This is a genomic window from Arthrobacter sp. 01L42 (assembly GCF_056400005.1).
Map to the genome: position 1 here is coordinate 1 of NZ_JBFTSL010000013.1, position 57,671 is coordinate 57,671.

At 67.5% G+C, this 57,671-nt stretch carries 45 protein-coding genes and 2 tRNA genes (1 of these 47 running past the window's edge); 18 read left to right on the forward strand and 29 right to left on the reverse strand.

Annotated elements, in window-relative coordinates; genetic code table 11:
* Window positions 1-422: 422 nt before the first annotated feature.
* Genes AC1DN2_RS12600 through AC1DN2_RS12610 form a run of 3 tightly spaced genes read right to left on the reverse strand, consistent with a single transcriptional unit; the run spans window position 423 to window position 8,024 of the window.
* Entirely contained in the window at window positions 423-4,148 is a 3,726-nt protein-coding gene (locus AC1DN2_RS12600) for a 1,4-alpha-glucan branching enzyme (protein WP_476850582.1), read from the reverse strand.
* Window position 4,149: 1 nt separating this feature from the next.
* A complete protein-coding gene (gene treS / locus AC1DN2_RS12605; RefSeq protein ID WP_018774200.1) occupies window positions 4,150-5,946 on the reverse strand; it encodes a maltose alpha-D-glucosyltransferase in 1,797 nt (598 codons plus the stop codon).
* 5 nt (window positions 5,947-5,951) lie between these two features.
* Complete coding sequence (locus AC1DN2_RS12610; protein ID WP_476850583.1) at window positions 5,952-8,024, reverse strand: alpha-1,4-glucan--maltose-1-phosphate maltosyltransferase; 2,073 nt, start codon at window positions 8,022-8,024, stop codon at window positions 5,952-5,954.
* 151 nt (window positions 8,025-8,175) lie between these two features.
* Between AC1DN2_RS12610 and glgP the strand changes: the two genes are divergently transcribed.
* Window positions 8,176-10,794 carry an alpha-glucan family phosphorylase gene (glgP, locus tag AC1DN2_RS12615; protein ID WP_476850584.1) on the forward strand — a complete coding sequence of 873 codons (2,619 nt, stop codon included), beginning with the start codon at window positions 8,176-8,178 and terminating at the stop codon, window positions 10,792-10,794.
* A 45-nt stretch (window positions 10,795-10,839) separates the two neighbouring features.
* Here glgP and AC1DN2_RS12620 read toward each other — a convergent pair whose 3' ends face one another.
* On the reverse strand, window positions 10,840-11,196 hold the full coding sequence (locus AC1DN2_RS12620; protein ID WP_079552073.1) for a barstar family protein: 357 nt from the start codon (window positions 11,194-11,196) through the stop codon (window positions 10,840-10,842).
* 22 nt (window positions 11,197-11,218) lie between these two features.
* The gene (gene glgX, locus AC1DN2_RS12625; RefSeq protein WP_476850585.1) at window positions 11,219-13,333 is read right to left on the reverse strand and encodes a glycogen debranching protein GlgX; all 2,115 of its coding nucleotides are present in this window, start codon (window positions 13,331-13,333) and stop codon (window positions 11,219-11,221) included.
* Between the two features lie 115 nt (window positions 13,334-13,448).
* On the opposite strand from glgX, the gene AC1DN2_RS12630 reads away from it, so the two are divergent.
* Window positions 13,449-14,252, forward strand: a complete 804-nt coding sequence (locus AC1DN2_RS12630; RefSeq protein WP_476850586.1) for a carbon-nitrogen hydrolase family protein — start codon at window positions 13,449-13,451, stop codon at window positions 14,250-14,252.
* Between the two features lie 576 nt (window positions 14,253-14,828).
* Here the strand turns inward: AC1DN2_RS12630 and rlmB are convergent.
* The 6 genes from rlmB to AC1DN2_RS12660 all read right to left on the reverse strand — a co-directional run bounded on the left by rlmB (window position 14,829) and on the right by AC1DN2_RS12660 (window position 20,016).
* Window positions 14,829-15,830, reverse strand: coding sequence for a 23S rRNA (guanosine(2251)-2'-O)-methyltransferase RlmB (rlmB, locus tag AC1DN2_RS12635; protein ID WP_476850587.1), 1,002 nt, complete (start codon window positions 15,828-15,830; stop codon window positions 14,829-14,831).
* A 134-nt stretch (window positions 15,831-15,964) separates the two neighbouring features.
* The gene (gene cysS / locus AC1DN2_RS12640) at window positions 15,965-17,413 is read right to left on the reverse strand and encodes a cysteine--tRNA ligase (protein ID WP_476850588.1); all 1,449 of its coding nucleotides are present in this window, start codon (window positions 17,411-17,413) and stop codon (window positions 15,965-15,967) included.
* A gap of 87 nt (window positions 17,414-17,500) precedes the next feature.
* Entirely contained in the window at window positions 17,501-17,860 is a 360-nt protein-coding gene (locus tag AC1DN2_RS12645) for a hypothetical protein (RefSeq protein ID WP_223914369.1), read from the reverse strand.
* Window positions 17,861-18,004: 144 nt separating this feature from the next.
* Entirely contained in the window at window positions 18,005-18,523 is a 519-nt protein-coding gene (gene ispF, locus AC1DN2_RS12650; protein ID WP_476850589.1) for a 2-C-methyl-D-erythritol 2,4-cyclodiphosphate synthase, read from the reverse strand.
* Entirely contained in the window at window positions 18,520-19,365 is an 846-nt protein-coding gene (gene ispD, locus AC1DN2_RS12655) for a 2-C-methyl-D-erythritol 4-phosphate cytidylyltransferase (RefSeq protein ID WP_476850590.1), read from the reverse strand. The genes ispF and ispD overlap by 4 nt, the downstream gene beginning before the upstream one ends.
* A gap of 168 nt (window positions 19,366-19,533) precedes the next feature.
* Window positions 19,534-20,016 carry a CarD family transcriptional regulator gene (locus AC1DN2_RS12660; RefSeq protein ID WP_026266570.1) on the reverse strand — a complete coding sequence of 161 codons (483 nt, stop codon included), beginning with the start codon at window positions 20,014-20,016 and terminating at the stop codon, window positions 19,534-19,536.
* A gap of 326 nt (window positions 20,017-20,342) precedes the next feature.
* Between AC1DN2_RS12660 and AC1DN2_RS12665 the strand changes: the two genes are divergently transcribed.
* Window positions 20,343-20,912: a hypothetical protein gene (locus tag AC1DN2_RS12665; RefSeq protein ID WP_223915304.1), complete on the forward strand. Its 570-nt coding sequence runs from the start codon at window positions 20,343-20,345 to the stop codon at window positions 20,910-20,912.
* A 141-nt stretch (window positions 20,913-21,053) separates the two neighbouring features.
* Here AC1DN2_RS12665 and AC1DN2_RS12670 read toward each other — a convergent pair whose 3' ends face one another.
* Window positions 21,054-21,734, reverse strand: coding sequence for a response regulator transcription factor (locus AC1DN2_RS12670; protein ID WP_018774213.1), 681 nt, complete (start codon window positions 21,732-21,734; stop codon window positions 21,054-21,056).
* Window positions 21,731-22,963 carry a sensor histidine kinase gene (locus AC1DN2_RS12675; RefSeq protein ID WP_223915308.1) on the reverse strand — a complete coding sequence of 411 codons (1,233 nt, stop codon included), beginning with the start codon at window positions 22,961-22,963 and terminating at the stop codon, window positions 21,731-21,733. Before AC1DN2_RS12675 ends, AC1DN2_RS12670 begins: the two co-directional genes overlap by 4 nt.
* A gap of 207 nt (window positions 22,964-23,170) precedes the next feature.
* On the opposite strand from AC1DN2_RS12675, the gene phoU reads away from it, so the two are divergent.
* Window positions 23,171-23,833, forward strand: coding sequence for a phosphate signaling complex protein PhoU (gene phoU, locus AC1DN2_RS12680; protein WP_079552056.1), 663 nt, complete (start codon window positions 23,171-23,173; stop codon window positions 23,831-23,833).
* A gap of 166 nt (window positions 23,834-23,999) precedes the next feature.
* Here phoU and AC1DN2_RS12685 read toward each other — a convergent pair whose 3' ends face one another.
* On the reverse strand, window positions 24,000-24,746 hold the full coding sequence (locus AC1DN2_RS12685) for a phosphoglyceromutase (RefSeq protein ID WP_230009468.1): 747 nt from the start codon (window positions 24,744-24,746) through the stop codon (window positions 24,000-24,002).
* A 178-nt stretch (window positions 24,747-24,924) separates the two neighbouring features.
* Between AC1DN2_RS12685 and AC1DN2_RS12690 the strand changes: the two genes are divergently transcribed.
* Entirely contained in the window at window positions 24,925-25,773 is an 849-nt protein-coding gene (locus tag AC1DN2_RS12690; RefSeq protein ID WP_476850591.1) for a class I SAM-dependent methyltransferase, read from the forward strand.
* A gap of 13 nt (window positions 25,774-25,786) precedes the next feature.
* Here AC1DN2_RS12690 and AC1DN2_RS12695 read toward each other — a convergent pair whose 3' ends face one another.
* Both AC1DN2_RS12695 and AC1DN2_RS12700 read right to left on the reverse strand, forming a co-directional pair.
* Window positions 25,787-26,146 carry a DUF2516 family protein gene (locus AC1DN2_RS12695; protein WP_028276353.1) on the reverse strand — a complete coding sequence of 120 codons (360 nt, stop codon included), beginning with the start codon at window positions 26,144-26,146 and terminating at the stop codon, window positions 25,787-25,789.
* Window positions 26,147-26,155: 9 nt separating this feature from the next.
* On the reverse strand, window positions 26,156-27,352 hold the full coding sequence (locus tag AC1DN2_RS12700; RefSeq protein WP_476850592.1) for a trans-sulfuration enzyme family protein: 1,197 nt from the start codon (window positions 27,350-27,352) through the stop codon (window positions 26,156-26,158).
* Between the two features lie 134 nt (window positions 27,353-27,486).
* Between AC1DN2_RS12700 and tmk the strand changes: the two genes are divergently transcribed.
* The 4 genes from tmk (at window position 27,487) to AC1DN2_RS12720 (ending at window position 31,113) form a co-directional block, all read left to right on the forward strand.
* Entirely contained in the window at window positions 27,487-28,143 is a 657-nt protein-coding gene (gene tmk / locus AC1DN2_RS12705; protein ID WP_476850659.1) for a dTMP kinase, read from the forward strand.
* Window positions 28,140-29,282, forward strand: a complete 1,143-nt coding sequence (locus tag AC1DN2_RS12710; protein ID WP_476850593.1) for a DNA polymerase III subunit delta' — start codon at window positions 28,140-28,142, stop codon at window positions 29,280-29,282. Before tmk ends, AC1DN2_RS12710 begins: the two co-directional genes overlap by 4 nt.
* 60 nt (window positions 29,283-29,342) lie before the next feature.
* The gene (locus AC1DN2_RS12715; protein WP_476850594.1) at window positions 29,343-30,926 is read left to right on the forward strand and encodes an alpha/beta hydrolase; all 1,584 of its coding nucleotides are present in this window, start codon (window positions 29,343-29,345) and stop codon (window positions 30,924-30,926) included.
* Between the two features lie 114 nt (window positions 30,927-31,040).
* Window positions 31,041-31,113, forward strand: a tRNA-Thr gene (locus AC1DN2_RS12720).
* 187 nt (window positions 31,114-31,300) lie between these two features.
* Here AC1DN2_RS12720 and AC1DN2_RS12725 read toward each other — a convergent pair.
* The 3 genes from AC1DN2_RS12725 to AC1DN2_RS12735 form a co-directional block, all read right to left on the reverse strand.
* Entirely contained in the window at window positions 31,301-31,864 is a 564-nt protein-coding gene (locus tag AC1DN2_RS12725) for a DUF805 domain-containing protein (RefSeq protein ID WP_476850595.1), read from the reverse strand.
* 452 nt (window positions 31,865-32,316) lie between these two features.
* A complete protein-coding gene (locus tag AC1DN2_RS12730; protein ID WP_476850596.1) occupies window positions 32,317-33,063 on the reverse strand; it encodes an HNH endonuclease family protein in 747 nt (248 codons plus the stop codon).
* A gap of 148 nt (window positions 33,064-33,211) precedes the next feature.
* Window positions 33,212-33,736 (reverse strand): cellulose binding domain-containing protein, encoded by a 525-nt coding sequence (locus AC1DN2_RS12735; RefSeq protein ID WP_476850660.1) that lies wholly within the window; start codon window positions 33,734-33,736, stop codon window positions 33,212-33,214.
* Between AC1DN2_RS12735 and AC1DN2_RS12740 the strand changes: the two genes are divergently transcribed.
* A complete protein-coding gene (locus tag AC1DN2_RS12740) occupies window positions 33,697-35,010 on the forward strand; it encodes an MFS transporter (protein ID WP_476850597.1) in 1,314 nt (437 codons plus the stop codon). The genes AC1DN2_RS12735 and AC1DN2_RS12740 overlap by 40 nt on opposite strands.
* Here the strand turns inward: AC1DN2_RS12740 and AC1DN2_RS12745 are convergent.
* The gene (locus AC1DN2_RS12745) at window positions 35,007-35,480 is read right to left on the reverse strand and encodes a hypothetical protein (RefSeq protein ID WP_476850598.1); all 474 of its coding nucleotides are present in this window, start codon (window positions 35,478-35,480) and stop codon (window positions 35,007-35,009) included. The two genes, AC1DN2_RS12740 and AC1DN2_RS12745, sit on opposite strands and share 4 nt — an antisense overlap.
* An 86-nt stretch (window positions 35,481-35,566) precedes the next feature.
* Between AC1DN2_RS12745 and AC1DN2_RS12750 the strand changes: the two genes are divergently transcribed.
* A complete protein-coding gene (locus AC1DN2_RS12750; protein WP_476850599.1) occupies window positions 35,567-36,604 on the forward strand; it encodes a hypothetical protein in 1,038 nt (345 codons plus the stop codon).
* Window positions 36,605-36,640: 36 nt separating this feature from the next.
* Window positions 36,641-36,898: a hypothetical protein gene (locus tag AC1DN2_RS12755; protein ID WP_476850600.1), complete on the forward strand. Its 258-nt coding sequence runs from the start codon at window positions 36,641-36,643 to the stop codon at window positions 36,896-36,898.
* Between the two features lie 213 nt (window positions 36,899-37,111).
* Here the strand turns inward: AC1DN2_RS12755 and AC1DN2_RS12760 are convergent, their stop codons facing one another.
* From AC1DN2_RS12760 to AC1DN2_RS12790, 7 genes are all read right to left on the reverse strand, one after another.
* Window positions 37,112-37,957 (reverse strand): aldo/keto reductase, encoded by an 846-nt coding sequence (locus tag AC1DN2_RS12760; protein WP_028276361.1) that lies wholly within the window; start codon window positions 37,955-37,957, stop codon window positions 37,112-37,114.
* A gap of 163 nt (window positions 37,958-38,120) precedes the next feature.
* A complete protein-coding gene (locus AC1DN2_RS12765; protein WP_476850661.1) occupies window positions 38,121-38,588 on the reverse strand; it encodes a hypothetical protein in 468 nt (155 codons plus the stop codon).
* 7 nt (window positions 38,589-38,595) lie between these two features.
* Window positions 38,596-39,273 (reverse strand): bacterial proteasome activator family protein, encoded by a 678-nt coding sequence (locus AC1DN2_RS12770; protein WP_476850601.1) that lies wholly within the window; start codon window positions 39,271-39,273, stop codon window positions 38,596-38,598.
* 132 nt (window positions 39,274-39,405) lie between these two features.
* Complete coding sequence (locus AC1DN2_RS12775) at window positions 39,406-39,597, reverse strand: YbdD/YjiX family protein (RefSeq protein WP_476850602.1); 192 nt, start codon at window positions 39,595-39,597, stop codon at window positions 39,406-39,408.
* 13 nt (window positions 39,598-39,610) lie between these two features.
* On the reverse strand, window positions 39,611-41,950 hold the full coding sequence (locus tag AC1DN2_RS12780; RefSeq protein WP_476850603.1) for a carbon starvation CstA family protein: 2,340 nt from the start codon (window positions 41,948-41,950) through the stop codon (window positions 39,611-39,613).
* Between the two features lie 134 nt (window positions 41,951-42,084).
* The gene (locus AC1DN2_RS12785; protein ID WP_223914389.1) at window positions 42,085-42,621 is read right to left on the reverse strand and encodes a PadR family transcriptional regulator; all 537 of its coding nucleotides are present in this window, start codon (window positions 42,619-42,621) and stop codon (window positions 42,085-42,087) included.
* 178 nt (window positions 42,622-42,799) lie between these two features.
* Entirely contained in the window at window positions 42,800-43,783 is a 984-nt protein-coding gene (locus tag AC1DN2_RS12790) for an NAD(P)H-quinone oxidoreductase (RefSeq protein WP_476850604.1), read from the reverse strand.
* Window positions 43,784-43,946: 163 nt separating this feature from the next.
* Here AC1DN2_RS12790 and AC1DN2_RS12795 point away from each other — a divergent pair.
* Together AC1DN2_RS12795 and AC1DN2_RS12800 are read left to right on the forward strand one after the other, a co-directional pair.
* Window positions 43,947-44,034, forward strand: a tRNA-Ser gene (locus AC1DN2_RS12795).
* 759 nt (window positions 44,035-44,793) lie between these two features.
* On the forward strand, window positions 44,794-45,075 hold the full coding sequence (locus AC1DN2_RS12800; protein ID WP_476850605.1) for a hypothetical protein: 282 nt from the start codon (window positions 44,794-44,796) through the stop codon (window positions 45,073-45,075).
* Between the two features lie 54 nt (window positions 45,076-45,129).
* Here AC1DN2_RS12800 and AC1DN2_RS12805 read toward each other — a convergent pair whose 3' ends face one another.
* Entirely contained in the window at window positions 45,130-46,017 is an 888-nt protein-coding gene (locus AC1DN2_RS12805; protein WP_476850606.1) for a helix-turn-helix transcriptional regulator, read from the reverse strand.
* 231 nt (window positions 46,018-46,248) lie between these two features.
* On the opposite strand from AC1DN2_RS12805, the gene AC1DN2_RS12810 reads away from it, so the two are divergent.
* The 3 genes from AC1DN2_RS12810 (at window position 46,249) to AC1DN2_RS12820 (ending at window position 53,382) form a co-directional block, all read left to right on the forward strand.
* Window positions 46,249-47,508: an MFS transporter gene (locus tag AC1DN2_RS12810; protein ID WP_476850607.1), complete on the forward strand. Its 1,260-nt coding sequence runs from the start codon at window positions 46,249-46,251 to the stop codon at window positions 47,506-47,508.
* Window positions 47,509-47,632: 124 nt separating this feature from the next.
* Window positions 47,633-48,436, forward strand: a complete 804-nt coding sequence (locus tag AC1DN2_RS12815; protein ID WP_230009777.1) for a VOC family protein — start codon at window positions 47,633-47,635, stop codon at window positions 48,434-48,436.
* Window positions 48,437-48,810: 374 nt separating this feature from the next.
* Window positions 48,811-53,382 (forward strand): ExeM/NucH family extracellular endonuclease, encoded by a 4,572-nt coding sequence (locus AC1DN2_RS12820; RefSeq protein WP_476850608.1) that lies wholly within the window; start codon window positions 48,811-48,813, stop codon window positions 53,380-53,382.
* Between the two features lie 268 nt (window positions 53,383-53,650).
* Here AC1DN2_RS12820 and AC1DN2_RS12825 read toward each other — a convergent pair whose 3' ends face one another.
* Window positions 53,651-55,873 (reverse strand): FAD/NAD(P)-binding protein, encoded by a 2,223-nt coding sequence (locus tag AC1DN2_RS12825; protein ID WP_476850609.1) that lies wholly within the window; start codon window positions 55,871-55,873, stop codon window positions 53,651-53,653.
* 83 nt (window positions 55,874-55,956) lie between these two features.
* On the opposite strand from AC1DN2_RS12825, the gene AC1DN2_RS12830 reads away from it, so the two are divergent.
* On the forward strand, window positions 55,957-57,671 hold the 5' portion of the coding sequence (locus tag AC1DN2_RS12830) for a prolyl oligopeptidase family serine peptidase (protein ID WP_476850610.1). Its footprint extends 565 nt past the window's final position; the window shows 1,715 of its 2,280 coding nt (coding positions 1-1,715); its start codon is at window positions 55,957-55,959; the stop codon falls past the right edge of the window.

Below are 57,671 nucleotides of genomic sequence, written 5' to 3' on the forward strand. Positions count from 1 at the left end.
TGAAACCAGCCAAATAACACCAGACCACACCACGGGGTGGCGGGCCCGGCAAATTCAACCAATTCAATACAATAAATTGGTATCAACAAACTTGGCACACTATTGAGTTCTCAAACAACAGACACACCCGGCACCACCACAACCAACAAWCAGTCAAGGATCGCTCCGGAGCAACTTTTCAAACTTACCCGGCCGCTTCACCCTAGTCAAATCGGCGATCCAGACTCATTCTTGCCATAGGCTTCTGGGTCTTGGTGGCCGTTCAACTCTGGGGAGCAGCGCGGAAATAAACTCTACCACCACTTGGGCCGGCTGACAAAGCGGCACCGAAGACGGTGCAGAAAAGCCCGGAATCACGGGGATTCCGGGCCTCTCGCAAACACTTCCCTACGCGCGCCAGGTCTGCTGTCCGGGCGCTGCGCCTAGCCCAGCGGCTTGAAGTACGCCGCCCCTAGCGGAGGCAGGGTGACGGTGAGCATGGCCGGCTGTCCGTCCAGGCCGTCCTTCGTCGCGGTCAGGGTTCCGGTGTTCTCCACCCCGGAACCGCCATAGCTGGCGGCGTCGGTGTTGAGCACTTCCTGCCACTCGCCGGCGGCCGGGACGCCGAGGAGGTAGTCCGTGTGCGGGCCGCCGGAGAAGTTCACGGCGCAGACCAGCGGGTTGCCGTCGGCGTCACGGCGGATGAACGTCAGCACATTGCGGTCCGAGTCTCCCCCATTGATCCACTGGAACCCTTCGGGCTGGTTGTCCCGCTCGTACAGTGCCGGCGTGGAACGGTAGAGCTCGTTGAGGTCCTTGGTCAGGAGCTGCATGCCGTTGTGTGCCGGGATGTCCGCGAGCCACCAGTCCAGGCCGTACTGCTCCGACCACTCCGCTTCCTGGCCGAATTCGGTGCCCATGAAGATCAGCTGCTTGCCCGGGTGGGCCCACTGATATCCCAGGAATGCGCGCAGGTTTGCCAACTGCTGCCACCGGTCACCGGGCATTTTGCGCAGCATGGAGCCCTTGCCGTGCACAACTTCATCGTGGCTGATGGGCAGCAGGAAGTTTTCCGTGAAGGCGTAGACCATCGAGAACGTGATGGTGCCGTGGTGCCACCGGCGGTTGTACGGGTCCTCGGCCATGTATTTGAGCGAGTCGTGCATCCAGCCCATGTTCCATTTGAGGCCGAAGCCCAGGCCGCCGCCGCTCGTGGGCGCCGTGACGCCCGGGAATGCGGTGGATTCTTCGGCAATCATGACCGCGCCGGGGTGGGTTTTGTAGACCGTGGCGTTGACCTCCTGGAGGAATGAGATCGCTTCCAGGTTTTCGCGGCCGCCAAAACGGTTTGGCTGCCACTGACCCTCTTCGCGGGAGTAGTCGAGGTAGAGCATGGAGGCGACGGCGTCCACGCGGAGCCCGTCGATGTGGAACTCATCGAGCCAGTACAGGGCGTTGGCCACCAGGAAGTTACGCACCTCCCTGCGGCCGAAGTCGAAGATCAGCGTTCCCCAGTCCGGGTGTTCGCCCAGGTTCGGATCGGCGTGCTCGTACAGTGCTTCGCCATCGAACCGGGCCAGGGCCCACTCGTCCTTGGGAAAGTGCGCCGGGACCCAGTCGAGGAGGACGCCGATGCCGGCTTGGTGGAGTTCGTCAACGAGGTGGCGGAATTCGTCCGGGTGCCCGAAGCGCGAGGTCGGCGCGAAGTACGAGGTGACCTGGTAGCCCCACGAGCCGCCGAAGGGGTGCTCGGCCACAGGCATGAACTCCACGTGGGTGAAGCCGAGCCATTTGACGTATTCCACGAGCTCCTTGGCCAGTTCGCGGTAGCCCAGCCCCACCTTCCAAGAACCGAGGTGGACCTCGTAGACGCTCATGGCCGAGTTGTGCGGATCGCGGGCGGCGCGGGCCTGCATCCACTCGGCATCCTTGAAGACGTAAGAGGGCTCCACCACCCGGGATGCCGTCAGCGGCGGGACTTCGGTGCCGAAGGCCAGCGGGTCCGCTTTTTCCACCCAGTATCCGTGCCGGGTCCTGAGTTCAAATTTGTAGCACGCCCCTGCTACAACCCCGGGAATGAAGACTTCCCACACACCGGTGGAACCGAGGGAGCGCATGGAGTGTTCGCGGCCGTCCCAGCCGTTGAAGTCGCCCTTGACGCGCACTGCCTGGGCGTTCGGGGCCCAGACGGCGAAGGACACGCCGTCGACGTCGCCAAGCGAGGACTTGTAGTGCTGCACGTGCGCGCCGAGGACATCCCACAGACGCTCGTGCCGGCCCTCCCCGATCAGGTGCAGGTCTACTTCGCCGACGGTTGGCAGGTAGCGGTAGGGGTCGTCCATGACCTGGGGCTCGTGGTCCTTGTAGGTCACCTCGAGCCGGTAATCCGGCACATGGCCGCGCTCGAGCGGCTCCATCACGGCCACCCATACGCCGCTCGATTCGTGCGTCATGGGCGTCGAACCTGCCGACGTCACGACCGAGACCGCTTCCGCCAGGTGCTTGACCGTCCGGATGGTGACATGGCCGTGGTCATCGAGATGGGCGCCGAGGACCGAGTGGGGCGCGTGGTGTTCGCCGCTGGAGACCCTTGCAAGGGTCTCGCCATCCACGGGCAGTGGTGTGCCGGGCCGATCGATACGTGCTGATCCTGTCATTTTTATACCTTCCGCTGCGGCTTCGGCGGCGACGCCGGAACCTGTACTGCCGAGGAGACGACGCGATGCGTTCACCGGGATGGAGAGCCAGTCCGGCCTGTTCCTTAGTTCGTAGATGACTTCGTAGAGGGCTTTGTCGAGCCACAGCGCCACAAAGAGCGGCGAGTCGCGGTCGATGCTGCCGGGAATGACGTCGGCGTAGCCGGCCAGGAAGGCCTCAGCGCAGTCATCCACCCAGGTCCCGGGCACCACGGCTCCGGGGTTTTCGCGGACCGCGGCTCCGGCGGCGTAGTCGAAGGACCGCAGCATGCCGACGACGTCGCGAAGGGCGACGTCCGGGAAGTTGCGCTCGGAGATGGGGCGCAGGGGCTCGCCCTCGAAGTCGAGGATGGCCCAGCGCGGGGGGCCCCCCGGCTCGCCCGGGACCATGCTGCCGGGCACCTGCAGGATCTGCCCGAGGTGGAGGTCGCCATGGATACGCTGGAGCGGGCCTGCGCTGGTGCCCTCGAGCCGGCCGAGGAGACCGTTCAGCGCTTCTTCGTAAGGCCCGACGGCCTGGCCGGCCTGGGCCCAGGACTGACGGACGCGCTCGGCTACTCCCGGCGCGATGTCCTGCCCCGGCGCGGATTCGGCGGCTGTGCCCAGGGCCTCGGCGAGCCGGCGGTGCACGGTGGCCGTGGCCGCGCCCAGCGCGTGGGCTTCTGCAGCGAACCCGATCCCCCGGCTGGCCGCGTCCACGGCGAGCCGCCACGCATCGAGTCCGCCGGCGAGGAATTCGTGCGCCACAGCGAGTTCGCCGGAGGCGGGACGGACAGTGGCGGGACGGCGGGCATCTGATGGCTCCGGCCCTGCTGCGGCCGCCGGCACCTCCCACTCGCCGGCCACCCAGCCAAGGGTTGCCGGGACCTCCGCGGTGTGTCCCGCAGTCAGCGCCGCACCGATTTCAACCTCGGGATTCTGGCCTTCGGACAGCACCCGGAAGAACTTCACGATGGCGACTGTGCCGCCGTCCTCGTCGTCGACGATCACCGAGCTGTTCGATTGCTCGCCCGAGAGGACCTTGACCTTGCCTGTTGCGAACGGCAGGCGGTAGCCGGACTCCACCAGGTGGCCGGTGGCGTTGCCCGACGGCGTCGTTGCGCCGTGCCGCATGAGCTCCAGCCAGGCGGCGACGAAGGAGGCGTCGTGGACGCCGTCGTACACCCACTGGTGGGCGGCATCAGCGCGGGTGCCGGGAAGTTCGCCGATCAGCGCGCGTTCTGCCCCCGGCAGGGGTTCTGGCCGGAAACTGAGCGGCACCTGGACGACGTCGGTGCGGCTGCCGCCGGGCGTGGGGTAGGACACCGCGACCAGCAACACCTCGAACGTGGCCCCGCCGGCGGCGGTCTCAAGGCGCAGGCCGCCCGCCGGTTCGAAGGTGAACTCGGCGGTCTTGACAGGGAACCATCGCTGGCGCGGGAGCCAGGCGCCAAGCAGTCCGCTCAAGGCCGGGGTAAGGGCTGGTCGCGTCATCTCAACCCTCGATGGACAGGACGGGCATCGCCTGTGTGAACGGGGATGCCGGGTTGGAGGCGGCGGAACGGATCCGCAACCAGAAGAAATCGTGGCTGCCCAAGGTCAGCGTCAGCGTTCCGTCATCGCCGATGGCCGGGAAGGCCTGGCCGCCGAAGACGTCCCGGAGGCCGCGGCCGGCGAAGTTCGGCACCCGCAACGTGGCAGCCACGGGGTGCTGTGAGAGGTTGAAGGCGCACAGGATGGTCTCGGCGTCCTCACCGGCGGCGTTGCCTTCCGGGAGCTCACGCAGGTAAGCGAGGACGACGTCGTGGTCAGCCTCCACATGCTTGAATCCGCCGAGCCCGAAGGCGGGGTGGTTCTTGCGGACGCTTAGGATCTGGCGGGTCCAGCGCAGCAGGGACCCCGAATGTGCGGCCTCGGCCTCCACGTTCGCCATGCTGTAGTTGTAGACCAGTGACTGGATCACCGGCAGGTACAGCTTGCCCGGGTCGGCGCTGGAGAACCCGGCGTTCCGGTCCGGGTTCCACTGCATCGGGGTGCGGACCGCGTCGCGGTCCTCGAGCCAGATGTTGTCCCCCATGCCGATCTCGTCCCCGTAGTACAGGAACGGGCTGCCCGGCAGGGACAGCAGCAGGGCGTTGATGAGCTCGATCTCGGAGCGGGAGTTATCCAGCAGCGGGGCCAGCCGGCGCCGGATGCCGATGTTGGCGCGCATGCGCGGATCCGGCGCGTACCAGCCGAGCATCGCGGCGCGTTCGTCGGAGGTGACCATTTCCAGCGTCAGTTCGTCGTGGTTGCGCAGGAACGTGCCCCACTGGGCGCCTTCGGGAATGTCCGGCGTGTCCTTCATCGTCTCGATGATGGGGGACGCCTTCTGGTCCCGCAGTGCGTAGTACAGCCGCGGCATGATCGGGAAGTGGAACGCCATGTGACATTCCGGTTCCTCTTCGGTGCCGAAGTACTCCACCACTTCGGCGGGCGGCTGGTTGGCCTCGGCAATGATCACGCGGCCCGGGTAGCTTTCATCGACCATCCGGCGCAGCTGGCGGAGGAATTCGTGGGTCTGCGGCAGGTTCTCGCAGTTGGTGCCCTCCTCCTCGAACAGGTACGGGATGGCGTCGGCCCGGAAGCCGTCGATGCCCTGGTCCAGCCAGAACCGCACGACGTCGAAGAGCGCGTCAATGACCTTGGGGTTCTCGAAGTTCAGGTCGGGCTGGTGGCTGAAGAACCGGTGCCAGAAGAACTGCCGGCGGATGGGGTCGAAGGTCCAGTTGGATTCCTCCGTGTCCACGAAGATGATGCGGGCGTCTTCGTACTTCTCGTCCGTGTCGCTCCACACGTAGAAGTCGCCGAAGGGACCATCCGGGTCCTTGCGTGACTCCTGGAACCACGGATGCTGGTCGGAGGTGTGGTTCAGCGGAAGGTCGATGATCACCCGGACGCCGCGGGCATGGGCCTCGGCCACGAGCCGTTTGAAGTCGCTGATGGTGCCGAACTCGTCCAGCACGGAGTTGTAGTCCGAGATGTCGTAGCCGCCGTCGCGCAGCGGTGACTGGAAGAAGGGCGGGAGCCACAGGCAGTCCACCCCCAGCCACTGCAGGTAGTCCAGTTTCTCGATCAGGCCGTGGAAGTCGCCCGAGCCGTCTCCGTTGCCGTCGGCGAAGCCCCGGACGAGCACCTCGTAGAAGACCGCCTTGCGGTACCAGAGGGGATCGTGCTGTAGGCCCGGGGCATTCAATTCAAAGCTCCCCCTCGGGCTGAAGTGCTGGCTCGGGTTCTGCGGGCTAAAACTCACTGGCACTACCTCCGGATGCTAAGAATGTGAACGGGCTCGACGTGCGGGTCCAGGCGGACGTAGTTGTACTCCCCCCATTCCCAACTCTCGCCGGTCAGCAGGTCATCAACCATGAAACGGCCGTTGTGCGTGAAGTTCTCCGGGTCCAGTTCCAGCGCCGGCAGGTCCAGGGACACCGTGCTCTCCCGGGTGCCGTGCGGGTCCACGTTGACGACGATGATCAGGGTGTCCTTGGTCCCGTCCGCGAGGGTCTTGTGCTTGGAGAACACCACGGTGGAGCTGTCCGAGCTCTGGTGCACCGTCAGGTTCTGCAAATCCCCCAGGGCCGGGTGCGCGCGCCGGATCCCGTTGAGCCGGGTCAGGTACGGGGCCAGGGTGCGCCCCGATTCTGCCGCCGCGTCCCAGTCGCGGGCCTTGTACTCAAACTTCTCGTTGTCGATGTACTCCTCGGCGCCCGGGCGCGCCACGTGTTCGTAGAGCTCAAAGCCGGCGTACACGCCCCAGATGGGGCTTGCGGTCGCGGCCAGGGCGGCACGGATCTTGAAGGCCGCCGGGCCGCCGAACTGCAGGTATTCGGTGAGGATGTCCGGGGTGTTGACGAAGAAGTTCGGCCGGAAGTATGCCGCCGACTCGTGGCTGACCTCCTGGAAGTACGTCTCCAGTTCTTCCTTGGTGTTCCGCCAGGTGAAGTAGGTGTAGGACTGCTGGAAGCCTGCCCGGCCAAGAGCGTGCATCATGGCCGGGCGGGTGAACGCCTCGGCGAGGAAGACGACGTCGGGGTGCTTCTTATTGACCTTGACGATCAGCCATTCCCAGAACCAGACGGGTTTGGTGTGCGGATTGTCCACCCGGAACACTTTGACGCCGTGGCTGACCCAGAGCATCACAATCCTTAGAATTTCGTTGGACAGCCCCGCGGGGTCGTTGTCGAAATTCAGCGGGAAAATGTCCTGGTATTTCTTTGGCGGATTCTCCGCGTAGGCAATAGTGCCGTCGACGCGCGTGGTGAACCATTCCGGGTGGCTTCGCACCCACGGGTGGTCGGGCGCGGCCTGCAGGGCCAGGTCCAGGGCCACCTCGAGTCCCAGCTCACCGGCCCGTGCCACGAAGGCGTCGAAGTCCTCGAAGGTGCCCAGATCCGGGTGGATGGCGTCGTGGCCGCCCTCGTGGGATCCGATGGCCCACGGCGAACCGGGATCGTGCGGTCCGGCGATCAGGGTGTTGTTCGGCCCCTTGCGGTGCTGGCCGCCGATCGGGTGGATCGGCGGCATGTAGATGATGTCAAAGCCCATGGCGGCGACGGCGTCGAGGCGCTGCGCGGCGGTGCGGAAGTTGCCGGAGGTCCATTCCCCCGTGTCGTGGTTGCGCACGGCACCTTCGGAGCGGGGGAAGAATTCGTACCAGGCGCCGGCTCCGGCAAGCGTTCGCTCCACCAGCAGCGGGTAGGGCTCGGAAACCGTCACAAGTTCGCGGATGGGCTGGCGTTCGACGACGGCGGCGACGTCGGCGCCGAAGCCGGCGGCGAGGCGTTCCTCGGGTGTCCGGGACGTATCTGAGAGGACGACGACGGCCATCCGCAGTGTTCTGCGGTCACCAGAGGGGCGGGAGGCGTCTTCGGAGGCTTCAGCCAGCAGGGCGGCACCTTCGGACAGCATGAGCTCGACGTCGATGCCGGCCTCCACCTTGACCTCGGCGTTGTGGTGCCAGGTGCCGTAGCGGTCGTGCCAGGCCTCGATGACGAAGGACCAGTTGCCAGTGGCGGGCGGGGTCAGGAGGCCTTCCCAGCGGTCCGTGCCCATTCCCCGGGGTCCGCTCGGCGGGGCGAGGCGGACCCGCTGCCGCTCTTTGCCGCGTGGGTCGAGCAGGACGGCGCTGACCCCGAGCTGGTCGTGTCCCTCCCGGAACGCGGTGGCTCCCACGACAATGGTTTGGCCCTCGACCGCTTTGGCGGGAAACTTTCCGCCCTCCACCGAAGGCTGCACGGCGGTGATCGGAAAGCGGCCAAATCGAAGGCCATCCGTGATCAGGGCCTTGGGCTTTTGCTTGGACACGGCGCTGGTTCGCGAGTTATTCGTCACAGCCTCGACGTTATCTACAAAACGGCCAGAATGCTAAGGCCTCGAACGTTTTCCGGAGGTTTCTGGTTCTGGTCGGAGTGATATCCGTCATTTACGGGAAAGAATCTTAAAGCAGTTCCGGGGCAACGACTTGTCCGTTAGTGTTTCGCTGGTGAAGGCAATCCGCAGATTTACCGTCCGAACCGTACTCCCGGAGTCGATCCGGCCGCTGGCCCGGCTCGCCACCAATCTCCGGTGGTCCTGGCATCCGCCCACCCGGGAGCTTTTCGAGGGGCTCAACCCCGGGGTCTGGGCGGAGAGCGCCCACGACCCCGTGACTTTCCTGGGCCTGGTCAGCCGGGAAGAGCTGCAGCGCCTCGCCGCGGACCAGGACGTGGTGCGGCGCGTCCACGCCGCGGCCGATGACCTCGACCAGTACCTGGAACAGCCGCGCTGGTACCAGAGCCTGGGCGACGGCGCGCCGGCATGCATCGCCTATTTCTCGCCGGAGTTCGGCATCACCGAGGTCCTGCCCCAGTACTCGGGCGGCCTTGGCATCCTGGCCGGGGACCACCTGAAGGCGGCCTCGGACCTTGGCGTGCCGCTGATCGGCGTCGGACTCCTGTACCAGGCCGGCTACTTTAAGCAGTCGCTCTCCCGGGACGCCTGGCAGCAGGAAACGTACCCGGTCCTCGACCCCGACGGGCTGCCCCTGACGCTCCTGCGCGAGGCCTCCCCGGACGGCAACGGCAAACCGGTCCAGATCTCCCTGCCGCTTCCCCAGGGCCGGCGCCTGCTGGCGCACGTGTGGCGGGCCGACGTCGGACGTGTGCCGCTGCTGCTGCTGGATTCCAACGTTCCGGGCAACGACGAGGCTGCCCGCGGCATCACCGACCGCCTGTACGGCGGCGGCGGAGACCACCGGCTGCAGCAGGAGCTCCTGCTGGGCATGGGCGGGGTCAAGGCGCTGCGGGAGTTCCAGCGGCTCACGGGTGTCCCCGCGCCGGAAGTCTTCCACACCAACGAGGGCCACGCCGGGTTCCTCGGTGTCGAGCGGATCCAGGAATTGATGTCCGGCACGGCGCCGCTGAGCTGGGAGGAGGCCCTGGCCGCCGGGCGGGCGTCCACGGTGTTCACCACCCACACGCCGGTGCCGGCGGGGATCGACCGCTTCGAAATCTCCCAGATTCAGCACTTCTTCGAAGCCGGCCTCGCCCCGGACGTCCCGGTGGCCAAGATCCTGGACCTGGGCCGCGAGGACTTCGCCGACGGCAACCCGTTCGTGTTCAACATGGCCGTGATGGGGCTGCGGCTGGCCCAGCGGGCCAACGGTGTGGCCAAACTGCACGGCGTGGTCTCGCGCGGGATGTTCTCCGCCCTCTGGCCGGGCTTCGACCACTCCGAAATCCCCATCACCTCCGTCACCAACGGCGTGCACGTCCCCACTTGGGTGGACCCCCGCATCGCCGCGCTGGCGCGGGACCACTTCGGTGCCGAGGCGGAGGCGCAGGGCCGGTGGGACCTGGCCTACAACGTCACCGACGAAGACCTCTGGGCGTTGCGGCGCGAGATGCGGGTGTCCCTGGTCGAGGATGTCCGGCGCCGGCTCCGGGCCGCGTGGAAGAAGCGCGGCGCGGCCGACGCCGAGCTGGCGTGGACGGACTCAGTCCTGGACCCGGACGTCCTGACCATCGGCTTTGCCCGCCGCGTGCCGACCTACAAGCGGCTGACCCTGATGCTGCGCGACCCGGAACGGCTCAAGGCGCTGCTGCTGCACAAGACGCACCCCATTCAGCTGGTCATCGCAGGGAAGTCCCACCCGGCGGACGATGCCGGCAAGAAGATGATCCAGGACCTCGTCCGGTTCACCGACGACCCCGCCGTGCGGCACCGGATCGCGTTCCTGCCCAACTACGACATCGCCATGGCCCGGACCCTGTTCCCCGGCTGTGATGTGTGGCTGAACAACCCGCTGCGCCCCTTGGAGGCCTGCGGTACCTCCGGCATGAAGGCTGCCCTGAACGGTTCGCTGAACCTCTCGGTCATGGACGGCTGGTGGGATGAGATGTACGACGGCGAGAACGGCTGGGCGATCCCGACCGCCAACAACGACGCCTCCCCGGAGGAACGCGACGACATCGAGGCGGCGGCTCTGTACGAGCTGCTCGAAACGCAGGTGGCGCCGCGGTTCTACGGGCTGACCGTATCCGACGCCGCGGGCGCTGCCGGACCGTCCCAGCCCGGCCCGCAGGCCGTGCCTACGCACTGGGTTTCGATGATCAAGCACACCATGTCCCACCTGGGCCCGGCGGTTTCCGCGGAACGGATGCTCCGGGACTACGTCAACGTCCTGTACCGGCCCGCCGCGATCGCAGGGCGCCACGCTGTGGCGGACAACTACGCCCAGGCCAAGGCCCTGGCGGCATGGAGCTCACGGGTCCGGGCCGCATGGCCGCACATCCAGGTCGAACACGTCGACTCGGTGGGGGTCTCCGAGGACCCGCAGATCGGCGATCTGCTGCAGGTAAATGCATACGTGGCGCTGCGTGAGCTCTCACCGGACGACGTCTATGTTGAGGTGGCCTACGGCCGGGCCGAGGACACCGACGAGCTGACGGACATCACGGTCGCGGAGCTCAAGGCCGCCGAAGACCTCGGCAAGGGCCGGCACCTCTTCAGCGGCACGCTGGTGATCGACCGTTCGGGGTCCTTCGGCTACACCGTGCGTGTGCTCCCCAAGAACGATGCCCTGGCCTCAAAAGCGGAGTTGGGCCTGATCGTCAACGCCTGACCGTCACCGCGGCCTGACCGTCACCGCGTGGCGTGCTAGCTCTCTTTAGAGGCAGACGGCGATGACGTCCAGGCTCTTGCCGGCGTAGCCTTCGGCGTCCTGCAGCGTTTCGCAGATGACGCCGAAGGAGCGGTCCGCGCGGAGCGCGGCGGGCACCTGCCAGATGAACGTCACGGGGGCCTCGCCGTCGTCCGTCACGGCATCCGCGACGTCGTGCAGCGAATCGTGCAGGGCATCCAGGTCTGTGCCGTAGTCCTCGGGGACGTCCAGGAGCTCGCCGAACGTGTCCAGGACCGCCTGCTTGGTGTCGGCGGCGGGGACCACCAGGGCGCGCCGGCCGGCGTCGCCGATTTGCGCCGTGAGTTCTTCGATGGTCCAGGTCTCTGCCGAGTAAATCTTCATGGGGTCCTTAATCTCGAATTGTTTAGGTGCGGTAGATATTGATCGTGTTGGCCTGGACGAGGTCGCGCTCACCGGAGGCGACGCGGGCGCCCTGACGCCGGTCATGGAGTTCGGACGTCGTCACGCGGAGTTCGAAGAGCCGGTGCCCGGTGCCGTCCTCGTTGCTCAGCCGTGGCAAGGTGACCTTGACGTCGTCGGCGCCGCCGTTGACCACCACGAGGCCGTCGACGTGCCCGTCGTCGGACCCGAGCAGGAGCTGGATCACCCGGTGGCCGGGGTCATGCCACGTGTCGGCGGACATGGGCCGGCCGTCCACATCGAACCAGTGGAAGTAGGACTGGTTGTCACGCGCCGGGTAATCATGCGGCTGGCTGGCCAGAAACTCCTTGCGCAGCCGGATGACGCGCTTGGTGGTGCGCAGCATCGCATGGGATTCCGTGGTGCTGGTCCAGTCGATCCAGGTCAGTGCATTGTCCTGGCAGTAGGCGTTGTTGTTCCCCTGCTGGGTCCGGCAGATCTCGTCCCCGGCGGTGATCATGGGTACGCCCTGGGAAATCATCAGGCAGGCCATCAGGTTCCGCCTGCTTTGGGCGCGCCGGGCGAGGATCTCGCCGTCTTCAGTGGGGCCCTCGAAGCCGTGGTTGTAGCTGCGGTTATCGCCGTGGCCGTCCCGGTTCTGCTCGCCGTTGGCCTCGTTGTGCTTGCGGTCGTAGGCCGTCAGGTCGGCCAGGGTGAAGCCGTCGTGGGCCGTGATCAGGTTCAGCGAGGCAAGCCGGGACCGGCCCGAGGACTCGAACAGCCGGGCGGAACCAGAGAGGGCGTCCGCGAGGCGGGCCACCGGGCCGCCGCTACCACCGCCGTCGATCGCGGCGCGGTCGGCGAGCCAGAAGCTGCGGACGGCGTCGCGGAAATGATCGTTCCAGTCCACCCACCCGGCGGGAAACCGGCCGGTCTGCCATCCGCCGTAGCCCACGTCCCAGGGTTCGGAAATCAGCTTGACGCCGGACAGGACCGGATCGGCTCCGACGGCGACGAGGAAGGGGTGCCGCGGATCGAATTCGTTGGCGCTGTTACGGCACAGCGTGACGGCGAGGTCGAAGCGGAACCCGTCGATGTGGAACTCGCTCACCCAGTAGCGCAGGGAATCCAGCACCAGCTGTACGACGCGGGGTTCGCCGAAGTTCAGGCTGTTGCCGCAGCCGGTCGTGTCCACGTACCTGCCGTGGCCGTCGTTGCGGTAGTACTGCATCTCGCCCAGGCCGCGGAAGCTCAGGGTGGGACCGTCCGTGCCGCCCTCGGCGGTGTGGTTGTATACGACGTCGAGGATGACCTCGAGCCCGGCGGCATGCAGCAGCTTGACCATGCCCTTGAACTCGTCCTGGACCGCGTGGGCGCCGGCGGCCTGGGCGGCCTCGGTGGCGTAGCCCGGATGCGGGGCGAAGAACGCGGCCGTGTTGTAGCCCCAGTAGTTCGTCAGCCCGAGCTGTTGCAGGTGCGGCTCGTCCACGTGGAAATGCACGGGCAGGAGCTGGACCGCCGTGACGCCCAGCGAGATCAGGTGCTCGATCATGGCCGGGTGGGCCATCCCGGCGTACGTCCCCTGCAGGTCCTCCGGAATGTCCGGGTGCAGCTTCGTCTGGCCCCGGACGTGGGCCTCGTAGACGATCGTGTTGCGCCACGGGACCCGCGGGCTGCGGTCCAGACCCCAGTCGAAATCGTTGCCGACCCGGACGCTGGTGATCAGCCCCTCGCGTTCGTCGACGGCCCGGCCGTAGGGGTCCATCAGCAACGGCTGCTCGCCGACGGCATCGAAATTCGTGGCGGGCATGGACAGCGGGAGGGCCTCGTGTTCCGGGGAGGACCGGAAGCCATAGCGCGAGCCGGCCGGAATGCCCTCAACAATTCCGTGGTGGACGCCGTCGGTGACGTTGGGCAGTGTCTTCACCTGCCAGGTTCCCCCGGGCGCCTGATATTCGATCTCCAGCGTGGTTACGCCGGGCGCGTAGACGGCCACGTTGGCGAACGCGCCCCGGGGATCGTCCACTGCCGGCGACCCGGTATGTGGAACGCTGATCCCCAGCGGAAACGCCCGCGAAGCGTCTACGGTGGAAGCGGTATCTATGTAAGACATAACCATTGCTTAAAGCTTAGCCGGGCCAGACAAATGGCCCCCGTTTTCGTTTTCATGACGTTTTGCAGTGTACGGACCGCCGCACTGCATACTGTAATGGAGCGCCGAGTTGGAGGTAATTGTGCGCGTTGCACTAGCCCAAATCATTACCGGCCGTGACGTGGCCGCGAACCTGGACCTCGTGGACGCCTATGCGCGCCAGGCCAAGGCCGGCGGCGCGGACCTGGTGGTGTTCCCGGAAGCCACCATGCGGGCCTTCGGCAATTCGCTCCTCGATATCGCCGAGCCGCTGGACGGCCCGTGGGCATCCCGCGTCCGCGCCCTCGCCGCGGAGCTCGGCATCGTGGTCGTCGCCGGCATGTTCACTCCCGGCACCGCCGGCAACGGCGCCAAGGTGCGCAACACCCTGCTGGTCACCGGCCGCGGCCTCGAGGCCAGCTACGACAAGATCCACCTGTTCGATGCTTTCGGTTTCGCCGAGTCGGACACGGTCGACGCCGGCACCTCCCCCGTCACCTTCGAGCTCGACGGCGTGACGTTCGGCCTCGCCACGTGCTACGACGTCCGCTTCCCGGACCTGTTCACGGAAAACGCGGACCGCGGCGCCGACGTCAACATTGTGTGCGCCTCCTGGGGCTCGGGCCCCGGCAAGGCCGAGCAGTGGAAGCTCCTGGCCCGAGCCCGCGCCCTGGACTCCACCACCCTGGTCCTCGCCTGCGGCCAGGGCGACCCCGCCAGCGTGGGTCACCCGGTCAAGGGTTCCGCCCCCACCGGCGTCGGGCATTCCGTGGTGGTCTCCCCCATGGGCGACGTCCTCGAAGAACTCGACGGCGCCCCCGCCCTTCTCTTCGCCGACCTCGACACCGACGCCGTCCAGGAAGCCCGCACCAAACTCCCGGTCCTGGCCAACCGGCACAGGTTCTAAGCCGTCTGTTCCCCAAAGCTTCACGCTGTGGTCACCCCTGCTCTGGTCACCCCAGCGTGCAACGGCGCCTTGCCGTCGCTTAGACACCTCCCGCCGCTTCCTTCGGCCGCTGGGCGGCCTCATCCGGCTCTGGTCGGCGATGCGCTCCTTAGCAAGACACCGCCGCCCGCTCGATATTGGGTCACCAACCGCCGGGCTGCTTGAAAGAGACGCTCCCTCACGTTTCGCACGTTAAACGGAAGCGCTCCCCCACATAAAGTGAGGGAGCGCTTAGCCGCTTACCGCGAAAGGTGAGGGACCGTTTGCCATCAACCCGCACAAGGTGAGGGAGCGTCAGAGACGGGACCGGAGTTTTGCTAAGGAGCGCATCGCCGACCGGAACCGAGTAAGGCCGCTAGCGGCCGCACGAGGTGCAGGGAGGTGTCTAAGCGACGGCAAAACTCCGGTTCCGCCCTACCCAGCCACGACTGCGGCGACGGCAAGACTACGGTTCCGGCGGAACCCAGTCACCACTCAGGTGACCGCGGAACCCAACCCCCGACTCCGGCGACGGCGAAGCCGGCCCCGAACGCAGGACTACTTAGCGGCGCGCTGGCGGGAGATTTCGTAGAGGGAGATGCCGACGGCCATGGAGGCGTTGAGCGATTCCATGGCGGAGTCAATCGGGATGGAGACGATCTGGTCGCAGTTTTCGCGGACCAGGCGGCTCAGGCCCTTGCCCTCGGAACCGACGACAATGCACACCGGTTCGGTGGCCAGGGCGAGCTCGGGCAACGAAACGTCGCCGTCGCCGTCGAGACCCAGGACGTAGATCCCCATGTTCTTGAACGCCTTGAGCGTGTTGTTCAAGTTGGCCGCGCGTGCGACGGGGACGCGCACTGCCGCGCCGGCGCTGGTCTTCCAGGCCGAGGCGGTGACGCCCACGGAGCGGCGCTCCGGGACGACGACGCCGTGGCCGCTGAAAGCCGAGACGGAGCGGATGATCGCGCCAAGGTTTCGGGGATCGGTGATGCCGTCGAGCGCGACGAAGAGCGGGGCGTTGGCTACGTGGCCCTTCTTCCAGGCCGCGAGGGTTTCTTCGGCGAGCTCGTACGCGTCCTGGTATTCGTACGGCGGGATCTGCAGCACGAGGCCCTGGTGGATGGCGTCGTCGGTCATCCGGTCGAGCTCGGGCTTGCCGGTTTCCATCAGCGGGATGCCGCGTTCGGCGGCCAGCTTCAGGGATTCCTTGACGCGGTCGTCCATTTCGATGCGGACGGCGACGTGCAGGGCCTTGGCCGGGATGCCGGCGCGCAGGGCTTCGACCACCGAGTTGCGCCCGGTGACGACCTCTTCGGTGGCGCGCCCCTCGGGACCGGAGCGGCCGGTGCGGGCGGCGGCGCTGGTAGTGCGGCTTCCGCTGGCGCGCTTGGCCTCGGAGCGTTCGGCGAGCTGCTTGTTCTTGAACGCCTTGTGGTAGGGGCGGTCCTCCGCCTTCGGCGTGGGGCCCTTGCCCTCCAGAGCCTTGCGGCCGTGACCGCCGGTTCCGACGGAGGGGCCCTTCTTCAATTTGACCGAGCGGCGACCGTTGTTGGCCATGAGTTTCACCCTTTAAATACGCGATTCGTTGACAAGTCTGACCTCCAGTCTACTGACTCGAGTAAAATCCACGATTTCGGGGTGGCCCGGAACGGACGACGGCGGCCCACTTCACCGGCCGCCGGCAACGGGCTTCAGCCGCGCTTGAGGCTCCAGCTCGCCCCGTCCGGGCCGTCCTCGACGACGACGCCGGCAGCCGCCAGGGTGTCCCGGATCGCGTCGGACGCTGCCCAGTCCTTGGCGGCCCGGGCGTGGGCGCGCGCCTCCAGCTGAGCCTCGACCAGGACACCAAGGGCGGAGTTGGCTTGTTCGTCGGCCGCAGGCGTTGCGGTGGCGTTGAGGCCGAGGACGTCCAGCATGGCGGTGACGCTGGCCAGCGCCTGGCCCGCGGCGTCGAGGTCGCCTTCGGTGAGAGCCGTGTTGCCGGCGCGGACGGTGTCGTGCAGGACAGCGAGGGCCTGCGGGACGTTGAGGTCATCGTCCATAGCCACCCCAAAAGCTTCCGGGACAGAACCAGCGGATGCCTCCGGTCCCGGGTCGGGCAGGACCCGGCTTGCGCGGCTGAGGAAGCCGTCGATCCGCTCGACGGCGGCGGCCGCTTCCTGCAGGGACGTCGGCTGGTAGTCCAGGACCGAGCGGTACTGCGCCTGCCCGAGGTAGTACCGGACAACGCGCGGCGGGGCGATCTCGAGCATTTCCGTCGGGCTCACGGTGTTGCCGATGGACTTGGACATTTTCTCGCCGGCGTAGGTGACCATCCCGTTGTGCATCCAGAAGCTGGCGAAGCCGTGGCCCGCCGCCTGTGACTGCGCCATTTCGTTTTCGTGGTGCGGGAAGCGCAGGTCCAGGCCGCCGCCGTGGATGTCGAACTCGGTGCCGAGGTACTTGGTGACCATCGCCGAGCATTCGAGGTGCCAGCCCGGGCGGCCGGTGCCCCATGGGGAGGCCCAGCTCGCCGTCGTCGGCTCCCCGTCCTTGTAGCCCTTCCACAGCGCGAAGTCGCGGGGGTCCTTCTTGCCGCGGGGGTCCGCGTCAGGGGCGCCCTGCATGTCGTCGAGCTTCTGCCGCGTCAGCGAGCCGTACTTGGACCAGGAACGTACATCGAAGTAGACGTCGCCGGAGTCGCCCAGGGCCGGGTAGGCGTGGCCGCGGTCGATCAGCTGCTGGATGAGGGTGTGCATTTCCGGGATGTGGCCGGTGGCGCGGGGCTCATAGGTGGGTCGGGAGACACCCAGGGTGTCATAGGCCTTGAGGAATTCCTGCTCGTAGCGGTAGGCCAGGGCCCACCATTCCTCGTTGCGGAGGGCTCCGGGCTCGTCTTCAAAGTCTGCGCCGAACGAGGCGGCTGACTTGGCAAGGATCTTGTCGTCGATGTCGGTGACGTTGCGGACCGCCGTCACGCGGAAGCCGCGGTACTGCAGCCAGCGGGTCAGCTGGTCGAATGCGATGGCCGAGCGGATGTGGCCGACGTGGGGCATGCCCTGGACGGTGGCTCCGCAGTAGTACAGGCTCACGTTGCCAGGGACCAAGGGGACGAAGTCGCGGACTTCGGCGGATGCAGTGTCGTAAAAGCGCAGGGTCACCGCTCCAGATTAGCCGATGGCGGTCCGGGGCTTGACCGGCGGCTTTGCCGGCACGGCGGAGGCCGGCAGGCAGGCCGCTGCGGCGACCTACTTGCAGTATTGGCCGATCTTGTTGATCTGCTCCGTGAGCTGGGCCGTCTGTTGGTCGGTCTTGGTTCCCGTAGGGCTCGCCGCAACCTGCTTCATGATCTCGGCCATCTGCTGGATCGGGGCGCCCACCTCCGGCGCTACCTTGTCCGCAACCTCCTGGTAGTGCTGGCCAATCTGCCCTGCCTGCTCCTTAGCGCTCCCGGAGGGCACGAAGGTGTCGGTGTTGAGGAACTTACAGCTTTCCTCGACGCTGAGCTTCGGAGTGGCGCTAGGCGTTTGGGGCGCTGTCGTGGAGGCGGCACAGCCGCTCAGCATGGTCCCTGCCACGAGTACGACGGCGGTCAGCAGCTTCTTCACGGCAGGTCTCCTGGCAGTTCGGAACGGGTGTCTCGCTTGGGTCTTCCCTCAAGCGTAGGGGACCGGGGCCGGCGGTGCTTAACCAGCGGCGCCCAACCTGCGGTGCTTCACCTGCGGTGCTTCACCTGCTGTGACCTGCGGTGCTTAGCCTGCCGGATACACGAGCGCTGTTGCCACGGCCGAGATCCCCTCGCCGCGGCCGGTGAACCCGAGCCCGTCGCTCGTGGTGGCTGTGACGCTCACCGGCGCCGCGGCAGCGGCGCTGAGGACCTGCTGGGATTCCTCCCGCCGCGGGCCGAACTTTGGCCGGTTCGCCACGAACTGGACGGCGATGTTGCCGATTTCGAATCCGTGGGCGCGAACAATCCGGGCGGCCTCGGCCAGCAGGGTCACGCCGGATGCTCCGGCATATTCAGGCCGGTCCGTACCGAAGTGCGTGCCCAGATCCCCGATCCCGCAGGCCGAGAAGAGCGCGTCGGCGGCGGCGTGGGCCACGGGGTCGCCGTCTGAGTGGCCGGACAGACCCCGCTCCCCCTCCCAGAAGAGGCCGCCGAGCCACAGCGGCTGCGGCTCGTCCTCGGCGGCGAAGGCATGGACATCGACGCCGATCCCGGTCCGGGGAATGACCGGGGAAACGACTGGCGGGTTGGTGGACATGCTCATCCCTCCACCCAGCGCAAGCCCAGGGGCCCTTCGAGAAGGCCTTCGGCCAGGATCAGGTCCAGGGGCGTGGTGATCTTCAGGGACTGGCTGGCGCCGCGTACCGCGTGGACCGGGACCCCGATGAGCTCCACGAGCATCGCGTCGTCCGTGACGAGGGCGGCCTGGCGGGCGTCGAACCCGGAGGCAGCTTCGTGGGCGCGCTTGAGGGTGCTCAGGGCGAATCCCTGCGGTGTCTGCACGGCGCGGAGCGATTCCCGGGGCGCTGTCCCGGTGACCAGTTCGGGGGCCACCGCGGCGCCGTCGCCGGTGGTCGGTTCGACGGTCTTGACGGTGTCGACGACCGGTATCACCGGAATGACGGCCGAGGCACCGGCGCCGAGCGCCGCTGCCACGCGGTGAAAGACGGCTTCAGGCGTCAGCGCCCGGGCGGCGTCGTGGACCAGCACCGATTCGATATTGGGCAGGAGGGCCGCCATCGCTGCGCGGACTGAATCGGCGCGGTCCGCACCGCCGTCGACGACCGTCACCACGGGAGCCCGGACGCCGGAGCCCGACGCCGCGCCGGAGTGTCCGGCCGCAAGCTCCTGCGTGAAGGCCTCGCACAGCGCCCGCAACTCGGTGTCGCCCGGGGGGAGCGCAATGCAGATCTGCTGTGCGATCCCGGCAGCCGCCACACCGCGGAGGGCGTGGGTGAGGATGGTGTCCCCGCCGAGAGGTACTTTTGCTTTCGGCATGCCGTAGCCCAGGCGCTGGCCGGAGCCGGCGGCTACAACTATGACCGCTGTGGCGGGACCGGGCTGTGACGTATTCGCCTGTGACGTATTCGTCGGTGCAGTATCCATGGGCACAAGACTACGTCCCCGCGCCTCGGACCGGGGCGCTCAAAGGGACCACAACCGATAGCGCAACGGAGGGTGCGGCCGCTGAAAAAGGGCAAAAAGAAGCCCCGGCGGCTGACGCCACCGGGGTTCGATTCTTATCTGCGCCGGCCCTGCTGGGCCGGCCCTGTGCTAGGAAGCCAGGACCTCGTCGAGAACGCTTGCAGCCTTCTCTTCATCAGTCTTCTCAGCCAGTGCCAGTTCCGAAATCAGGATCTGACGGGCCTTGGCCAGCATGCGCTTCTCTCCCGCGGAGAGACCCCGGTCGTGATCACGGCGCCAGAGGTCGCGGACGACCTCGGCTACCTTGATGACGTCACCGGAAGCAAGCTTTTCCAGGTTTGCCTTGTAGCGACGCGACCAGTTGGTGGGTTCTTCAGTGAACTCGGCCCGCAGCACGTCGAACACGTGCTCCAAGCCTTCCTTGCCCACTACGTCCCGAACCCCTACCAGGTCAACGTTTTCTGCTGGAACTTCAATGGTCAGATCACCCTGAGCCACCTTGAGCTTGAGATACATCTTCTCTTCGCCCTTGACAGTGCGCATCTTGATTTCTTCAATTTTGGCTGCACCGTGGTGAGGGTAAACTACTGTCTCGCCGACCTCAAAAACCATGTGGACATTCCCCTTTCCCGCAGACCAGTTTATCACGATTAAGGCATACAACTGGCATCAAAAGGTGCCGGGAACCGCATGAATCCGGGGAAAATGGCCGTAATCCGCCCCCTCAAACCCCTTGACGAATGCGGATAATAGTGCCTGCGGCCCTAACTGCCAAGAGGTTTCCGTCCCCCGCCGAGCCGGGTCCCGCCGCCGGTGACGCACGCTTGGCCGCGCTTGTGTGTAGTCGCCGAATCCTTGTTTGCGGCCGTTTGCGGCTAGGCTATGGCTGAATAATGTTTCAAGACTCTCAAGGAGTGCGTGACGTGCGTTTCACTGCGATGAACCGGGGCCAGCGCGGCAAGCTGGCAATGGCAACGGCTGCACTTGGCATCGGCCTGTTGTCCCTGACCGGCTGCGGCTACATCAACGCCCAGCAGACCACGGAGCAGTACGCGGCCTCGGACGGAACCCGGACTGATCTCGGTGCGCTGCAGCTGCGCAACTTCATCATCGTCTCCGATGGCGAGGACAAGCCGGGCCGCGTGATCGGCGCCGTGTACAACACCTCCTCCAATGACGTGGTGCTGACCATCAAGGGTGCGGAGGGCTCGCAGACCCAGGTTCCGGTCAAGAAGAACTCCTACACGATGCTCAACGACTCCACCGACGCCGCGATCCTGAACCCCGCCGGCGCCAAGCCGGGCGCCGTCCTCGATGTCACCATCTCCGAGAACGGCACCAATAAGGAAGCCAAGTTCACGGTTCCGGTCATGGACGGCACGATCGTCGACTACAAGTCGTACCTGCCGACGCCGGCGCCCACCGAGTCCGGCACGGCCACCTCGACGGAGACGGCTACGCCGACCGAGACGGCCACGCCGACGCCGAGCAGCACGGCCGGCCACTAGCTTCAACGGCTGGACCTATTGCAAAAGGAGGGGCACCTGCAGGTGCCCCTCCTTTTGTGTCCCCTGATGTTCAACTGCGCCGGACTTCCAGCGGCCCGGCAGCAGCGGCAGCAACGGCCGCCGGGCTGCCTCTTCCGACCTTTAGGGCTCGAACTTGTAGCCCAGCCCCCGGACGGTGATCAGGTACCGCGGCGCAGACGCATCCGGCTCGATCTTGCTGCGCAGCCGCTTGACGTGGACGTCGAGGGTCTTGGTGTCCCCCACGTAATCGGAGCCCCAGACCCTGTCGATCAGCTGCCCGCGGGTCAGGACCCGGCCGGAGTTCCGCAGCAGCATCTCCAGCAGCTCGAACTCCTTGAGCGGCAAGGCGATCTGCTCGCCCCCGACGCTGACCACGTGGCGTTCAATGTCCATCCGAACGGGACCGGCCTGCACTGTGGTGGAGACAAGTTCCTCCGGCTCGCTCTGGCGCCGCAGGACGGCCCGGACCCGGGCCACGAGTTCCCGCGAGGAGTAGGGCTTGGTGACATAGTCGTCGGCGCCCAGTTCGAGCCCCACCACCTTGTCGATTTCAGAGTCCTTGGCCGTCAGCATGATCACGGGCACCCCGGAGCGTTGCCGGAGTTGGCGGCAGACCTCCGTGCCGGACTGGCCAGGCAGTTGCAGGTCCAGGAGCACGAGGTCGGCGCCGTTGCGGTCGAATTCGGTGATGGCGTCCAGTCCGTTGTCCACCACCTCCACTTCGAAGCCTTCTTTACCCAACAGGTAGGACAGGGGGTCGCTGAAGGACTCCTCGTCCTCGACAATCAGAATCCTGCTCAAGCGGTAGCTCCTTGCTCATGGACGCCTGCGGCGTCACGTCGTTGCGGTCTGGGGTCCCGACTGGAAGTTTGGGCTGCCGGCTTGCCCGCCTCGGGGGCGTCGCCGTCGTCCTGCCCTTCTATCTCGGGAAGTCGAATGGTGAACGTGGAACCCTGGCCGAGCCGGGACCACAGGGTCACCTCGCCGCCGTGGTTGGAAATGACGTGCTTGACGATGCTCAGGCCAAGCCCGGTGCCGCCGGTCTGCCGCGAGCGGGCAGCATCCACGCGGTAGAAGCGCTCAAAGACGCGCTCCTGGTCCTCGGCGCTGAGCCCATCGCCCTGGTCCGTCACCGAGACCGCCACGAGACCGTCCTTGGCCCGGATGCCCACGCCCACCTTGGTGTTCTCCGGCGAGTAGCGGATGGCGTTATCGATCAGGTTGCGCAGGGCGGTCACGAGAAGGTCCTGGTCGCCGTAGACCAGGGCATCGGCGTGCCCGCCGACGACCAGCTGGATGTTCTTGCTCTCGGCCGGCAGCACGGAGCGGTCCACGGCCTCGCTGACCACAAGGTTGATGTCCACCGGGCGGCCCTGCTGCGCGACGTTGGCGCCCTGGAGCCGGGAGAGTTCAATGATGTCCTGGACAAGCGCCGCAAGCCGTGTCGATTCCTTGTGCATGCGCTTGGCGAACCGCTTCACCGCCTCGGGGTCGTCAGCGGACGACTCGAGTGCCTCGGCCAGGAGGGAGATCGCCCCGACCGGTGTCTTCAGTTCGTGGGAGACGTTCGCGACGAAGTCGTTGCGGACTTCCTCGGTGCGGGTGAACTCTGTCCGGTCATCGGCCAGCAGGAGGACATATTCCTCCGTGATGACGGCGGCCCGGACCTGGACAACGATCGTGCCCTGGCCGAGCGGGCCGCGCGGCAGTTCCAGCTGCTGTTCGAGGATGACCCCGTCCCGCCGCACCTTGGCCGTCAGTTCCAGCAGCTGCTGGTGCACCACCGTGTGCCCGCGGACCAGGCCGTAGGCGTAGGCGGCGGGGCTGGCGCGGACCACGCCGTCGATCGCATCCACCACCACGAACGCGCGGCCGAGGACGGCGAGCACTTCCGCGGCCCCCTCGGGCAACGAGGGGTCATCGACGTCGACGTCGACAATATGCCGCTGCTGCTCACTGACCCGGAACGCGAGTACGCCGAACATGCCAAACGAGAGGCCGATCAGGCCGGCGATCACGCCGATGAGCATTGGATCCACGGCTCCAGCTTATGCTCTGCCACGTGACCGAATCCGAAATCTCCTGCGATTCGGGCAGCGGTTCAGCTAACGTTCACCTATTGGGGCGTAACAGTTCACCGGACACTGAAAGAGTTGACAGTTGGAGCGCCGGTAGGTGAACCGAAATAGGCCCGCCACTTCGATTGCAGGCAATATTTCCGAGGAAAGGACGCACACGTGCGTAAGGTTTTTCAGGAGGAGCTCGCCCAGGTAAGGGAACAGCTCGTCGAGATCTCAGCGCTGGTCACAGAGGCCATCGACAAGGCCACGACAGCTTTCCAGGGCGCCGATATCGACCTCGCCGAGGACGTGATTGCCGCCGATGCCCGCATCGACTTCCTGCAGAACAGCCTCGACGAGCGTGCCATCGACATCCTCGCCCTCCAGGGCCCGGTGGCGAGCGATCTGCGCATGCTGGTTGGTTCGCTCCGGATGAGCGCCTCGCTCGAACGCATGGGCGACCTCGCCCGGCACCTGGCCCAGCTGGCGCGTCTGCGCTATCCGGCGTCAGTGGTCCCGGACCAGCTGCGGGAGACCTTCAAGGCTTTCGCGGAACAGGACCTGCTGATCGCCCAGAAGCTCACGGAGCTGCTGGCAACCCGCGACCTCGGCGTGGCCCGGGAGATCATGAAGGCCAACGGCGCCGTCAATGACCTTCACCTAAGCGTTTTCCAGGCGATCGCCCGCAGCGACTGGCAGGAGTCGCCGGCCACCACGGTGGACGTTGCCCTGGCCAGCCGCTACTTCGAGCGCTTCGCGGATCACGGCGTCTCCGTGGCCCAGAAGGTCACGTACCTGGTGACGGGCGCGTGGCAGCCGAGCACGATCGAGCACAACTGACTCCGGCCAACTGCGGCTGACTCAGCCGCAGTTACAACGGCGCCGGTACAACGGCGCTGATAGCACCGCGCTGATACGAACGACGGCGTCCGGTCACCTTGGGGGTGGCCGGACGCCGTCGTTTGTGCGCTGTCCCTTACTTAGTGCCTGCCCGGGCGGGGGCCGGTTACTTCTTGCCCTGGTTGGCGACTGCCTTGATGGCCTCGGCGGCGGCCTCGGGATCGAGGTAGGTGCCGCCCGGGTTCAGCGGCTTGAAGTTCTCATCCAGTTCGTAGACCAGCGGGATGCCGGTGGGGATGTTCAGGCTGGCGATGTCCTCGTCGCTGATCCCGTCAAGGTGCTTGACGAGGGCGCGGAGCGAGTTGCCGTGGGCGGTGACCAGGACGGTCTTACCGGCCCTGAGGTCTTCCTTGATGTCTGATTCCCAGTACGGCATGAGCCGGATCAGGACATCCTTGAGGCATTCGGTGCGCGGGACGGCGTCGCCGAGGTCCGCGTAGCGCGGGTCCCCCACCTGGGAGAACTCGGAATCGTCAGCCAGGGGCGGCGGCGGGGTGTCGTAGGACCGGCGCCACAGCATGAACTGCTCCTCGCCGAATTCGGCGAGGGTCTGGGCCTTGTCCTTGCCCTGCAGCGCGCCGTAGTGGCGCTCGTTGAGCCGCCAGTCGCGCTTGACGTCGATCCAGCCGCGGTCGGCCTTTTCCAGTGCCATGTTCGCCGTGTTGATGGCCCGCTTCAACCGCGAGGTGTAGAGGATGTCGGGGAGGATGTTGTTCTCCACGAGCAGCTCGCCGCCGCGGACCGCCTCGGCACGGCCCTGGTCATTGAGGTCAACGTCCACCCAGCCGGTGAACAGGTTCTTGGCATTCCAGTCGCTGTGGCCGTGGCGCAGCAGAATCAGCTTGTAAGTCATGGTTTTCATCCTAGCCGAGCGGTTGGCGGCGGTGCCGAGCGTTACACCACGCGCGTTTCAGAGCGTGCCTCACCTTCTGCTTCACCGCGTGCTTCAGGGCAACGCGGGGTCGCTCCCGGCCCATCCAGCGCCCATCACGGAAATGAGGTGACCCCGTGTTGGAGGATAGGCTTGGGCGGTGGTACAGAAGGCTGAACGGGTGCTGGCCCCCCGAAACAAGGGCGGAACGAGAGGCGGCGCGCGCGGCGGCAGGCCCGTGGGTAACGTGACCCGCGGAACCACGAACCCCAACCGGATGCGCCGCGTGGACCGCTGGCTGACCGGGCCGCAGGCATGGCGGCTGCGGGCCGCGGCCCATCCTCTCGCCGTAGACCTCGGGTACGGCGCCTCACCGGCCACCGCCGTCGAACTTTTCGAACGCCTCGCCGCGGTCCGCGGGGACGTACAAATGGTGGGGATCGAAATCGAACCGGAGCGCGTCCGGCAGGCCCAAGCCCTTGAACGGCCCGGCCTAACGTTCCAGCTGGGCGGCTTCGAACTGCCCATGACCGGAAAGCCCGTGCTGGTCCGCGCCTTCAACGTGCTGCGGCAGTACGAGGAAACCGACGTGGCGGGCATCTGGCGGCTGGTGCAGGACCGGCTGGCCCCGGGCGGGCTGTTCATCGACGGCACGTGCGATGAAATCGGGCGGCGCGCCGCCTGGGTGGCGCTCGACGTCGAGCGGCCGCTGAGCCTGAGCCTGTCCATGCGGTTCGGTGCCTTCGTGCTGCCCTCCGACGTTGCCGAAAGGCTCCCGAAGGCCCTGATCCACCGCAACGTGCCCGGCGAGAAGATCCACACCTACCTGCAGGCGATGGACCAAGCCTGGCTGGAAGCGGCTCCGCTGGCGGCCTTCGGAAACCGGCAGCGCTTCGGGGCTATGTGCCGCGCACTGCTCGACGCCGGTTGGCCGATCCAGGACGGCCCGTCCCGCTGGCGGCTGGGCGAAGTGACGGTCGGCTGGGAAGCCGTGGCCCCGGGAGCTTAGGCGCCGGGGGTGGTCACCAGGGGCCGTAGGGGCCCATGTTGCTGCCGCGGCCGCGGCCGGCGTCCTTGACGGCGGGGCGGACGTCGGCGAGGTACACGGACGCGGCCGTCACCGCCGCAAGGCCGAAAATGCCAAGCGAACTGGCGCCGCCACCGCTGCCCAACTGCGAGAGCAGGGAGAACAGTCCCACGGCGAACGCGCCGCCGGTCAGGGCCAGCCAGAAGGTCTTGGTCCGCTTCGATACGGCCTCGAACGCGTTGGCCTTGTGCCGGAGACAATCGAAAAACGCCCATGCCTCAAGGACAAAGGCCACGACAGCCAGGACCAGGTAAACCCCGGATTCGACAAAGTAAATGAGTATGCGTCCGTCCACTCCCCCAGCCTAGCCGTCCAGAGTGCCCAATGCCTGCTCCAAATCGGCCCAAAGGTCTTCCACGTTCTCAATGCCCACGCTCATCCGGACCAGGTTGTCCGGCACGCTCTCCGGCTCGGCGGCGTGCCGGCGCCGGCGTTCGATCAGGGATTCCACCCCGCCCAGGGAGGTCGCGGGGAGCCAAAGCTGCAGGGCGCGGATCATGCGGTCCGCGGCGTCCGCGCCGCTGAGGCCGCTGCCCTGCCCACTCACCGGTGCCACCTCGATGCACAGGACGGATCCGAAACCCTTCATCTGTTCCTTGGCCCGCGCGTGGCCGGGGTCCGAGGCCAGCCCGGGGAAGCGGACGCCGGCCACCTTCGGATGACCGTCGAGCCGCTCGGCCAGGATTTGGGCCGACGCCTGCGAACGCCCGATCCGCAGCGCCAGGGTGCGGAGCCCGCGCAGCGCCAGCCACGCCTCGAACGGTCCGGCGATTCCGCCGTGGATGGTGCGGTGGTGCAGCAGGGCGGCGCGGAGACCGGCGTCGGACGTCACCAGGGCACCGAGTACGACGTCGGAGTGGCCGGAGAGGTACTTGGTCACCGAATGCAGCACGACGTCGGAGCCCAGGCTCAGGGGCTGCTGCACCAGGGGCGTGGAAAAGGTGTTGTCCGTGACGACGATGGCGCCGGCCTCATGCGCCGCGGCGGTCACGGCCCGCATGTCCGCGACGCCGAGCATGGGGTTCGTAGGGCTCTCCAGCCAGAGCATGCTGGCGGCGCGCCCGCCGGCCGGGGCAAGCGCCGCAAGTACAGCGTCGGTGTCCGCGATGTCTACCGTCCGCAGCTCGAGGAACCCTTTGGCCGCCAGTTCGGTGGCCATGGTGACCGATCCCGCGTAGCTGTGCGACGGCATGACGAGGACGCCCTGGGCGGGCACCAGGGACAGGGCCGAACTAACGGCGGCGAGTCCCGAGGCGTAGAGCAGGCCCGGCAGTTCCGCGCCCTCCAACTGGCCCAGCGCCTCTTCAAAGGGGTCCCACGTGGGGTTGGAATACCGGCCGTAGCCGCGGTCGCCGTCGCCCAGCGGTCCCGTACCGAAGTAGGTCGAGGACAGCACCAGCGGCGGGTTGACCGGTTCGTCTCGGGTGCGCGGCGGGCGCCCTGCCGCGACGACCAGGGAATCCGGCGAAAGCGAGGCGGCCTGTTCTTCAGTAAGACTCATGAGGACAGGGTACGTGGGCGCCCGGCAGGGTACCCAAGCCGTTACGCCGCAGACTTTGCGCAGACTAGAGTGTCGGGGATTGTCGGTACTCTTGAACGGTGACTACCCAGAGCCCCGGAGCGTCCCGCCGAAAGTTGACCGGCCTGTTGCCCGGACTGTTTATTGCCTTCGAAGGCGGAGACGGCGCCGGCAAGTCCACGCAGGCGGCTGAACTCGCCAAGGCCCTGGAATCACGTGGTTTTACCGTGCTGCGGACCCGGGAACCGGGCGGCACTGCGATCGGTGAGAAGCTGCGGTCCCTCGTGCTGGATCACGGCCACGGCCACATCGATGCCCATACCGAGGCCCTGATATTCGCGGCATCCCGGGCGGCGCACGCGAGCCAGGTCATCCGCCCCGCCCTGGAACGCGGCGAGATCGTCCTCACCGACCGGTACATCGATTCCTCGGTCGCGTACCAGGGCGCCGGCCGAGGCCTCGGAACGCAGGCGGTCCGGGACATCAATGCCTGGGCCACATCGGACCTGCAGCCGGACCTGACCGTACTTCTCGACGTCGAACCCGCCGTTGGCCGGCAGCGGCGCACCGCCGGCCCGGCCGCCGAAGACCGCCTCGAGTCCGAGGCCGACGAATTCCATGCCAAGATCCGGGCGGCCTTCCTGGACCTCGCCTCGGCCCGGCCGGAGGCGTATCTGGTGCTGCCCGCCCGGCTGCCCGTCGCCGAACTCGCCGCCCGCATCCTCGAGCGCGTCGAATCCCTGCTGGCCGTCACCCAAAGCAGCACAGCATGACGGTCTGGGACGACCTCCAGGGCCAGGACGCCGTCGTGGCCCAGTTGCGCCAGGCGGCCCAGAACGAAGGGCTCACGCACGCGTGGCTTTTCACCGGCCCGCCCGGCTCCGGCCGTTCCAACGCCGCGAAGGCGTTCGCCGCGGCCCTGAACTGCGACCAGGAGGACGTCAGCCTGCGCGGCTGCGGCGAATGCCCGGCGTGCCTGACCATCCTCGGCGAAACTCACTCCGACGTCTCGTTCGTGCGCACGGAGAAGGTCACCATCACCATCGACGAGGCGCGCGAGCTCGTGTCCACCGCCGGGAACCGGCCCTCGTCGGGCCGGTGGCGGATCATCGTGGTGGAGGACGCGGACCGGATGGCCGAGCGGACCACCAACGTGCTGCTCAAGGCCATCGAGGAACCCACGCCCCGCACCGTCTGGATGCTCTGCGCCCCCTCCCCCGCCGATGTCCTGGTGACCATCCGCTCCCGCTGCCGGCCGGTGGCGCTGCGGCTTCCGCCGGCCGCCGCCGTCGCTGCCCTGCTGGTCAAGCGCGACGGCGTGGACCCGGCGGTCGCCGAGCGCGCCGCCCGCGCGGCGCAGAGCCACGTCGGGATCGCCCGCCGCCTGGCCCGGGACCCGGAGGCCAGGGAGCGCCGGCTCGAGACGGTCCGGTTTCCGCTGTCCCTTCGCGGCGTCACGGCGGCGGTCATGATGGCCGAGAAACTGGTCAAGATCGCCACCGAGGAAGCCAACAGCTCCAACGACGAGCGCGACGCCGCCGAGAAAACCGCGCTTCTGACCACCCTCGGGGCACCCGAAAGCGGCACGCTGCCGCCAGCCATGCGGAGCCAGGTCAAGCAACTCGAGGACGACCAGAAGCGCCGCGCCAAGCGTTCCGTCACCGATTCCCTTGACCGCACCCTGACGGACCTGTTGTCCTTCTACCGGGATGTCCTGATCATCCAGATGGGGAACGCAGTGGAACTCGTCAACGTTGAACTCAGAAGCGAACTCGAAGACTTCGCCTCCCGTTCCACCGCCGAAGTGACCCTTGCCCGAATGGACGCCATCAACAAGGCCCGCACGCGGATCACCACAACCAACGTGGCCCCGCTGCTGACGATCGAGTCCATGGCTTCCAGCCTTATTTGACGGTTCCGGCCGCTCCAACGATCATCTTCGCTTTCGTTCCTAGCCTCCAAGGAGAACCGCATGAAGCCTGCTCGACCCAAGTCCGCAAGATCCCGATCCCTGGCGATCGGCATGCGGGCCGTCGGCGCCGTGGCCCTGGCCCTCACGCTGGCCTCGTGCACCCTTTTCGGCGGCGGGGGCGGCAACGGGTCCAGTGCGCCGGCATCGGGGGCAGCGGGGCAGGCGGACCCGTCAATCGTGGCGGCCGCGCCGGCCGAACTGCGCAGCTACTACTCCCAGCAGGTCGACTGGAAACCGTGTGAAGGCAACTTCCAGTGCGCCAAGATCAAGGTTCCGCTGGACTACAGCAAGCCCGACGGCGAACGCATCGAGCTTGCCGCCATCAAGCTCGCCACGACAGGCGACAAGAAGGGCACCCTGATGGTCAATCCGGGCGGCCCGGGCGGCTCGGGGTACGACTTCGTCAGGGATGCGGCCAACACCCACATTTCGGACAAAGTCCGGTCCGCCTACGACATCGTGGGCTTCGACCCCCGCGGCGTGGAGCGCTCCGCCCCGGTCACGTGCCTCACGGACAAGGAACGCGACGCGTCCCGCGCCAAGACCTACGCCCTGGACACCGACGCCGGACTGGACGAGGCCCTGGCCGACAACAAGGCCATCGCTGCCAAGTGCGTGGAGAAAACCGGGCCGGTGCTGGCCCACATCGACACCGTCAGCGCCGCGAAGGACCTCGACATCCTGCGCGGGGTGGCCAACGACTCAAAGCTGAACTACCTCGGTTACTCCTACGGGACCCTGCTGGGCTCCACCTATGCGTCGCTGTTTCCGGACAATGTGGGCCGGTTGGTCCTCGACGGCGCCATGGACCCGTCGCTGAGCAACGAGGAACTGACCCACGACCAGGCCGTGGCCTTCGAAAAGGCCCTCCACGCCTATGTCGCCAAGTGCCAGCAGACGTCCGGATGCCCCCTCGCGGGAAGCACCGAGGAAGGTGTCCAGCAGATCCGCAACGCCATCAGCGCGGCCGAGGCGAACCCGCTGCCGGCGAAGGACGGACGGAAGGTCTCGGGCTCCACGTTTGTCAGCGGCCTCATCATCCCGCTCTACAACAATGACAACTGGCCGATCCTCACCCGGGCGCTCGCCACCGCCCTGGCCGGCGACGGCACGGGCATGTTGCAGCTGGCCGACTTCGGCGCCGACCGCGATCCCAGCGGCACCTACACGTCAAACAGCACCTTCGCCTTCAACGCCATCAACTGCCTGGACTACCCGATGGTGTCCGACACCGCGTCCATGCGGGCCGAGGACCAGAAGCTGCGCCAGCTGTCGCCCACGTTTGGCTACTACTTCGCCTATGGCGGCAGCAACTGCAAGGACTGGCCGTACAAGAACGTCCGGACCCCTGCCCCGGTCGATTACAAGGGCTCGGCCCCGATTGTCGTAGTTGGAACCACCGGCGACCCGGCTACGCCCGTGCAATGGGCCAGTTCCCTGCGCAAGCAGCTTGGGAACGCCTCGCTGCTGACCTGGAAGGGTGAGGGCCACACGGCGTATGGCCGTTCCAACAGCTGCATCGGCAACGCTGTCGATGACTACCTGGTGGACGGAAAGGCCCCGGCGGACAACACCGTCTGCTAGGTCCGCGACAGGGCCGCATGCTGGCTTCGGTCGCTCATTTTGACCCGGACGCCGGGACTCTATTACAGTTGTCTCTTGCATGATCCGCCCGGTTCGCCGGGCATTCATGTGGTTGCTTCCTTAGCTCAGTTGGTAGAGCGTCTCACTCGTAATGAGAAGGTCGCCAGTTCGATTCTGGCAGGAAGCTCGGGAAGAACCCCGTATCACCGTTGACTCAACGGGGATACGGGGTTTTTTATTGGTTGCGGCGGGACGGGCCCGTACGGCGCCGCATAGAGCCAGGGCACACCTATGGCAGAAGAAGGCCCCGCAGCCCACGAGGGCGGCAGGGCCTTCTTGTAGTTCGTGCGGGGTCAGTGGGTGCGACCGGATGCTTATGCGGGGACGTCGAAGCGCTGGCCCTCGGGTTTTGATTCCAGCAGCGTGAAGACGAGGAGAATGATGCCGCCGATAAACGGGATGAGCACGATGAGGTACATCCAGCCGCTGAAGTTCGCGTCGTGGAGGCGACGGACCGTCAGGGCCAGGGACGGGACAATGACTGCCAGGAACCAGACGGCTGCCAGGATCAGCCCGACCATATAGGCGGGGCCGGGGACGCTGGCGCCGTTGGGGCCCAGTTTTGCGCCGGCCGCCCCACCGGCAAGCATGATGACGTTCAAGACGATCGAGACGAGTCCCGAGACGAGCATCCACCACCAGTATTCGCTCCGGCTGGCGCGGCCGGAGAACGTCCCGTACTTCCTGAAGAACCGCGACGCGGTCTCTGGCAGGGAAGCGCCGTAGAGCGGTGCCCAGAGTGGCACGGGCCCGGGTCCCTCGGCCGGGTATGCCGCAGTGGCGTACGGGTTTGGCGCCCACCCCGGGTTCTGCCGGGGCTGCTCGCTGGGCCACATCTGCCGGCCGGTGCCTTGCTGAGAATTATGCGGATCTGACATGTGATGCTCCTTCACTGGTGTGGCGGGTGGATCCGGGAGGGTCAGGGGACGTCGGCCGCGGCGGAATCGCTGAAGTGTGGCGCCTGGCTCGGCGGGGGCTGGACATGGATCTGGGCGCTCGGCTCCGCGGGGTTGCGCGTTGTGGACCTCGAGGCGGTGACGGCCCGCGATGACGGAGCTTGGACTACTGCCGAGTAGCCGGCGCGGTTGTGCCATGGTTCCCCCCAATACCGGGCACCCCAGCGGCCCCCGGCTGTCATGGTACCGGCGTTTTCGCCCCGTGGGCACTATGGCATCCCGGAATGTTTCCGCAGGTCAGGGAGCAGAACGAGCCGACACCTTGGTGTGCCGTCCTCAGGGACGGAAGCTGCTCGACGAGACGGACGTTTGGTCGCGGGTTGGGCGCGGTTTAGGCGGCGCAGACGAAGGTAACCCTCAGGGATGCGGTGCCGCTATTTGCAGGTGGCGAGAATCCCGGCGATGGCGTCGTGCTCGGGACGAGTCATCCACAGTTTGTACTTGGCCTTCACAGCCGTCTGGCGGGCGACGTATTCGCACCGGAACGCCTTGTTGGCCGGGAGCCAAGCATCGGCCGAGGAATCTGACTTCTGCTGGTTCGCGGGGCCGTCGGCGGACATCAGGTTCAGCGGATCGTTGGCGAGCTGGAGGCGCTGGCCGGCGCTGATCTGCTGGGCGCCGGTCTGCCAGGCCAGCGACAGGGGAATAATGTGGTCGATCTGGACGTCCGCCGAGTTCTCACCACGGGTGAAGGTGATGGTCTTGCCGGTGTATTTGTCGGCAAGCTTGCCGGAGGCGATGACGCAATCCCTGGTCCCGCGCTTGGTCGTCACGTCGGTGAGGTCACGGCGGAGCATGTCGTTGCGCGTGTCGCAGCCGTTGTGGTCCACATCGGACCAGGCGGGACCGAACTGCCCGCGGCTGTACCCGGTCTTTGGGGCCTTGCCCTTCACCGGGATGGACGCCAGCTGGGCTACGGCCGCGGCGGCTTCGCCCGGGTGCGCGGTGCCAGTGCCGGTGCCGGGAGCCTGGGACGCGGCCGCGCTGTGCACGGCGTCAGCGACTTTGGCGCCAACGTGGGCTGCGGCATCACAGCCGGCGAGGGAGCCTGCGAGAAGCAGGCCGGCAAGGACGGTCAGGGACTTGGTGGCGGCGGAGCGGGAGATGTTCATGCCAATCATGAGTGCGGCGAAAATGACCAGATTACCCGCACACTGTTCCGCACCCGCGCAGGCCGGAGCATGGAGTCGCTCACGTGCAGCTGTGGCCGCGGCTCCAGGCTGCTTCTCGTCAATACGTTACGCGGTGAGGTCGTCCTTGCTCGGCCGGCTACTTCAGGGTGAGCACCGGGTTGACGGGAGCCTTCAGCGAATCCACCTGCAGGCCTACGGACAGCTTCTGGCCGGCGACGACCTTGGTGGCCCAGTCCGAGCCGCTGCAGGTCACCGACACCTTGGGGAGCACCGTGCAGCTGATGCCCCACGAGTTGGCCACCCGGGTGACGTTCGGATCGGGCCAGCTCACGCTCCAACCGGCCGCCGCCCGGAGGCCGGTGACCTCGATATTGGCCACGTAGCCGCCGGTCCATGAACTACCGAGTTTCCAGACCGCGCTGATCGGCGCGCCCGATGTAGGGGTGGGCGAGGGCGTCGGCGTGACGGTCGGCGTCGCGGTGGCGGTTGCGGTCGGCGTCGCGGGGACGGCCCCGCCCAGAAAGAACCTCTTTGGCCAATATTTCCTTCTGCGCCTCGACCCCGCGACAGGCCCCTGACCTGCGTATTGTCTTTTTCCGGGCCGTCCGTCAGCCTTAGGAAATGGAACGGCCCCGGCGCAGGATGCCAGCCGGCCAGCAATACCCGCCGTCGCGGTCCGGCCAAACCGGGAATTGGCGGCACCGGCTGTGGGGCCCGGTTGTCGGCTTCGGCCTGGTCAGCCTCGCCGCGGACATGGTGTCCGACGGCGCCCGCCCGCTCGGCGGTCCCCTGCTGGCCCAGCTCGGTGCGTCCGCGCTGTTCGTCGGCCTCGTGACCGGCGCCGCCGAGGCCGCGTCCCAGGGACTCCGGCTGGTGTTCGGCCCCTGGGCGGACCGCACCGGGAAGTACTGGACTTTCACGATGGCCGGCTATGTGCTGACGGCGGTGTGCGTCCCGCTGCTGGCATTGACACCGTTCGCCGGGACCGCCGGGATGGCCCTGGCGGCCGCGCTCATCATCGGGGACAGAGTAGGCAAAGCCGTCCGCAGCCCGGCGAAAACCGTGCTGCTCGCCACCGTCGCCGGGCCGGTTGGCCGGGGCCGCGGCTTCGCCGTCCACAAGTCCTTCGATCTGGCCGGGGCGCTCTTGGGCCCGCTGCTCGTCTCGGCGGTGCTGGTTGCCACCGGCTCACTGCCGGCAGCCTTTGCGGTGCTCATCATTCCGGCGGCGGCGGCGCTGGCGATTCTCGTTTGGCTGCGTCGCCGCGTCAGGGATCCCGGCGCGGACAGGCCTGCGGCCGACCCCTCCGACCTGCCGGAGCCGCCCCGCGGGAAACCCGCCGGGCGGCCGCCGTCGGCGCTCTCCAGCGCCTTCATCTTGTTTGCGTTGGCCGGGTTCTTCTGGAGCGCCGGACTGGTCGCCTTCGGCGTCATCTCCTATCACCTGACGGCCGACGTGGCCGTCCCCGTCTCGGTGGTTCCGCTGCTGTACGCCGGCGCCATGGGGGCCGGCGCCGTCGGGGCCCTCGCCAGTGGCTTCCTGTACGACCGCGCCGGGGCGGCCGTGCTCCTGGCACTTCCCGTGCTGATTATGGGGGTGCCCGTGCTGGCCCTGGCGCCGAGCGCCGGGCTCGTGCTCGCGGGCGTCCTGGTCTGGGGCGCCGCCACCGGCATCCAGGACTCCACGGTCAAGGCGTTGGTTGCCGATCTGGTGCCCCAACCCCGGCAGGGCACGGCGTACGGGGTGTTCGCGGCGTTCGAGGGCGCCGGCGCCTTGGCCGGCGGCGCCCTGTACGGGTCACTTTACGGCGCACGGCCGGTGCTCATCGCTGCCGTGGCCACACTGCAGGCAACGGCCTTCGTCCTGCTGCTCGTCACGCTGCACCGGGCCCGGCACGCATCACCTGGCCAAGGGCCCGCGGATGGGCTGAGTTAGCGCGCCCAGACCGAGGCCGCGCCGGAATGTCCCGTGATGATGCTCTGGTAAATGAAGAAGCCCCCCGCGAGGGCGCCGGCAATCAGGACGGCTCCCCGGACAATCCCGTTGCTCCGAAGGCCGCCAAGGAACGCCAGGCGCCGGCCAAAGGGCTCGTAGGTGACTATCAACATTGCCGCGACCAGGACGAAGAAGATCACGGAAAGCACTTTGAGTACGTCACCTTCCTGGGCGTGCTCGTGGACCACCGCCGACGCCGGACGGACTTTCTCCAACTGCTCGCCTGCCTGCGCGGTCAGGAGTGTTACTGGCACCAGCCCCAGTGACAACACGCCCAGGGGCCAGGCCAGGTAGCCCCACCAGCGCCGTGCCACGGCATAAACGATGGCGCCAAGACCTGCGATGGGCGCTAATACCACTACGGCGTGGACGAGCAGGACATGGGCCGGGAGCCCACCAATTTCGATCAAGTGAAATCTCCTCCAGAACGTGACGGCACCGGGTCTGATGATGGGGCAGCGAACTCGCGGCGGGGCCAGACTCCTATGATTCTTGCATGGGATCGCGGGAACTAGCGGGCATTGCCGGACCGCTCTATGCATTGCCCTACGGGGATTTCGTGGCTGCTAGAACGGCGGCGGCCAAAGACGTCAGTTCCGCGGGCGTCACCGCCGCCGAGCAGCGTGCCCTGGCGGCCGCAGTCCGTGCCCTGCCCAAGCCGTCCGTGGCGGCGTGGGCGGTGAACATGCTGGCGGCGCACCGCCCCGAAATCCTGCGGGAGCTGGCTGCGCTGGGGACGTCGATGCAGGCCGCACAGGATGCCCTGGATGCAGCGGACCTCCGTCGCCTCGCCCAGCAGCGGCGCCAGCTCCTCGGCAGCACGGTGAAGGCGGCACAGGCCTTGGCGGCCCGGCACGGACGGGCCATCAGCGCCGCCGTCGCAACGGAAGTGGAGCAGACCCTGCGGGCCGCCACCGCCGATCCGGGGGCCGCCGCCGCCGTGCAAAGCGGCTGCCTGCTCCGGGCGCTCTCGGCGGACGGGGTCGACGTCGTCGATCTCGCCGGCGCAGTGGCTGTCCCGGGGAGCCATGCGGCGACGGCGCCCGGCACTGGAGCCGCGCCTGGAACGGCCAGCGTCCGCGGGACAGAACCAGCGCCCGGCGCCGGCGGGACAGAACCGGCGGACCGGACCGCACAGCGTGGCACAACTGTCGGCGGAAAGCCGACAACGGAACAACCCCGCCTCCGGGCCGTCGGCACGGCACGGATGACGCCCACGCCGTCGGCGGTGGAACGGGCGCGGGCCGCCCTGGAGGCGGCCGAAGTGGCCGCCGCGGAAGCCGACGAGGAGGCAGGCCGCGCGGCCGCGGAGCTGGCGGAGGCGGCGGCGGAAACCACCCTGCTGGCCGACGAGGTGCGCGAGCTCAGGCGGCGTCTGGACGCGGCAGAAGCCGGGCTCAAAACGGCCCGGAAGAATCACGAGCTGGCGGCGGCTTTGGCGCAGCAGACGGCACGGGCCGCCGACCGGCAGCGCCGCAAGGAAGTCCTGGCGCGGGAACGGGTGCTGCGGCTCGGCAACACGCCGGAGGAGTGAAGTCTTAGTGTCGGAGGTCAGTCGCACACTGGAATCATGGAGAACAACCAGAATTTCCAGCAGAGTTTCCGCCATGATATCGAGTCAGATTTTGAGGCGGATTTCAACGACGCACAAGATGGCGCACTGTATTTCGTGGTCACCTACCTGGACACCGACTGCGGCCGGATCCGCACCGAGAGCTTCGATGACGCTGCCGCCGCAGACCGCTTCGCCAGCCGCTGCGTTGCGGGCGAAGACGGCTGGGCCGTGGTCGATGCAATCCCGGCGAAAGAGCGCCGGGCCGCCGCCTGACTCCCGAGACTTTCGGGACCGGCGCCTGTGTCCGGGCCGTCTTTCTCCGAGCGTGTGGGATTGGCCGGTCACGGACCCGGACGGCGGGAAGGTCCCGGACGTCAGGAAGGGGCCGGACGGCGGGAAGGTCCCGGACGCCCGAAGGGCCTCCACCCCGTGCGGGGTGAAGGCCCTGTGCGAACGCCGGCTGGCTGCCGGCGTCTTGGGAGGTGCTTAGGCGAAGTCGGAGACGGCCGGATCCGGACCGATCCTGCCGGCATCTTCGGCGGAACGGTCCAGCCCGTTGATGGCCTGGATGTCGGTCTCGTCGAGGCTGACGTCCAGGGCCGCGTAGTTCTCGCGGATCCGGGACTCGGTCACCGACTTCGGGATGACCACGTTGCCGATGGCCAGGTGCCAGGCGATGACAACCTGGGCCGGGGTGGCGCCGTGCTTGGCGGCAATCTGGGCAATGACGGGGCTCTCGAGGAGCTCGCCGCCCTGGCCCAGCGGCGACCATGCCTGGGTGAGGATGCCCTTGGACGCGTTGAATTCGCGCAGGTCGGCCTGGCTGAAGAACGGGTGCAGTTCGACCTGGTTGATGGCCGGAACCACGCCGGTCTCATCGATCAGGCGCTGCAGGCCCTCCTTGGTGAAGTTGGAAACGCCAATGGTCTTGACCCGGCCCTGCTTCTGGAGCTCGATGAGGGCCTTCCAGGTGTCAACGTATTTGTCCTGCTTGGGCTGCATCCAGTGGATCAGGTACAGGTCCAGGGTCTCGAGGCCAAGCCGCTCCATGGATTCCTCGAACGCCTTCAGGGTGGACTCGTAGCCCTGGTCCGCGTTCCACAGCTTGGTGGTGATGAAAATTTCCTCGGGCTTGAGGCCGGAACGCTCGATGGCGCGGCCTACGCCTGCTTCGTTGCCGTAGATCTTTGCCGTGTCGATGTGGCGGAAGCCGGCCTCGAACGCCTGGACAACCACCTTTTCGGCCACGTCATCTTCAACCTGCCACACGCCGTAGCCAAGCTGGGGGATGGTGTTGCCGTCATTGAAAGTCAGTTCCGGTGAAAAAGTCATATAAGTATCCTGCCAATTTCGGCGCCCTCCGGCCAGCGACAGGGCGCCGCTAAGCTAGGCGCGTAACCGGGAATACCCGGGAATTTCGGGAAATATCGGGAAATTTCGGGAACTCCAGCCATGCCGGGACGGGCCTGTGCAAGAGACTAATTCGCGAAGGGGCTCAGGCTGGCGTCGGCCCGCCGCCGTCGGCTTCCGCAAGCCGGCGCTCGGCGTCGTGGACCTGTTCCAGCACGGAATCGGCGCGCCGCCGCACCGACGCGGCACCCGCCGGGACCGGCCCCACTGCGAGCCGGAGCATCGCGGCCGCCTCAGCCGTCATGGCCAGGGAGTTGCCGGCCGTCGACAGGGCGCGGTGAACCCCCGCCAGCGGCCCCGGGATGTCCAATCCATTGCTGGGAAAGCGCCGCTGGGCCTCCACGCAGACGTGCCGGACCCGGGGCGCGAGCGCGGAAAGCTGATTGGCGATCTCGACGAGCTCGCCGTACAGGGCCTCGTCTTCGACCCCCTCAAGGACCTGGTGGTAGCGGTCAAGTCCGCGGTTGAACCGGTCGTGGGCGCGCCGCCAGAGCCCCTTGCCAAGTTCTGCGTCGTCCCTGCGGCCTTGCCGTGCTGCGCTGAAGAAGCCCAAGGTCGCGCTAAAGGTACTGGCCCGGGCCATGGTCAGGGTCCGCGGGTTCGGGCGGCTCGGGGGACTCCGCGCCGTGACGCGGCGCGGCGGCGCGGACCGGTTCGCCGTTTTCCCCGATGATGACGCCCGGCGCGATCACGGTTCCGGGCGGCAGCTGGCGCAGCTGCATTTGGGCGTAGGTGTGCTCCCTGGCGGCGTGCTGCGCCGCGATGGCCGTCTGGATGCCGTGGAAGAGCCCCTCAAGCCAGCCGACCAGCTGGGCCTGGGCTATCCTCAGTTCCGCGTCGGAGGGGGTGGCGTTCTCCGGAAAGGGGAGGTTGATCCGTTCGAGCTCCTCAACGAGCTCCGGGGCCAGGCCGTCCTCGAGTTCTTTGATGGACCGGTCGTGGATTTCGGCCAGCCGGACGCGGGCCGCGTCGTCCAGGGGCGCGGACTTCACCTCGTCCAGCAACTGCTTGACCATCGTGCCGATCCGCATGACCTTCGCGGGCTGGTCCACGAGGTCCTGAAGTTCGCTGCCCCGGGGCGGCCTGGGCCCGGCACCGGATCCACCGGCGCGGCCGGGCGGCACTGCAGCCGGTGGCGCCAGGGGCGTCCCGGGCAGGGCGTCATCCACGGGTGTGCCTTCGACGGGCACGTCGTCGGCAGTTTGGGCGCTGGGCTGAGTGTCGTGCTGATCGCTCATGGCTTCATACTCTCACGCGCCGGGCGGCCCGGACCCGGCGTCCGCCGGGAGCGGAGGGGCGGCGTCGGACACCGTTGTGCCCCACGCCGCCCTCCCCCGTCCCGGCCGGGCCAGCTGCCCAGCATCAGCCGCTCAGCAACACCGCCCTTGCGGGTTGGTGTCCTGCCGGTCGGTCCGGTCACGCCAGAACTCCCGCTCGGTGAGCGGACGGCTGGTGTGCTCGGAGGCCTCATGGTGCTCCAGGTACTTCTTGTAGGCATCGGCGCCCAGCACACCGCCGAGGTACCCGGCAAACCCGCGGAACCCCGCGAGGACCGCGTTCACGCCCGGCCCCGCATCAGTGGTGCCCGGACTTTTCGAGCCGGTCTCCGGCCGGGAGCTGGTTCCACTCAGCCACGAGGTCACGCTCCGCCGCCGTGGGGACAAACCCTGCCGGGGCGAAGACACGGGAGGCCCGGGCGGGGTCTTCGTTCTCGGCGTTGGGGAGCCCCGCGGCCGTGTTCCGCAGGGCCTTGATGGTCGCCATCACAGCCGTGACGATGACGACGATGCTCAGCACCACGAAGATGACCGACAGCCATCCCTGGATCATGGTGTTGCGGACCACGGCCTCCATGGCGGCCTGGGTCTTGGCGGTTCCGAAGGACGTCTTGCCGTCCGCAAGAGCCTTGGCGAAGGCTGCGTTGTTGGCGAAGTAGCCCACCGCCGGAACGGGCGAGAAGATCTTATAGAAGCTCGCCGTGATGGTCACGACGGCGGCGAACGCCAGCGGCGCCGCCACGATCCACAGGTACTTCGGGGCGGTGCGCTTGGCGGCAATGGCCAGGCAGACCGAGAGGGCGATGGCCGCCAGCAGCTGGTTGGCGATGCCGAACAGCGGGAACAGGGTGTTGATGCCGCCCAGCGGGTCGGTGACGCCCATGATCAGGACCGCGCCCCATGCGGCCACCATGATGGCCGTGCAGAGCCAGGCACCCGGGCGCCAGGAGTGTTCCTTGAACTTCGGGACGAAGTTGCCGATCGAGTCCTGGAGCATGAACCGGGCAACGCGGGTGCCGGCGTCGACGGCCGTGAGGATGAAGAGGGCCTCAAACATGATGGCGAAGTGGTACCAGAAGGCCATCATCGCCGTGCCGCCGATGAACTGCTGCATGATGTGGGCAAGGCCGACGGCGAGGGTGGGCGCGCCGCCCGAACGCGACACAATGCTTTGCTCCCCGACGTCCTTGGCCGTCTGCGCGAGATCACCGGCCGTGATGTTGACGCCGGACAGGCCCAGGCTGTTGACCCACGCGGCCGCGGTCTCGACGGTCCCGCCGGTCAGCGCCACGGGGGCGTTCATGGCGAAGTAGATGCCGCGGTCAATGGAGATTGCGGCCACGAGGGCCATGATGGCCACGAAGGATTCCATGAGCATGCCGCCATAGCCGATCAGGCGCGTCTGGCGCTCCTTCTCGATCAGCTTCGGTGTGGTGCCGGAGGCGATCAGCGCGTGGAACCCGGACAGCGCGCCGCAGGCGATCGTGACGAACAGGAACGGGAACAGGGCGCCGGAGAACACCGGACCGTTGTCCCGGCCGGCGAACTCGCTGAAGGCCGGCACGGTGATTTCGGGGCGGACCACGATGATGGCCAGCGCCAGCATCACAATCACGCCGATCTTCATGAACGTGGAGAGGTAGTCGCGGGGGGCCAGGAGGAGCCAGACGGGCAGGATGGCTGCGATGAAGCCGTAGATGATGAGGCCCCAGGCGATGGTGACCTTGTCCAGGTGGAAGAACGCGGCACCCCATTCGGTGCCCGCCACGGCGCCGCCGCCGATGATGGCGGCCATGAGCAGCACGAAACCGATCACGGACACCTCCATGACCTTGCCCGGCCGGATGAAGCGCAGGTACACGCCCATGAAGAGGGCGATCGGGATGGTCATGCCCACCGAGAAGACGCCCCAGGGGCTCTCGCCGAGGGCGTTGACAACCACCAGGGCGAGGATGGCCACGATGATCACCATGATGAGCAGGGTTGCGACGAGGGCGGCCGTGCCGCCGATGACGCCGAGTTCCTCGCGGGCCATCTGGCCCAGGGACCGGCCCCCGCGGCGCATGGAGAAGAACAGGACGAGGTAGTCCTGGACGGCGCCGGCAAGGACGACGCCGATGATGATCCAGATCGTGCCGGGTAGGTAGCCCATCTGGGCCGCGATGACCGGGCCCACCAGGGGGCCGGCGCCGGCGATGGCGGCAAAGTGGTGGCCGAAGAGGACGTTGCGGTCCGTCCGGACGTAGTCCTTGCCGTCGGCCTTGTATTCGGCCGGGGTGGCACGGCGGTCGTTGGGCTTGGTCAGGTAACGCTCAATGACCTTGGAGTAGAAGCGGTAGCCGATCAGGTAGGTGCAGACGGAGGCGAACACAAACCAGATGGCATTGACGGTCTCGCCGCGGATGATGGCGAGCATGAACCAGGCGATCCCGCCCAGCAGCGCAATGGCCGCCCACAGCGCGATCTTGGCGGGCGTCCAGGCGCGGTCCGCGGCGTCGCGGACCGACTCATCCACCGACGTCGGCGGGAGGGACGGGTCCGGGACGACCCCGTCGTCGAGTTGCGCGGTGCCACGCGCGCTGCCCTGCGTGAGGTTGTTTGTGCTTTCGCGTTGTGTGCCATCTGGCATTGTGCCCATGTCTCCTCCTTGAGAAACCCAGCTGGGCAGTCCACCGGTACAGAACTGCCCTCCGGCACCCTACCAATGCGGGCGGGTCCCGGTCGGGTCCCTGCGCCCGGCGGTGTGGATTGCGCGACGAGCGGTCGGCCCGGCTACGCCCGGAGGTTGCTGAGCTGCACGAGGCGGGCCTCGCAGAGGTCCAGCCAGCGCACCTCGGCTTCGGTCTGGAAGATGAGGGAATCCAGCACCAGGAGCCTGGCGGTGTCGGCCGGGCGCTGAAGCGCGGCCGTGTCGCGGCGGGACTTGGTGTAGTCCTGCAGCGCGCGGATGGAGACCGTCCGCTGGGCCTGGATGATGGCGCCGACGTCTGTCCCGGGAATTGTGAGGCCGAGGGCGAGCTTGATGGCCAGTTCATTCCGGGGCGGATTCGCGCGGGATACCGGGGCCGTGAACCAGGAGCCGACTTCGGTCCGGCCGGCCGTGGTGATGCTGTAGATGACGTGCCCGTCGCCGTCGCCGCCGTCTTTGCGGACCAGCCCGTCGCGTTCCAGCCGGTCCAGGGTGGTGTAGACCTGTCCGATGTTCAGCGGCCAGGAGGACCCGGTGCGGTCCTCGAATTCGGTCCTGAGCTGGTACCCGTAGCGCGGGCGGTCCTGCAAGAGGGCGAGGAGACTGTGACGGATAGACATGGCGCCCCCCGGAATCGCTAAGTCACGAAATCACACAGCATACACGCGCCCCAAGACGCGTGTATACCGCGTATGGAACCACGCTATCGCCTTTGGTGTCCTTGCCGCAAAACAGCGCATGCCCCGCACGGAATAAGTCGGTCCGGACCTGCGGTTTCAGGCCGGATCCGGCACCCCGCTACATGACCAGCAGGACCTTGCCCACGTGGTCGCCGGAGTCGAAGTAGGTGTGTGCGGCGGCGACCTGGTCCAGCGGGAAGCTCTTGGCCACGAGGGGCCGGATCCTGCCGTCGGTCAGCATCGGCCACACGGCGTCGCGGACGGCGTTCATGATCACGGTCTTTTCCTCGACCGGGCGGGGACGCAGCGCGGTGGCGATGATGGCGGCCCGTTTCTGCAGCAGCTGGCCAAGGTCCAGTTCCGCCTTCGCGCCGCCCTGCAGCCCGATCACCACGAGGCGTCCGTAGTCGGCGAGCGCATCGATGTTCTGTTCGAGGTACTTGGCCCCGACGACGTCGAGGATGACGTCCGCGCCTTTGCCGCCGTTTTGCGCGCGCAGGCTCGCCGGGAAGTTTTCCTCCGCGTAGTTGATGGCGATGTCCGCCCCGAGGAAGGCTTTGGCGGTGCCGACTTTTTCCGCGTTCCCGGCCGTCGTGGCCACGCGGGCGCCAACGGCCTTGGCCAGCTGGATGGCCATGGTGCCGATACCGCCTGTGGCTCCGTGGATGAGGACAGTTTCACCCGGCTGCAGCTGCGCCGTCATGATCAGGTTGGAATAGACCGTCGCCGCGACCTCGGGCAGCGACGCCGCTGTGACCAGATCCACGCCGTCGGGGATCCTCAGGACCTGCCCCGCGGGCACGGCCACCTGCTCGGCGTAGCCGCCGCCGGCGAGCAGCGCCACCACCTTGTCCCCCACGGAAAACGCCTTGGTCACGCCCGGACCGAAGCCTGCGATCCGGCCGGAGACCTCCAGCCCGGGGACCTCCGAGGCGCCCGGGGGCGGCGGGTAGAAGCCCTTGCGCTGCTGGACATCGGCACGGTTAAGGCCCGCGGCCACGACGTCGATCAGCACCTCCCCGGGGCCGGCCACCGGGGCCTGAACCTCACGGACTTCCAGGACCTCGGGTCCGCCGGGCTCTGATATATAGACAGCCTTCATGGAGCACTCCCGATTCCTAACTGGCTCCGCGCACGTTCGCCGCGATCGCCAGGTCCGATCAACATCACTCCCCAGAATATGGCGGGGAGCTGCACGCGTCCGCAAGCGCACCGTGTTTTTGGTTTTTGTGGCAGCCGACTGCCTATGAAAGACTACTCGTTAGGGAAGGTTGTCCGAGCGGCCGATGGAGCTGGTCTTGAAAACCAGTGTGCGGTGACCCCGTACCAAGAGTTCGAATCTCTTACCTTCCGCGGGAGCGCAGATCTTGCGCGGTTCAGAGGCCGGCCCGGGGCGATCGAAAGATCGTTCCGGGCCGGCCTTACTCGTCTCCGCCCCGGAGTGAAACTCCCGACCGGCCCAAGAATCATCTGCTGTGAATGTTGGCCGTGTTGGCGGCCAACTGGCAGCCCAAGGTAACGGTTCTGCACCGTCTTCCAGACCTGACAATAACTTCCGGCCCCATACCTGATACTGAGGTCTCGAGCGGGATAATCACCCCGCCGTCGCAAATATTGGGGGAACAATAAGTGGGTCTCAACCGCACCGGGTTTTACGCGCATGTCACAATGGCGGGCATTGCGCTCAGCCTCGTCCTTGCCGGATGTGCATCACGGCCAGGAACTGATCCTGCCGCTGCCGCTCCGCGCTCGACCACCGGGGCCACGGCTGGGGCCGCGCCGACCGTGACGGCCACACCAACCGCCACTCCAGCACCGGTGGCGCCGACCGCCAGCGCGGCACCCCCGGTGGCGGCGCCTGCCCCGTCAGTGAAGCCTGCAGCACCTGCGCGGAAGGCGTTCACTTTCCCGGATGGCCACATTTCCTTCACGTATCCGTCGACCTGGACCGTGCGCACGGTCCTCCCGCCTGCCCGAACCGTCCCCGGCGTTGAAGCGATCGTTTCCGATGGCGCCGGCAACGATCTGCTCTCACTACAAAATGGCTTTACCACTGGTTGCGCAGCTGCGCCCACCTCCCGCGAAGTGTTCGATAAGGTGCAGGCTCCGGGAATGACCGCACCGGACGGCACTAAACCCGTTTTTGGGTTCGCCGTGGAATCCTCTTCGACCCGCGATTTTTACGGAATGGGTCTCCGCGACCCTCGATACCTGGAGCAGGGCAAAGGCGTCACCTCCTGCTGCGGGCTCCTCGCCACGGGGAATGGCGGGCTCACCACGAGTATTCTTTTCAACGACCCCGCGTTCCCGACCCGGACCGCCGCTAAGGCCTGGATGGCAACAGACCAATACGCCCAGCTCAAGGCGCTGCTCATCAGCCTGAACTACGTCTAAGGCAACTCCGGCGCCGGGTAACACGCTCTCTGGCGGCACGGAACTTTCCCTCCGTCAGCTGGTTGCCCGGCGCCGTTCGATCGTGGCGTCGTCGCTTGCACTCCAGCTGGCGAGGAGGTGCAGCCGTTCCGCTGAGGGCGAGCCCGGCTCGGCGGTGTAGACCAAGAGGACCAGGCCCGGTTCCGCGGTGATCGCCAGTTCCTCGTAGGCCAGCGTGAGTTCGCCGGCCACGGGGTGGTGAAAGCGTTTCGTGCCGGACCCGTGAGTCCGCACATTATGGGCGCCCCACAGTGTCCGAAACGTCTCACTGCGGGTCGACAGTTCGCCGACCAGGTCCTGCATGGTGCGGTCGTGGGGGTCGCGGCCGGCTTCAGCGCGCATGATGCCGACGCACATTTCGCCGAACAAGTCCCAGTCGGGGTAGAAGTCGCGCGAGGCGGGGTCGAGGAACTGGAACCGCGCCAAGTTAGGGGTGCGGCCGCCGTCCCCGATCACCGGAGAGTAGAACGCCCGGCCCAACGCGTTCGTCGCTAGCAGGTTCTGGTACGGGTCGCGAACGAATGCGACGCCCTCGGTGATCGCTTCCAGCGCCCACTGCAGGCTCAGACGCGCCCCTGCCTGGACGGTCGCGCGCCTGCGCGACCGTCCAGAGGTCGGGATGCCGTCTGCGGCGCGGGCCAGATCGAACAAGTGGGCACGCTCGGTGTCGTCAAGCCGGAGGGCCCGGGAGATGGATTCGAGCACGGACGAGGACGCACCGGCGATGGAACCGCGCTCCAGCTTGGCGTAGTACTCCACGCTGACGTCGGCGAGGACCGCAACCTCGCTGCGCCTCAATCCGGCCACCCGTCGGTTCGAGCCTGCCGCAAGGCCCGCTTGTTCCGGCGTCAGTCGTGCACGGCGCGACATCAGGAACTCACGCACTTCACCCCGGTTATCCATGCATCAAGGGTAAATCGCTGCGGCCAAACAAGGGGTTCCCTCCCGGTACACGTCTCACCGGGGACTCCCCCGCCCGCGGAAATCGGGCTTGACTGGCCAGAGCGTTGACTGTGCTTCGCGGCCTGCGGAACGGTCGACGACGTCGGGCGAGGCGCCGCTTCCGGTGGCTACGCAGCCACGCTTGACCAACCCCAACGCTGAGGCATTACCGCCACCCACGAAAGGACCCGCATGACGACCGCCCCCACCCGAACACCGGCACAGGAAGCCAGTGCCTTGGTCGACGCCACACCAGAGGGCAGCGCACAAGAAAACAGAGAACAAGAAGACAACGCACAGCAAAGACTGCCCCTGACCGCACTCGTGGTCCTGGCCGCCATGGGATTTATCCTCGTCGCCACCGAGACCATGCCTGCCGGCCTGCTTCCTGTCATTGCCGCCGGCCTCCACACCGGCGAAGGTACGGTGGGTCTGCTGGTCAGCGCATACGCCCTCGGAACGGTCATCGTCACCATCCCCGCGATCATGCTGACGCGTGGCATGCGACGAAAGCCGCTGCTGCTCGGCGGTATCGCCGGTCTCGTGCTTGCCACCACGGTCACCGCAGTCTCAGCTGATGTGACGTTGTCACTCGTGTCACGATTCTTTGCGGGCGCGTTCTCGGGAATCATCTGGGGAATGCTCGCCGCTTACGGGCGCCGCATCAGCCCGCCCCGGCACGCAGGGTTGTCCTTGGCCATCGTGTCCACCGGGGCGCCCCTCGGATTCGCGTTCGGCACCCCACTCGGCGCCTGGATCGGAACAGCTTTCGATTGGCGCTGGTCCTTCGGTGCCCTGTCCGTCCTCGGGGTCATCGTGGCTGCGCTGATCCTGGGATGCGTCCCCGACGCCGCCGGCCAACCGCGGGCGTCACGGCTCCCCCTGGGCCGGGTGTTCAAAATCCCCGGCGTCGCCGTCATCCTGGCCGTCACCGTCGCCTGGATGCTCGCCCACAGCACCATCTACACCTACATCGCCCCCTACCTCCGGGCCACCGGCACCGGCCTCTCCGCCAGCCTGGTCCTGCTGGTCTACGGCATCGCGTCCGTCGTCGGGGTCGCCGTCACCGGTGCGCTGCTGGACCGCCACCCGAGGCCCCTCCTTCACCTCAGCGTCACCGTGTTCGTCGCTTCCGGACTCATTCTGCTGATCGGACATGCATCGGCAATGGCCATCCTGATCGCCGCCGCGCTCTGGGGCCTCACCTTCGGCGGCGCATCAGCCCAGGTCCAGGGACCACTCACCACCGCCGGAGGCGACAACGCCGACGTCGCCAATGCATTCCTCCCGGTCGCCTTCAACCTGGCTATCTTCGGCGCGGGCATTCTCGGCGCGCTTCTCCTGACCCCATTCGACGGGCTGGTGCTCCCGGTCGTCATGATCGCCCTCGGCATCACCGCCCTGCTGCTCACCCTGTACGGCCGACGCTCGGCATTCCCGCGCCGGCTCTGACTGGCCATGCATTGAAACTGTCCGTGCCCCGTCATAGTCTCCTGTGTCTCCACCACCCCATCTCCACACAAACCAGAGTCCGGCGGCCGCACGTCAACGGCCGCCACAGAGAGCAGGAGCCTCCATGCCCACACCCGAGCACTCCAACGGCGCACCATGTTGGATCGACCTCATGACATCCGATGCCGAGAAGGCCAAGTCGTTCTACGGTGCGCTGTTCGGTTGGACGTACCAGACCGGCGACGAAGCAAAATACGGCGGCTACATCACCGCCTGGAAGGACGGCAAGTCCGTCGCCGGCCTGATGCAGAAGCAGGAGGATCAGGCCGCGTGGCCGGACATGTGGTCCACGTACCTGCGCTCGGAGGACGCCGCCGCCACCGTCAAGGCTGCAACGGAACACGGCGGCCAGGTCTACATGCCGCCCATGGACGTCCCCGAACAGGGCAGCATGGCGATGATCGCCGACGCCACGGGCGCGTCGGTCGGCGTGTGGCAGCCGGCGGAGATGAAGGGCTATGAACTGGCGGCCGAGCCCGGTGCCCCGGCGTGGCACGAGCTCCACGCCAAGGACTACGCCGCCGCCGTCAAGTTCTACCAGGACGTGTTCGGCTGGGACACCGACGTCATGAGCGACACCCCGGAGTTCCGCTACACCACCCTGGGCGCGGGCCCGGCGGCCAAGGCCGGGATCATGGACGCGTCTGCCTACCTTCCCGCCGAGGTCCCGTCCAACTGGCAGGTTTACTTCGCCGTGGAAGACGCCGACGCCTCCATCGAGACGGCAGTGTCCCTCGGCGCCAAGGTCATCGACGGGCCGGACAACACCCCGTTCGGCAGGCTCGCCACACTGACCGACCCCACGGGCGCGATGTTCAAGATCGTGGCCGACACCGGACAGGGCGGGCAGTCCGCCACGGACGCCTAACCGGCCAGGACGCCAGAGCTCTTCCCACCTAATTACAAAAATTGTTGTAGGAAATACCGGCCAGAGCCTTCCCCGAGGGCTACTGGCCGGTATTCTGCTGTGGAGCGTCCGGTGGAGGCACCCGGACACCGCTCACCCGTATCACCAGTCACCATTGCCCGGGGCTTTCGAGCCGCTCCGGGAAGGCTGCGGCGCGTCCCGCTGGGGGGCGTCCCGCCGAATGCACGTTTAGTCCATACGTTGTTCATTCACCCCTGTTTGGATGGGCCCGGCACGACTTGACCAGGAGTTCTGGCCGGCCACTGTCCGCTGCACCCTGCGGACGCACTGCACCCTGCCCTTTACCCGGGGCACCCTAATGAGAGTTAGAGCGGATGAAAATAACACCCTGGAAAACAGCGCTGGGCTCAGCACTGTCGGCGGCGCTGATAGCAGCTCCACTGGCGGCGGCCGCGCCGGCTAACGCCACCGAACCCTTGCCGGCAACAACCGGAACCTCGCCGGTGGTCATCAACGAGGCCTATCTCAGCGGCGGCAGCTCCGGCGCGGCCTTCAAGAACAAGTTTGTCGAGCTGTACAACGGCTCCGACGCACCGGTCTCACTGGAGGGCTGGAGTCTCCAGTACCGCTCAGCCCCGGGCACCGGTGCGCCGAGCTCGGTGGCAGCCCTGGCGGGCAGCATTCCCGCCAAGGGCTACTACCTGCTCAAGGGCGGCAGCAACGGCACGGCCGGCACCGACCTGCCGGCCGCCGACGCCACCGCCACCGGTTTCAACCCGGCCGGTGGCGGCGGCACGATCGTGCTGGCCAAACAGGCCACAGCACTCAACCCGCTGCCGACAGGCTCGGTCATCGAACCGGCCAACGTCGCGGACCTCCTCGGCTTCGGCACTTCCAACACCTTCGAGGCCCAGGCGGCCGCGGCGCCGTCGGGAAACACCGACGTCAAGAGCATGAACCGCAGCGACGGCGGGGACACCAACAACAACGCCGCCGACTTCGCACTGAACGCAGCCATCACGCCGACGGCGGCCAGTGGCGCTGCCGGTCCCGTGGACCCGCCCGTGGATCCACCCGTGGACCCGGGGCCGGGCACGCCTCCGGCCGCCAAGACCATTGCCGAAATCCAGGGCAACGGCACCGCAAGCCCGCTGGCAGGATCCTCGGTCACCACCCGCGGCAGGGTCACTGCCACGTTCCCCACCGGCGGCTTCGCCGGCTACTACGTCCAGACTCCCGGCACAGGCGGCGATCTCACGCCGGCCAACCACGCGGCGTCGGACGCGGTGTTCGTCTACTCGCCGTCCACAGTCGACGCCGTCAGGATCGGCGACTACGTCGAACTCACCGGCGCAGTCAGCGAATTCTTCGGCATGACCCAGCTGAACGTCGCCGCGGCGGCCGATCTGAAGAAGCTCACCGAGGCCGCCCCCGAGGTCAAGGCCACCGGCTTCGCCCTGCCCGCCGACGAGGCCTTCCGTGAGTCCCTCGAAGGCATGCTGCTCACCCCGCAGGGCCCCGTCACGGTGGCGGACAACTTCTCGCTGAACCAGTACGGCGAGATCGGCCTGGCCGGCGGCACCACCGCGCTGGCGCAGCCCACCGCCGTCGCGCCGTTCGGCTCCGCGGAGTACACCGCCACGGTCGCGGCGAACGCCGCCCGCGGCATCAAGCTCGACGACGGCGCCACCACGAACTTCCTCAAGGACGCCGCCACCAAGGCCCAGGTGCTCCCGTACCTGACCACTACGGATCACGTCCGGGTCGGCGCGCCGGTGACGTTCAAAACCAACGTGGTGCTCAGCTACGCGAACAATGCCTGGAAGTTCCAGCCCCTGACCCAGCTGACGGCCGCCAACGCGGACACCGTCCAGCCGGCTAGCTTCGGCGCCACCCGCGCGGACACCCCCGCGGCGGTTGGCGGCAATCTCAAGCTTGCCTCCTTCAACGTGCTGAATTACTTCCCCACCACCGGCGACCAGATCTCCGGCTGCACGTTCTGCCCGGACCGGGACGGCAACCCCATCACTGTCAAGGGCGGCTGCGACGTCCGCGGCGCGGCGAACGCGGAGAACTTCAAGCGGCAGCAGGACAAGATCGTCGCGGCGATCTCCAAGTCCGGGGCCGACGTCGTCACGCTCATGGAGGTCGAGAACTCGGCCCAGTTCGGCAAGAACCGGGACGACGCCCTCGCCAAGCTGGTGGATGCCCTGAACATCGCCACCCCGGGAATCTGGGACTACGTCCGCACGCCCGCCAACGCACCCCCGCTGGCGGACGAGGACATGATCCGCACCGCGTTCATCTACAAGAAGGCTGTAGCCGAACCGATCGGCGAATCCATCATCCACAACGACACGGTCGCGTTCGCCAGCGCCCGCAAGCCGATGGCCCAGGTCTTCAAGCCGGTCGGCGCCTCCGATGACAAGAAGTTCATCGCGATCGCCAACCACTTCAAGTCCAAGGGCTCCGCCGCGACGCCGGATGACACCGACAAGGGCCAGGGCGCCTCGAACCTGGCGCGCACCGCCCAGGCCAAGTCCCTGCTGGCGTTCGCCGACGAACTGCAGAAGTCCAAGGGCACGGACAAGGTCTTCCTGATCGGTGACTTCAACTCCTACGCCAAGGAGGATCCGATTAACGTCCTCACGGGCGCCGGGTACGTCAACCAGGATGAGAAGGCCAAGAACGCCGACGGGTCCGCCAAGCACTCCTACCTGTTCGGCGGCCTCGTGGGCTCGCTGGACCACATCCTCGCCTCCCCGGCGGCCAACGCCGCCGTCACCGGCGCGGACATCTGGAACGTCAACTCCGTGGAATCCGTGGCGCTGGAGTACAGCCGCTACAACAACAACGTCACCGACTACTACGCTCCGGACCAGTTCCGCGCCAGCGACCACGATCCCGTGGTGGTGGGCCTGAACTTGCCCGTCACCCCGGCAAGTGTTGAGCTGAACTTCCTGGGCATCAACGACTTCCATGGCCGCATCGATTCCAACACCGTGTTCTTCGCCGGGACCATCGAGAAGCTGCGCACCGCTGCCGCCCCGGGCGCCACCGCGTTCATCTCGGCCGGCGACAACATCGGCGCCTCGCTGTTCGCCTCGGCGATCGCCAAGGACCAGCCGACCATCGACGTGCTGAACGCCCTGGAGCTGCGCACCTCCGCGGTGGGCAACCACGAGTTCGACGGCGGCTGGGCTGACCTGCGCGACCGCGTCACCGCCGGCGGGACCAACGCCAAGTTCCCGTACCTGGGCGCCAACGTCTACGCCAAAGGCACCACCACCCCGGTCCTGCCCGAATACACGGTCCTGGACATGAACGGCGTGAAGGTCGCGGTGATCGGCACGGTTACGCAGGAGGTGCCGTCCCTGGTCACGCCGTCAGGCATCGCGGATCTTGAATTCGGTGACCCCGTCGACGCGATCAACCGGGTCGCGGCGAAGATCAAGGCGGACAAGCTCGCCGACGTCATCATCGTGGAGAACCACGACGGCGCCGGGTCGGGCGCACCCGAGGGCGCCACTTTGGAGCAGGAAATCGCCGCGGGCGGCCCCTTCGCCAAGATGGTCCAGAAGGTCACCCCGGATGTGGCGGCGATCTTCAACGGCCACACCCACAAGCAGTACGCGTGGGACGCCCCGGTCCTGGATGCGGCGGGCCAGCCCACGGGCAAGACCCGCCCGATCGTCCAGACCGGAAACTACGGCGAGTTCATCGGCCAGATCCAGCTGACCATCGACACCAGGACCATGTCGGTGACCGGGTACAAGGCCGGCAACGTCCAGCGCACCACCAGCGCCGCGCAGCCGGCAGCCGATCTTGTGGCGCAGTACCCGCGCGTCGCGGCCGTCAAGGCCATCGTGGACAAGGCCCTGGCCGACGCCGCGGTGGTCGGCAACCAGCCTGTCGGCAAGGTCACGGCGGATATCACGACGGCGTTCGCCGGTTCCCCGGCTGTGCGCGATGACCGGAGCAGCGAGTCCACGCTCGGCAACCTGGTGGCGGACTCCCTGGTGGATGCGCTGAAGGCGCCGGACCTCGGCGCCGCCGAAATCGGCGTCGTCAACCCGGGCGGCCTGCGCAACGAGCTGTACTACGCGCCCGACGGCACCATCACGTACGCCGAGGCCAACGCGGTGCTGCCGTTCGTGAACAATCTGTGGACCACGTCCCTCACGGGCGCGCAGTTCAAGACCCTGCTGGAGCAGCAGTGGCAGACCAACCCGGACGGCACGGTTCCCAGCCGTGCGTACCAGCAGCTGGGCCTGTCCAAGAACGTGAACTACACCTACGACGCCGCCCGCGCCGCCGGTGACCGGATCACCTCGATCCGGGTCAACGGTGCACTGATCGACCCGGCGAAGTCCTACCGGATCGGGACGTTCAATTTCCTGGCCACCGGCGGCGACAACTTCCGCATCTTCAAGGAAGGCACGGGCACCAAGGACTCCGGGCTCGTGGACCGCGACGCCTGGATCAAGTACCTGCAGGCCCACAACCCGGTCTCGCCGGACTTCGCCCGCCGCTCCGTGGCTGTCGTGAACACGACGGCGGCCGAGGTCAAGGGCGGCGAATCCATCACACTGGCGGTTTCGAAGCTGGACCTCACCTCACTGGGCAGCCCGGTGAATGCCTCGCTGCGCGCCGAGTTCACGGACGCTGCGGGCACCGTGACGGGCCTGGGCACGGTACCGGTGACCGCCGGCGCCGCCAACGTGAGCGTATTGGTTCCCGCTGGCGCCGCCGCCGGCACGGGCACCCTGGTGCTTACCGCCGTCGAATCCGGCACTGTGGTGAAAACGGCGGTGAAGGTCGCGGCCAGCGTCCCCGTCCCGCCGAAGTGCACGCCGCCGGTCAAGCCGACCAGGCCAGGGGATCTCGTGGGCCAGGTGAACTACGGGACAGCCATGGCAGCCTACCGGAAGTGCCTCAAGGGCTGATGCCTTAGCCCGGACTTCCTGGTCCCCCACCACGGCACATGCCCTCCCCTGGCCCGCAGCACTGGACATAAGCACCAACTGTCCACTGCCCTGCCTCAGGGGAGGGCTTGTCCATTCTTGGAGGCAGGCGCGCCGGAGGACATGTCCACTTTTGAGCGGCTCCTGAGCGGCGGGCGGGTGCGGGCTACGGGCTACGGGCTACGGGGTGCGGGCTAGGGGCTACGGGCTACGGGCTACGGGCTACGGGCTACGGGCTACGGGCTACGGGCTACGGGGCCAGGATGTCGCGGGCGATCTCGTCGGCGTCGCGCAAGGTGCGCTGGCCGCTGCGGTAGACCGGGCCCGACTTCGGCCGGGCCTCGGCGGCGATGGCCGTGCCCCATTGCGTGGCGGAGAGCTGAAGCCCGAGCACGTAAAGCCCCGGCGTCACGGACCCGTTGGCACCCAGCGGCCGGTACGGATGCGGGACGACGTCCAGCCCGGAAGTCTGCACCGGGGTCCCCTCCACGCTCATCATGAGGCGCGGCCGCACCAGCCCCTCGGCAAGCAACTGCTCCAACAAGGGCGAAGCGTTGACGGCCACCCGGTTGGCCGGGGCCAGCGCCTCGATCATCGCCGCCGCGGACACGGCCCCCGCCCCGGAACCGGACGCGGCGGCCGCCCCAAATCCGGACACAGCGTTCTCCGTCCGGCCCCTTACCGCACCCGCGTGCGCCGTCCCTGATGCAGCACCGATCACGCCGGCACTGCCCACAAAACCGCGGACCCCAGCACCGCCCGCGGCAGCACCACCGATGCCGGCAGGCTCCATCGCGGCACCTTCCGCCCCGCCGTCGGCGCTGTCATCCATTCCGCCGCCCACCCATGGTGACGCCGCGGTGAACATCCGGGCCCGCCGGTCCACGCCGAACTTGGGGTCAGGGCCCACGAAGCGCACGATTCCCGCCCGGGCCAGTGCCGCGAGCTGCGCGGAGCGCAGCGCCGGCGGGCCGCTCGCCAGGCCTTCCACGAATGATTCGAACCAGCCCCGGAGGCCCGCGACCCAGGATTCGTCCGTGATGCCGCTATCGGCCACAGCGGTCTTGAGCACGGCCCGGCCGTGGTGCAGCGCGCCGATCGCCATCTTCACCGGATCGTCCTCACCAAGGGCCGAGCGCCGGGCGTCGTCGAGCAGGTAGTCGACGACGGCGGCGTCCAGTTCGGCTCTGGAGTCAAACGAGCGCCCGGCCAGGGGCGCCGCGAGGCCGAGCAGGTCCAGGCGGTGGGATGCCCGGACATGGACGGCAATCACCGATTCCGCCGTGTGCTCCCATTTGACGGTCGAGTGAGCGTGCGGCCGCAAAGACTCGTCCAGGGCGCGCAGGAACTCGGCCGGGCCGGTCAGGATGGCATCGGGCTGCGAGCGCGCGAGCGTGGAGTAGTAGGCCCAGACCGCGTCCCGGTGCAGGAGCGGCCAGAGGTCGTAGTCGAAGGAGGGCCGGATTCCGGAGTCGGCGAACTTCGCGATCGCGCCCTCAGTGCAGTAGCGCAGCCGGACCGTTCCGGGGTAGTAGCCGGTGAGTGTCGCCTTCGCCCGGTAGGGGGTGCCGCGGCGTGAGGCGGCGATGATGAGCGGTTCGCGGCCGGACGGCAGATACGTCAGTTCAGCGTTGCCCTCCCCGGCAACGAACCGGCCGCCGCGCCCTTCCGTCAGCTGTCCCATCACGTCAAAGAAGTTCAGGCCCATGCCGCGCACCAGGACAGGTTTGCCTCCCGGCACCCGGGACCAGTCGACGTCGGCGGGCGCCGCCGGCGGCACGTACAGGAGACCGAGTTCCTCCGCCGCGGAAAGCAGCTCCCGCTGTTCAGGGTTCAACCGCGCGTCGAGGTGGCCCACGGCCAGCACCACGGAGTCGACGGTAAGTATGGTGCCGTCGTCGAGCACGACGTCGAACCGCACCGCAGCGTCCTTCGCGCCGGCCGGCCCGGAGGCGGCCAGGTCCGGGCCCGACGCCGGGGCGGCCTCCGCGGCGGCGTGGCGGACGGACGTCGCCCTCGCCGCGTGGAAGTCCACGCTGACGCCGGCCGGCAGCACGGTGAGCAGTTCCTCGAGGGTGGACCGCAGGTAACGGCCGTAAAGGGCCCGGCTGGGGAAGTCCGCCTCGCCGAGCCGTGAGAGCTCGGCACGTTCGTCGTCAGTGAGCGAAGGGTGCGGGTGGGCCTGCTGGAGTTCGCGCCACTGGTCGAATGTGCGCCCGGCCAGGGGCGGCACGAGTTCCGGGTCTTCGGGGACCACAGTGGGATAGAAGGACTGCGTGTTCATCAGGTACAGCCGCGACTGTCCGGGCTGCCAGACGTGCCCCGGGCCCGCCGGATAAGGGTCCACCACGTCGATGTGCAGGGTGCCCGCGGAGCCGGCGGAGGCCCAGTTGGCGAGGAGCCGTTCCAGCACACTCGTGCCCCGGGGACCGGCGCCTATCACTGCCGTCCGGATGCTTCGAGATATGCCCACGGCATCCAGCGTATCGGCAACCGGCCGCCGGCTTGACCTCGGTGTGACTTGCCACTGCCGCACCGATGTTCTTGGATGGGAAAATGACCACCACAGAAGCTGACCACCCGTCCGCGTCCGGCGAGGCCACCGGTGCCCTCCCGGCTGGAGGGACTTCCCCCGAACCCGTCGACGAGAACATCTGGCTGGAGGACATCTACGGCCAGGAGCAGCTGGCGTGGGTCCGTGAACAGAACGCCCGCACCGAGGAGCTCCTCGAGGACGCCGACTACGCCGATCTGGAAGGCCGGATCCTGGAGGTCCTCGACTCCACCGACCGGATCCCCATGGTGGGCAAGCACGGCGAGTGGTACTACAACTTCTGGAAGGACCGGGACAACCCCCGGGGCCTGTGGCGGCGCACCAGCTGGGACAGCTACCGGGCCGGGACCCCCGAGTGGGATGTCCTGCTGGATGTCGACGCCCTCGCCGCCGCCGAGGGCCAGGACTGGGTCTTCCACGGCGCCAACTTCCTCCGCCCGGCCCCGGGTGAACCCCACCGGCGGGCCCTGCTGGCGTTCTCCCCCGACGGCGGGGACGCCAACCGCCACCGGGAGTTCGACGTCGAGGCCCGCGGCTTCGTGGACCCGGCCGACGGCGGCTTCGACCTCCCGACCGGCAAGGGCAACGCCTCCTGGCTGGAGCGGGACACCCTGCTGGTCGCCACCACCGCCCACGATCTGCCGCGGACCACCTCGTCCTATGCCCGCACCGGGGTGAAGCTGCGCCGCGGCGAGTCCCTGGCCCAGGCCGAACAGCTGTTCGACATTCCCGAGGACCACATGATGGCGATCGTGGCACACGACTCCACACCGGGCTTCGAACGCACGTTTGCCGTCGACTGGATCAGCTTTTTCGAGAAGAACACCTCGGTGCTGCGCGATGGTGCGTGGGTGCAGATCGACGTACCGGCGGACGTGAACCTGAGCTCGCACCGTGAATGGCTGCTGTTCCGCCCGCAGCGTGACTGGACCGTCAACGGCACCACCCACCCGGCGGGCTCCCTGCTCGCGGCCGGCTTCGAGGACTTCCTCGCCGGCTCCCGGGACCTCGCCGTGCTCTTCACGCCCGATCCGCACACCTCCCTGCAGTCCTGGAGCTGGACGCGGGACTTCCTGCTGCTGAACCTGCTCCGGGACGTGTCCTCGGAGATCCACGTCCTGGATCCGCGGCGCCCCGGCACGGACGCCGCCTGGGCCGCCACCGTGCTGGACGCCTGCCCGCCCCTACACGATGTCAATGCCTTCGCGGTGGATGACGAGGACGACGCCGAAGGCTCGGACGACGACGGTACCGGCGGCGCCGCCTCGGTCGCCGAAGGCGAGGCGCCGGGCGCAGGGAACGACTTCTGGCTGGTGGCCACCGGCTTCACGACGCCGACCACCCTGACCCGCGGGACGCTCGCCCGCGATGGCGGATCGGTGGCCAGCACACACGAGGTGATCCGGACCTCGCCGTCATTCTTCGACGAGGCGGGCTACGAGGTCCAGCAGCACTTCGCGGCCTCCAGCGACGGCACGAAGGTTCCGTATTTCCAGGTGGCGGCCAAGGACCTGGTGCTGGACGGCCAGAACCCGACTCAGCTTTCCGGCTATGGCGGCTTCGAGATTTCGCGGACGCCGGCGTACAGCGGCGCGATCGGCCGGGCGTGGCTGGAGCGGCGGACCGCGGAGTCCAGCGGCGTAGCGGGCGGGGGCACGCACCGCCGCGGCGGCGTCTACGTGGTGGCGAACATCCGCGGCGGCGGCGAGTATGGGCC

Bases quoted from the DNA above. Each gene is read 5' to 3' on its own strand.
- AC1DN2_RS12600 (WP_476850582.1), bottom strand. From the start codon at position 4,148: ATGACGCGACCAGCCCTTACCCCGGCCTTGAGCGGACTGCTTGGCGCC.
- AC1DN2_RS12620 (WP_079552073.1), bottom strand. From the start codon at position 11,196: ATGAAGATTTACTCGGCAGAGACCTGGACCATCGAAGAACTCACGGCG.
- glgX (WP_476850585.1), bottom strand. From the start codon at position 13,333: ATGGTTATGTCTTACATAGATACCGCTTCCACCGTAGACGCTTCGCGG.
- rlmB (WP_476850587.1), bottom strand. From the start codon at position 15,830: ATGGCCAACAACGGTCGCCGCTCGGTCAAATTGAAGAAGGGCCCCTCC.
- ispF (WP_476850589.1), bottom strand. From the start codon at position 18,523: ATGAGCATGTCCACCAACCCGCCAGTCGTTTCCCCGGTCATTCCCCGG.
- ispD (WP_476850590.1), bottom strand. From the start codon at position 19,365: ATGGATACTGCACCGACGAATACGTCACAGGCGAATACGTCACAGCCC.
- AC1DN2_RS12660 (WP_026266570.1), bottom strand. From the start codon at position 20,016: ATGGTTTTTGAGGTCGGCGAGACAGTAGTTTACCCTCACCACGGTGCA.
- AC1DN2_RS12665 (WP_223915304.1), top strand. From the start codon at position 20,343: ATGAACCGGGGCCAGCGCGGCAAGCTGGCAATGGCAACGGCTGCACTT.
- AC1DN2_RS12675 (WP_223915308.1), bottom strand. From the start codon at position 22,963: ATGCTCATCGGCGTGATCGCCGGCCTGATCGGCCTCTCGTTTGGCATG.
- AC1DN2_RS12685 (WP_230009468.1), bottom strand. From the start codon at position 24,746: ATGACTTACAAGCTGATTCTGCTGCGCCACGGCCACAGCGACTGGAAT.
- AC1DN2_RS12700 (WP_476850592.1), bottom strand. From the start codon at position 27,352: ATGAGTCTTACTGAAGAACAGGCCGCCTCGCTTTCGCCGGATTCCCTG.
- AC1DN2_RS12710 (WP_476850593.1), top strand. From the start codon at position 28,140: ATGACGGTCTGGGACGACCTCCAGGGCCAGGACGCCGTCGTGGCCCAG.
- AC1DN2_RS12715 (WP_476850594.1), top strand. From the start codon at position 29,343: ATGAAGCCTGCTCGACCCAAGTCCGCAAGATCCCGATCCCTGGCGATC.
- AC1DN2_RS12725 (WP_476850595.1), bottom strand. From the start codon at position 31,864: ATGTCAGATCCGCATAATTCTCAGCAAGGCACCGGCCGGCAGATGTGG.
- AC1DN2_RS12730 (WP_476850596.1), bottom strand. From the start codon at position 33,063: ATGATTGGCATGAACATCTCCCGCTCCGCCGCCACCAAGTCCCTGACC.
- AC1DN2_RS12740 (WP_476850597.1), top strand. From the start codon at position 33,697: ATGGAACGGCCCCGGCGCAGGATGCCAGCCGGCCAGCAATACCCGCCG.
- AC1DN2_RS12750 (WP_476850599.1), top strand. From the start codon at position 35,567: ATGGGATCGCGGGAACTAGCGGGCATTGCCGGACCGCTCTATGCATTG.
- AC1DN2_RS12755 (WP_476850600.1), top strand. From the start codon at position 36,641: ATGGAGAACAACCAGAATTTCCAGCAGAGTTTCCGCCATGATATCGAG.
- AC1DN2_RS12760 (WP_028276361.1), bottom strand. From the start codon at position 37,957: ATGACTTTTTCACCGGAACTGACTTTCAATGACGGCAACACCATCCCC.
- AC1DN2_RS12770 (WP_476850601.1), bottom strand. From the start codon at position 39,273: ATGAGCGATCAGCACGACACTCAGCCCAGCGCCCAAACTGCCGACGAC.
- AC1DN2_RS12780 (WP_476850603.1), bottom strand. From the start codon at position 41,950: ATGGGCACAATGCCAGATGGCACACAACGCGAAAGCACAAACAACCTC.
- AC1DN2_RS12785 (WP_223914389.1), bottom strand. From the start codon at position 42,621: ATGTCTATCCGTCACAGTCTCCTCGCCCTCTTGCAGGACCGCCCGCGC.
- AC1DN2_RS12790 (WP_476850604.1), bottom strand. From the start codon at position 43,783: ATGAAGGCTGTCTATATATCAGAGCCCGGCGGACCCGAGGTCCTGGAA.
- AC1DN2_RS12800 (WP_476850605.1), top strand. From the start codon at position 44,794: ATGACCGCACCGGACGGCACTAAACCCGTTTTTGGGTTCGCCGTGGAA.
- AC1DN2_RS12805 (WP_476850606.1), bottom strand. From the start codon at position 46,017: ATGGATAACCGGGGTGAAGTGCGTGAGTTCCTGATGTCGCGCCGTGCA.
- AC1DN2_RS12810 (WP_476850607.1), top strand. From the start codon at position 46,249: ATGACGACCGCCCCCACCCGAACACCGGCACAGGAAGCCAGTGCCTTG.
- AC1DN2_RS12815 (WP_230009777.1), top strand. From the start codon at position 47,633: ATGCCCACACCCGAGCACTCCAACGGCGCACCATGTTGGATCGACCTC.
- AC1DN2_RS12820 (WP_476850608.1), top strand. From the start codon at position 48,811: ATGAAAATAACACCCTGGAAAACAGCGCTGGGCTCAGCACTGTCGGCG.